Origin of the sequence: Psychrobacter sp. ANT_H59, assembly GCF_008369225.1 — a bacterium.
Classification (GTDB): Bacteria; Pseudomonadota; Gammaproteobacteria; order Pseudomonadales; family Moraxellaceae; genus Psychrobacter; species Psychrobacter cryohalolentis.
The window spans coordinates 288356-346026 of the sequence record NZ_VOBE01000003.1; the positions used below are offsets into that span (position 1 = coordinate 288356).

General features: G+C 42.1%; 55 protein-coding genes and 1 tRNA gene (2 of these 56 running past the window's edge). 27 read left to right on the top strand and 29 right to left on the bottom strand.

Annotated features, from left to right (window positions below; genetic code table 11):
• The 3 genes from FQ083_RS06850 to FQ083_RS06860 form a co-directional block, all read right to left on the bottom strand.
• Positions 1 to 170, bottom strand: the 5' end (the start) of a protein-coding gene (locus FQ083_RS06850; protein WP_149409321.1) for a hypothetical protein. It extends 826 nt beyond the left edge of the window; only the first 170 of its 996 coding nucleotides appear in the window; its start codon is at positions 168 to 170; its stop codon lies off the left edge, out of view.
• A gap of 85 nt (positions 171 to 255) precedes the next feature.
• Positions 256 to 1095: an SDR family oxidoreductase gene (locus FQ083_RS06855; RefSeq protein ID WP_149409322.1), complete on the bottom strand. Its 840-nt coding sequence runs from the start codon at positions 1093 to 1095 to the stop codon at positions 256 to 258.
• A gap of 49 nt (positions 1096 to 1144) precedes the next feature.
• Positions 1145 to 3250 carry a DUF4105 domain-containing protein gene (locus FQ083_RS06860; RefSeq protein WP_262880920.1) on the bottom strand — a complete coding sequence of 702 codons (2106 nt, stop codon included), beginning with the start codon at positions 3248 to 3250 and terminating at the stop codon, positions 1145 to 1147.
• 217 nt (positions 3251 to 3467) lie between these two features.
• Between FQ083_RS06860 and ampD the strand changes: the two genes are divergently transcribed.
• The 3 genes from ampD (at position 3468) to FQ083_RS06875 (ending at position 6507) form a co-directional block, all read left to right on the top strand.
• Entirely contained in the window at positions 3468 to 4058 is a 591-nt protein-coding gene (gene ampD, locus FQ083_RS06865) for a 1,6-anhydro-N-acetylmuramyl-L-alanine amidase AmpD (protein WP_149409324.1), read from the top strand.
• A gap of 161 nt (positions 4059 to 4219) precedes the next feature.
• Positions 4220 to 5770 carry a murein biosynthesis integral membrane protein MurJ gene (gene murJ / locus FQ083_RS06870; RefSeq protein ID WP_011514356.1) on the top strand — a complete coding sequence of 517 codons (1551 nt, stop codon included), beginning with the start codon at positions 4220 to 4222 and terminating at the stop codon, positions 5768 to 5770.
• 122 nt (positions 5771 to 5892) lie between these two features.
• Positions 5893 to 6507, top strand: coding sequence for a hypothetical protein (locus FQ083_RS06875; protein ID WP_149409325.1), 615 nt, complete (start codon positions 5893 to 5895; stop codon positions 6505 to 6507).
• A gap of 39 nt (positions 6508 to 6546) precedes the next feature.
• Here the strand turns inward: FQ083_RS06875 and FQ083_RS06880 are convergent, their stop codons facing one another.
• On the bottom strand, positions 6547 to 7182 hold the full coding sequence (locus FQ083_RS06880) for a GNAT family N-acetyltransferase (RefSeq protein WP_149409326.1): 636 nt from the start codon (positions 7180 to 7182) through the stop codon (positions 6547 to 6549).
• 255 nt (positions 7183 to 7437) lie between these two features.
• Between FQ083_RS06880 and ribF the strand changes: the two genes are divergently transcribed.
• On the top strand, positions 7438 to 8481 hold the full coding sequence (gene ribF / locus FQ083_RS06885; protein WP_149409327.1) for a bifunctional riboflavin kinase/FAD synthetase: 1044 nt from the start codon (positions 7438 to 7440) through the stop codon (positions 8479 to 8481).
• Between the two features lie 114 nt (positions 8482 to 8595).
• On the opposite strand, the gene FQ083_RS06890 is transcribed toward ribF, so the two are convergent.
• The 4 genes from FQ083_RS06890 to FQ083_RS06905 all read right to left on the bottom strand — a co-directional run bounded on the left by FQ083_RS06890 (position 8596) and on the right by FQ083_RS06905 (position 13750).
• The gene (locus FQ083_RS06890; RefSeq protein ID WP_149409328.1) at positions 8596 to 8835 is read right to left on the bottom strand and encodes a DUF2789 domain-containing protein; all 240 of its coding nucleotides are present in this window, start codon (positions 8833 to 8835) and stop codon (positions 8596 to 8598) included.
• Positions 8836 to 9128: 293 nt separating this feature from the next.
• Complete coding sequence (locus FQ083_RS06895; RefSeq protein WP_149409420.1) at positions 9129 to 10112, bottom strand: malate dehydrogenase; 984 nt, start codon at positions 10110 to 10112, stop codon at positions 9129 to 9131.
• Positions 10113 to 10409: 297 nt separating this feature from the next.
• Positions 10410 to 11069, bottom strand: a complete 660-nt coding sequence (locus FQ083_RS06900; protein ID WP_020444206.1) for a ribonuclease T2 — start codon at positions 11067 to 11069, stop codon at positions 10410 to 10412.
• Between the two features lie 458 nt (positions 11070 to 11527).
• Positions 11528 to 13750, bottom strand: coding sequence for a lytic transglycosylase domain-containing protein (locus FQ083_RS06905; protein WP_149409329.1), 2223 nt, complete (start codon positions 13748 to 13750; stop codon positions 11528 to 11530).
• A gap of 463 nt (positions 13751 to 14213) precedes the next feature.
• Between FQ083_RS06905 and miaB the strand changes: the two genes are divergently transcribed.
• Positions 14214 to 15704, top strand: a complete 1491-nt coding sequence (miaB, locus tag FQ083_RS06910; RefSeq protein ID WP_149409330.1) for a tRNA (N6-isopentenyl adenosine(37)-C2)-methylthiotransferase MiaB — start codon at positions 14214 to 14216, stop codon at positions 15702 to 15704.
• Positions 15705 to 15996: 292 nt separating this feature from the next.
• Here the strand turns inward: miaB and FQ083_RS06915 are convergent, their stop codons facing one another.
• The 4 genes from FQ083_RS06915 to FQ083_RS06930 all read right to left on the bottom strand — a co-directional run bounded on the left by FQ083_RS06915 (position 15997) and on the right by FQ083_RS06930 (position 19393).
• Positions 15997 to 16746: a LysE family translocator gene (locus FQ083_RS06915; protein ID WP_149409331.1), complete on the bottom strand. Its 750-nt coding sequence runs from the start codon at positions 16744 to 16746 to the stop codon at positions 15997 to 15999.
• Between the two features lie 102 nt (positions 16747 to 16848).
• Positions 16849 to 18099: an acetylornithine deacetylase gene (argE, locus tag FQ083_RS06920; RefSeq protein WP_149409332.1), complete on the bottom strand. Its 1251-nt coding sequence runs from the start codon at positions 18097 to 18099 to the stop codon at positions 16849 to 16851.
• 34 nt (positions 18100 to 18133) lie between these two features.
• Positions 18134 to 18631 carry a nucleoside deaminase gene (locus FQ083_RS06925; protein WP_149409333.1) on the bottom strand — a complete coding sequence of 166 codons (498 nt, stop codon included), beginning with the start codon at positions 18629 to 18631 and terminating at the stop codon, positions 18134 to 18136.
• 96 nt (positions 18632 to 18727) lie between these two features.
• On the bottom strand, positions 18728 to 19393 hold the full coding sequence (locus FQ083_RS06930; protein WP_133104731.1) for a UPF0149 family protein: 666 nt from the start codon (positions 19391 to 19393) through the stop codon (positions 18728 to 18730).
• 214 nt (positions 19394 to 19607) lie between these two features.
• Here FQ083_RS06930 and FQ083_RS06935 point away from each other — a divergent pair, with 214 nt between their 5' ends.
• On the top strand, positions 19608 to 20051 hold the full coding sequence (locus FQ083_RS06935) for a hypothetical protein (RefSeq protein ID WP_149409334.1): 444 nt from the start codon (positions 19608 to 19610) through the stop codon (positions 20049 to 20051).
• 107 nt (positions 20052 to 20158) lie between these two features.
• Complete coding sequence (locus FQ083_RS06940; RefSeq protein ID WP_149409335.1) at positions 20159 to 20617, top strand: cell division protein ZapA; 459 nt, start codon at positions 20159 to 20161, stop codon at positions 20615 to 20617.
• Positions 20618 to 20711: 94 nt separating this feature from the next.
• Here FQ083_RS06940 and FQ083_RS06945 read toward each other — a convergent pair whose 3' ends face one another.
• The 4 genes from FQ083_RS06945 to FQ083_RS06960 form a co-directional block, all read right to left on the bottom strand.
• On the bottom strand, positions 20712 to 21038 hold the full coding sequence (locus FQ083_RS06945; RefSeq protein WP_410477357.1) for a hypothetical protein: 327 nt from the start codon (positions 21036 to 21038) through the stop codon (positions 20712 to 20714).
• 146 nt (positions 21039 to 21184) lie between these two features.
• The gene (glyS, locus tag FQ083_RS06950) at positions 21185 to 23278 is read right to left on the bottom strand and encodes a glycine--tRNA ligase subunit beta (RefSeq protein ID WP_149409336.1); all 2094 of its coding nucleotides are present in this window, start codon (positions 23276 to 23278) and stop codon (positions 21185 to 21187) included.
• A gap of 9 nt (positions 23279 to 23287) precedes the next feature.
• Positions 23288 to 24268 carry a glycine--tRNA ligase subunit alpha gene (glyQ, locus tag FQ083_RS06955; protein ID WP_181209860.1) on the bottom strand — a complete coding sequence of 327 codons (981 nt, stop codon included), beginning with the start codon at positions 24266 to 24268 and terminating at the stop codon, positions 23288 to 23290.
• Positions 24269 to 24721: 453 nt separating this feature from the next.
• A complete protein-coding gene (locus FQ083_RS06960; protein WP_020444217.1) occupies positions 24722 to 24934 on the bottom strand; it encodes a PspC domain-containing protein in 213 nt (70 codons plus the stop codon).
• 556 nt (positions 24935 to 25490) lie between these two features.
• Here FQ083_RS06960 and nadR point away from each other — a divergent pair.
• The 3 genes from nadR (at position 25491) to FQ083_RS06975 (ending at position 28015) form a co-directional block, all read left to right on the top strand.
• Positions 25491 to 26537, top strand: a complete 1047-nt coding sequence (gene nadR, locus FQ083_RS06965) for a multifunctional transcriptional regulator/nicotinamide-nucleotide adenylyltransferase/ribosylnicotinamide kinase NadR (protein WP_149409337.1) — start codon at positions 25491 to 25493, stop codon at positions 26535 to 26537.
• A 61-nt stretch (positions 26538 to 26598) separates the two neighbouring features.
• Positions 26599 to 27360 (top strand): nicotinamide riboside transporter PnuC, encoded by a 762-nt coding sequence (pnuC, locus tag FQ083_RS06970; RefSeq protein ID WP_133104737.1) that lies wholly within the window; start codon positions 26599 to 26601, stop codon positions 27358 to 27360.
• Positions 27361 to 27559: 199 nt separating this feature from the next.
• Complete coding sequence (locus FQ083_RS06975) at positions 27560 to 28015, top strand: DUF962 domain-containing protein (protein WP_011514377.1); 456 nt, start codon at positions 27560 to 27562, stop codon at positions 28013 to 28015.
• 113 nt (positions 28016 to 28128) lie between these two features.
• Here FQ083_RS06975 and FQ083_RS06980 read toward each other — a convergent pair whose 3' ends face one another.
• A complete protein-coding gene (locus FQ083_RS06980; RefSeq protein ID WP_133104738.1) occupies positions 28129 to 28920 on the bottom strand; it encodes an SDR family oxidoreductase in 792 nt (263 codons plus the stop codon).
• A gap of 358 nt (positions 28921 to 29278) precedes the next feature.
• Positions 29279 to 29353, bottom strand: a tRNA-Gly gene (locus FQ083_RS06985).
• A gap of 498 nt (positions 29354 to 29851) precedes the next feature.
• Here FQ083_RS06985 and FQ083_RS06990 point away from each other — a divergent pair.
• The 4 genes from FQ083_RS06990 to FQ083_RS07005 all read left to right on the top strand — a co-directional run bounded on the left by FQ083_RS06990 (position 29852) and on the right by FQ083_RS07005 (position 32186).
• Positions 29852 to 30664 (top strand): M48 family metallopeptidase, encoded by an 813-nt coding sequence (locus FQ083_RS06990; RefSeq protein WP_011514379.1) that lies wholly within the window; start codon positions 29852 to 29854, stop codon positions 30662 to 30664.
• Positions 30665 to 30872: 208 nt separating this feature from the next.
• Positions 30873 to 31217, top strand: coding sequence for a BolA family protein (locus FQ083_RS06995; protein ID WP_149409338.1), 345 nt, complete (start codon positions 30873 to 30875; stop codon positions 31215 to 31217).
• Between the two features lie 74 nt (positions 31218 to 31291).
• Positions 31292 to 31651 carry a SirB2 family protein gene (locus FQ083_RS07000; protein WP_149409339.1) on the top strand — a complete coding sequence of 120 codons (360 nt, stop codon included), beginning with the start codon at positions 31292 to 31294 and terminating at the stop codon, positions 31649 to 31651.
• Positions 31652 to 31784: 133 nt separating this feature from the next.
• Complete coding sequence (locus FQ083_RS07005) at positions 31785 to 32186, top strand: hypothetical protein (protein WP_149409340.1); 402 nt, start codon at positions 31785 to 31787, stop codon at positions 32184 to 32186.
• Positions 32187 to 32304: 118 nt separating this feature from the next.
• On the opposite strand, the gene FQ083_RS07010 is transcribed toward FQ083_RS07005, so the two are convergent.
• Entirely contained in the window at positions 32305 to 32739 is a 435-nt protein-coding gene (locus FQ083_RS07010; RefSeq protein WP_149409341.1) for a thioredoxin domain-containing protein, read from the bottom strand.
• 90 nt (positions 32740 to 32829) lie between these two features.
• Positions 32830 to 33702, bottom strand: a complete 873-nt coding sequence (locus FQ083_RS07015) for an MBL fold metallo-hydrolase (protein ID WP_149409342.1) — start codon at positions 33700 to 33702, stop codon at positions 32830 to 32832.
• Between the two features lie 191 nt (positions 33703 to 33893).
• Between FQ083_RS07015 and FQ083_RS07020 the strand changes: the two genes are divergently transcribed.
• The 6 genes from FQ083_RS07020 (at position 33894) to FQ083_RS07045 (ending at position 38993) form a co-directional block, all read left to right on the top strand.
• Positions 33894 to 34337 (top strand): ArsR/SmtB family transcription factor, encoded by a 444-nt coding sequence (locus FQ083_RS07020; protein WP_410477358.1) that lies wholly within the window; start codon positions 33894 to 33896, stop codon positions 34335 to 34337.
• 70 nt (positions 34338 to 34407) lie between these two features.
• Positions 34408 to 36120 (top strand): SulP family inorganic anion transporter, encoded by a 1713-nt coding sequence (locus tag FQ083_RS07025; RefSeq protein ID WP_149409343.1) that lies wholly within the window; start codon positions 34408 to 34410, stop codon positions 36118 to 36120.
• A 178-nt stretch (positions 36121 to 36298) separates the two neighbouring features.
• Positions 36299 to 36625 carry a beta-lactamase hydrolase domain-containing protein gene (locus FQ083_RS07030; protein ID WP_149409344.1) on the top strand — a complete coding sequence of 109 codons (327 nt, stop codon included), beginning with the start codon at positions 36299 to 36301 and terminating at the stop codon, positions 36623 to 36625.
• Between the two features lie 123 nt (positions 36626 to 36748).
• On the top strand, positions 36749 to 37081 hold the full coding sequence (locus FQ083_RS07035; protein ID WP_011514388.1) for a TIGR01244 family sulfur transferase: 333 nt from the start codon (positions 36749 to 36751) through the stop codon (positions 37079 to 37081).
• A gap of 169 nt (positions 37082 to 37250) precedes the next feature.
• Positions 37251 to 38108 (top strand): bile acid:sodium symporter family protein, encoded by an 858-nt coding sequence (locus FQ083_RS07040; RefSeq protein WP_149409345.1) that lies wholly within the window; start codon positions 37251 to 37253, stop codon positions 38106 to 38108.
• A 144-nt stretch (positions 38109 to 38252) separates the two neighbouring features.
• Positions 38253 to 38993, top strand: a complete 741-nt coding sequence (locus tag FQ083_RS07045) for a glutathione S-transferase family protein (protein ID WP_262880929.1) — start codon at positions 38253 to 38255, stop codon at positions 38991 to 38993.
• Between the two features lie 86 nt (positions 38994 to 39079).
• Here the strand turns inward: FQ083_RS07045 and ahpF are convergent, their stop codons facing one another.
• Positions 39080 to 40657 (bottom strand): alkyl hydroperoxide reductase subunit F, encoded by a 1578-nt coding sequence (gene ahpF / locus FQ083_RS07050; protein ID WP_149409347.1) that lies wholly within the window; start codon positions 40655 to 40657, stop codon positions 39080 to 39082.
• A 524-nt stretch (positions 40658 to 41181) separates the two neighbouring features.
• On the opposite strand from ahpF, the gene FQ083_RS07055 reads away from it, so the two are divergent.
• Positions 41182 to 41430 (top strand): YdcH family protein, encoded by a 249-nt coding sequence (locus FQ083_RS07055; RefSeq protein WP_011514392.1) that lies wholly within the window; start codon positions 41182 to 41184, stop codon positions 41428 to 41430.
• A gap of 151 nt (positions 41431 to 41581) precedes the next feature.
• Here the strand turns inward: FQ083_RS07055 and ahpC are convergent, their stop codons facing one another.
• The gene (gene ahpC, locus FQ083_RS07060) at positions 41582 to 42148 is read right to left on the bottom strand and encodes an alkyl hydroperoxide reductase subunit C (RefSeq protein ID WP_011514393.1); all 567 of its coding nucleotides are present in this window, start codon (positions 42146 to 42148) and stop codon (positions 41582 to 41584) included.
• A gap of 277 nt (positions 42149 to 42425) precedes the next feature.
• Between ahpC and FQ083_RS07065 the strand changes: the two genes are divergently transcribed.
• On the top strand, positions 42426 to 43334 hold the full coding sequence (locus tag FQ083_RS07065) for a hydrogen peroxide-inducible genes activator (protein ID WP_149409348.1): 909 nt from the start codon (positions 42426 to 42428) through the stop codon (positions 43332 to 43334).
• Between the two features lie 45 nt (positions 43335 to 43379).
• Entirely contained in the window at positions 43380 to 44051 is a 672-nt protein-coding gene (locus FQ083_RS07070) for a hypothetical protein (RefSeq protein ID WP_149409349.1), read from the top strand.
• On the opposite strand, the gene FQ083_RS07075 is transcribed toward FQ083_RS07070, so the two are convergent.
• The 7 genes from FQ083_RS07075 to FQ083_RS12895 form a co-directional block, all read right to left on the bottom strand.
• Positions 44029 to 44634: a methyltransferase domain-containing protein gene (locus tag FQ083_RS07075; RefSeq protein WP_149409350.1), complete on the bottom strand. Its 606-nt coding sequence runs from the start codon at positions 44632 to 44634 to the stop codon at positions 44029 to 44031. The genes FQ083_RS07070 and FQ083_RS07075 overlap by 23 nt on opposite strands.
• Before the next feature lie 134 nt (positions 44635 to 44768).
• Positions 44769 to 45437: a M48 family metallopeptidase gene (locus FQ083_RS07080; protein ID WP_149409351.1), complete on the bottom strand. Its 669-nt coding sequence runs from the start codon at positions 45435 to 45437 to the stop codon at positions 44769 to 44771.
• A gap of 1 nt (position 45438) precedes the next feature.
• The gene (locus FQ083_RS07085) at positions 45439 to 47016 is read right to left on the bottom strand and encodes a DUF1513 domain-containing protein (RefSeq protein WP_149409352.1); all 1578 of its coding nucleotides are present in this window, start codon (positions 47014 to 47016) and stop codon (positions 45439 to 45441) included.
• 3 nt (positions 47017 to 47019) lie between these two features.
• Complete coding sequence (locus FQ083_RS07090) at positions 47020 to 48183, bottom strand: imelysin family protein (RefSeq protein WP_149409353.1); 1164 nt, start codon at positions 48181 to 48183, stop codon at positions 47020 to 47022.
• Between the two features lie 120 nt (positions 48184 to 48303).
• Positions 48304 to 49977 carry a di-heme oxidoredictase family protein gene (locus FQ083_RS07095; protein ID WP_149409354.1) on the bottom strand — a complete coding sequence of 558 codons (1674 nt, stop codon included), beginning with the start codon at positions 49975 to 49977 and terminating at the stop codon, positions 48304 to 48306.
• Between the two features lie 279 nt (positions 49978 to 50256).
• Positions 50257 to 51705 (bottom strand): imelysin family protein, encoded by a 1449-nt coding sequence (locus FQ083_RS07100; protein ID WP_149409355.1) that lies wholly within the window; start codon positions 51703 to 51705, stop codon positions 50257 to 50259.
• Positions 51706 to 52018: 313 nt separating this feature from the next.
• The gene (locus FQ083_RS12895) at positions 52019 to 52672 is read right to left on the bottom strand and encodes an OmpA family protein (protein WP_011514402.1); all 654 of its coding nucleotides are present in this window, start codon (positions 52670 to 52672) and stop codon (positions 52019 to 52021) included.
• A gap of 605 nt (positions 52673 to 53277) precedes the next feature.
• Between FQ083_RS12895 and FQ083_RS07110 the strand changes: the two genes are divergently transcribed.
• The 4 genes from FQ083_RS07110 to minD form a co-directional block, all read left to right on the top strand.
• Positions 53278 to 54246: an acyltransferase gene (locus FQ083_RS07110; RefSeq protein ID WP_149409356.1), complete on the top strand. Its 969-nt coding sequence runs from the start codon at positions 53278 to 53280 to the stop codon at positions 54244 to 54246.
• Between the two features lie 180 nt (positions 54247 to 54426).
• Entirely contained in the window at positions 54427 to 55542 is a 1116-nt protein-coding gene (locus tag FQ083_RS07115; RefSeq protein ID WP_149409357.1) for a hypothetical protein, read from the top strand.
• An 86-nt stretch (positions 55543 to 55628) separates the two neighbouring features.
• Entirely contained in the window at positions 55629 to 56501 is an 873-nt protein-coding gene (gene minC / locus FQ083_RS07120) for a septum site-determining protein MinC (RefSeq protein ID WP_149409358.1), read from the top strand.
• A gap of 359 nt (positions 56502 to 56860) precedes the next feature.
• Positions 56861 to 57671 carry the 5' portion of a septum site-determining protein MinD gene (gene minD / locus FQ083_RS07125; protein ID WP_011514406.1) on the top strand. 2 nt of this gene lie beyond the right edge of the window, so 811 of the gene's 813 nt are visible here — the first part of the coding sequence; it begins with the start codon at positions 56861 to 56863; the stop codon is cut by the window's right edge — 1 of its three bases falls inside, at position 57671.

Consider the following 57671-nt stretch of genomic DNA (forward strand, 5'->3'; position numbering starts at 1 on the left):
CTTGCAGGATCTAATGGCACTTGCGTCGGATCAAAATTAGGATGGACAATCGCAGGCTGGTCACTACTGAATAAAACGGCTGATTGCGCCGCATTATTATTTGCAAACTGACCCTCTGCCACAAGATCAACACTGAATAAACCCTCATCAGAAGTAAAAGGCTGGGTCATGAAATCTCCCTAAGTGAGTGCTATTATAAAACAGCACTCATGAACAACATATTTAAAAACGTATCTAAGCACTATAGCTGATTTATTAATTCTGATGACGCAAAATATCTTCATATCCCATTTGCCAATCAGGATACGTCAGCCACGCTAACGGAATATTGCTATGCAAGCGCTTTCCGGTCATGGCGCTATTCTTATCATCAAGTACTGGCAGCGCTTCACCCAGTTGCTCACATAGCCAAGTGGTCAGCGTAAAGGACGTCACTGGCAAATAATCGGTTGCAATATAAACAGGCTTTGGTACCTCTATCGTCAGTACTTTGGCGATAATATTGACCAAATCAGAGTCCATAATGCGATTGGTCCACACGCCAGCTGCTATCGGCTTTTTCTCTGACTCTTGAGCTTTACGCACACGCATTAAGCGCTCGCTCCCATAAATACCACTTGGGCGAATGATAATTGTTTTATCATCAAAACCTTGTTTCAGCATTTGCTCTGCTTGCAATATCACCTGTGATGCTTCGCGTTTAGGCAGCATCGGCACGGTATCTTTATCGATCCATTCACCGTTATCTTGCCCATAGATGCCAGTTGAAGAAATAAAAACAATGCGCTGAAGATTGGATAGTTTATCCGCAAGCAACGCTAGATGCTGGTTAATCGCCAAGTAGCTATTGTGATAACCATTGGTTGAGTACTCATCAGGGGTGACGATGATAGCAATATGAGTAAAGTCTTGCAGTTGCTCAGCGCTAAGCGTCAACGCATCTGCTTGCATAAATTTAGCTTTATCATCCAGTGCGTAATGCTGTCGCTCATTACGTGCCAGCCCTGTGACATTTAAGCTATCTTGCGCAAGCTTATTGGTCACTGGTAATCCAATGTCACCTTGACCGATAATTAATATATTATGCGTATTCATCATAATTCCTGCCTGCCTTTGAAGATGCTGCTAAAAATACTGGTGGCTGCTAAAAATAACGTCGATATGACAGCTGTACATCGTCATTGGCATCAATGCGATCTTGCCATTCATAATTGGCATTGATACGTAATGCTTGTTTTTTATCGATATCGTATTGCAACCCTAAGCTTGATATCGGCTGCCAATAATGACCGCGCACATTAGAGTCGTCGCTGCTGCCATGATACCAATATGGCAATTGCAATTCAGCCTGCGCACGTAACTGATTGTTAATCTGATAACGACAGCCAGCGTTTACGCCTGCGCCGACACGAAAGCCTTTATTAATACCACGCCCCGTTTGCGCGGTACCTGCCAAAAAGGTATAACAAAGCTGTGGCGGCATCTCGCCCGTCCCTGCACTAGGCGTACCAAACGCCCATGACCAACCAGACTCATAGCCCAAGCTTCCAACTAAATGATCGGTACCGGCTTGCTGCGAGCCATCGTTTACACGCGTGGCCTCTATACTCGCGCCCCAGGTTTTGCCCTTCTTAGCCGAATTGACAGGGTTAAAAGAACGCCCTTTAATCAAAGTCAAATTCTGTAACACCACACTTTTTGGCTGATTGGCTTTATCATTATCTGTGTCATACAAACGCACAGTCGCAGAAGCACCTTCTAAATCAAAGAACTGCGGAAAACCAGAAGGATGATCAAGGGTATCGTGATAGCCTGCGCGCGCGCCAAGATCGATGTAATTATTATCGCCGCGCTGACCGATACCAATACTGCCCATTTGCAGCGAATGTCGATTGAGAGGATTGGTATCTGAGACCGCAATCTGGTGAGGGAGTAACGTCTGACCATCAGCTGACATGCTCGAAACTTTATTGAGCTGGGCCGACTTAATCTCATTAATCGTCTGTTTTGGGTTGTTATGGTAGCCGAGCTGCTCACGCTCCTGTTTGACTTTGTTCAATTGCGCTTGGCGTAAGGTACTATCAGCCGGCGTATAATTGGTGCTAGCGAGAAAACCTTCTTTGTTCAGCAGCTGTACCACATCTGATGGAATAACGGCATAAGGCAGCTGACTTAATAAATGCTGCTCTGGACGTACCACATCTATCAGGCGCAAAATCTCAGAGGCACAGTTGTCAGAGGTAAAGTAATAGGGCAATTTTAAATCTTTGGTTTCCCAAACATGCAATATGATTTGCTGTACTTCCTCTGGGGTCAAATCCAATTGATATGTCCACGCATCACGCTCATCGTCTTGCAGATATTTAGCCAGCTTTTCTGGATAAGGGTCAATCTCGATCAGATTGTTATAGCCGCCCGTCATAGATTTGATGGCATACAATACAAAGTTATCTTTGGTATCGCCATCGACCGTATCATTTAGCGCATAAGCATGATGAATTTGGCTTGGATCAGCCACACTTGCTTTTGAATCGATACGCAACAAGGTATGCGCAAAAGCAGACAGAGGATTGTCTAAGTACTCTTGGGCAAACATAATAGACAGCTGCTCAGGGGCAAGCTTTTGCATCCAAGCCGTCAGCTCTGGACAAGTTACCTGCATCGCTGACTTCTCAATAGCTAAGGTATCGCTTAACCATTTTGCTCTTGCTGGAAAACGGCATAGCGCAGAGCTGCTATCACTAGCTTGGACAGTATGATTAGTTTTAGAATTTTTGGTTTTATTAGCCATCTCATCAGCAAAGGCAACAAGCATCGCATCAAGCTCAGCACCTGAATCCTCACGCCCATTTGGGCTCAAAAAGAAGCGAGCATCATCGACCGCACTGATATTTTTATTTTTGCCAAACAAACCTTTTTTCTCATCAGAGAAATATAATAAGCGGCGCCACGTCGTATCTTGGGCAAGATTCTTTGTCTTAGCCTGCTCACGCCATAGATTTAGCAGCTGATTTGCATCTGTTTCGGCTTTAGCATTGTTATTATTGGTATTGGTATTGGTATTGGTATTGGCATCGGTATTAAGTGCAAGCTCATCAGTCGTGACCAGTGATGCAGGCGTTGGTAAAAATGCCTGTGCTTGCGCAGTTAGCAGCAGTCCAGCTATCGCCAATGACAAACGTGCACGGCGGCTAAGCTGTATTGGCGTACCATCTAGCGCAATACGATTTGAAACTGAGTATATGGACATAAGTAAAATCTCGCACTGTAAAGGTGATACGCTTATCGCGTGATGGACGCTCATTAAAAATTTGAACATTTATGAGTAACAATAGACTTTTAGCAAAATATTATTGACGTCTCTCTTGTTTATACTGAAATGAAGATATATTTGCTATTTATTTATACAAAATTTACGATAAAACGCATTCTTCTGCTGATTAATAACCACGATAAAAGAGAGCATTATGTCTATAGCATCATCAATGACTATCAACGAGGGTCAATTATCTGCCGCCACGTGGCTTGCATCGCCAAACACTAATAAAAGACCTGAACATATCAGCATTGATACAATTGTTATTCACAATATTAGCCTACCGCCTAACGAGTTTGGCGCGTGCGGTTCTGATGGCAACCACTACGTCAAAGCCTTGTTCACCAATCAATTAGACTGGGACGCCCATCCTTATTTTCAGACAATAAAAGGCGCTGAAGTTTCCGCACATTTATTTATCGAGCGTGACGGTACTATCACCCAATTTGTGAATTTTAATGAGCGTGCATGGCATGCCGGCAGGTCGAGCTATCTTGGTCGAGCCGAATGTAATGATTATAGCATTGGCATTGAGCTTGAAGGGTCAGATTTTGTGCCCTTTAGCGCGGCGCAGTATGAGGCATTGGCAAACGCAATCGTCGCAATCTATGACGCGTATCCCAAAACCTGTCGGCATCTGACTGGTCATAGTGACATTGCACCCGGTCGCAAGACTGACCCCGGTGATTGTTTTGAATGGACGAAATTGCGTGAAATGGTAGCCCGCCTTCTTGAGGGCTAAACCTTACTTCAATGAGGATAAAATCTCAAGAAATAGAAGAATACATATTCCATATTCAATGCATTTACCTAGGTTATGAAAGTGCTATAATCTGACAGTTTTTTTGACTCTCGTAAATCAGCAAGCAACCATCACTAAACAAATTGGCATAATAGGTTCTCATGGCAAAAAGTCGGTTATTTCGTTCAACCATGGTGGTCAGTAGCATGACCATGCTTTCGCGTATTTTAGGTCTGGTACGCGATATTGTGTTATTAGGCGTCTTTGGCGCTGGCGGTCTGATGGACGCTTTCTTGGTCGCCTTTAAGATACCGAACTTTCTGCGACGCCTGTTTGCTGAAGGCGCATTTAGTCAGGCCTTTGTACCTGTTTTATCTGAATATAAAGAAAAATATAGTCTACGAGAAGTACAGATATTAGTCAGTCGCACGTCAGGCGCACTGATGTTAATTTTATCGATGCTTACCGTAGTGGTTATTTTAATGGCACCGTGGGTCGTGACTTTATTTGCGCCCGGTTTTGCTGATCAACCTGATAAGTTTGCGATTACCGCTGAGCTGTTGCGCCTCACCTTCCCTTACTTATTATTTATCTCAATGACCGCTTTTGCCAGTGGCATTTTACAAAGTTACGGACGTTTTGCGGCACCAGCCTTTGCACCCGTATTACTCAATCTGTGTATGATTGGTGGCGCGCTGGTTTTTGCACCTATGTTTGAGACGCCCATTATGGCGCTCGGTTATGCGGTCGCTATCGCTGGTTTATTACAGCTCCTACTGCAATTGCCACAGTTATCCCAGCAAAAACTACTGGTGATGCCCAAAATCGACTTCCAGCATGAAGGCGTCAGACGCATATTAAAGCTGATGCTACCTGCTATCTTTGGGGTATCGGTTACTCAAATTAATCTGCTATTAAATACTATCTTTGCCTCTTTGATGATTGGCGGCTCAGTCTCGTGGCTATATGCCGCTGAGCGTATGAGCGAGTTACCCCTTGGTTTAATTGGTGTGGCAATTGGTACAGTCATTTTGCCAAGCCTATCAAAAAGTGAAGCCCAAAAAGACGATGTCAGTTTTAAAAAGACAATCGATTGGGCAGCTCGCTTAATTATCTTAGTCGGTGTACCTGCATCGGCAGCACTGTTTATTCTGTCTGACGTGCTCATGCAAGCGCTATTTTTACGTGGCGAATTTACTTTACGTGATGCGCAAATGAGTTCGCTTGCGCTAAAAAGCATGGCGGGTGGCATCTTAGGCTTTATGTTGATTAAAGTCTTTGCCCCTGCTTTCTTCGCTCGTCAAGATATCCGCACGCCCGTCAGAATCGGTATTATTTCCGTTTTTGCTAATATGATTTTTAGTGTTATCTTCATTGGGATATTTTACTTCCTTGAGATTCCATTGCATGGCGGCCTGGCACTTGCAACGACTGGCGCATCATTTGTGAATGCAGGCTTACTGTATTACTTCTTGCATAAGCGTGATATTTTCCGTTTTGGCAGTCACTGGAAAAAACTGTTTGCGCAGTTTGCAATCTCTACCAGTGCTATGATCGCTGTGCTTTATGTCATGCTACCGTACTTTCCAACTGATAAGGCACAGTGGCAACGTTTGGTTGCGCTGCTGATTATGTGTGTGGTCGGTGCGCTGGTTTACGGCGGAGTATTATTAGCAACAGGCTTCCGTCCTCGCCAGCTCAAACATGGTTAAAAGTGCTAGATAAATTATTGGTTTACCAAACCAAAACAAGCTCAATATGAGAATTGACAGTGCATACTGCTGATAGTTGCCATAATAGCTTATTGTTAAATTACTCAATATTAAGGTTTTATATGACTACTCAGCAGCTTGCAGCTCAACGCTTACCTATGATTTTTTTGACCGGTCTACTCAGTGCTGGATTATTAATAAGCGGTTGTAGCGATAATAACAAGGTAGAGACCCAGCCAGCAGACGAGACAACGGACAGCTCATCTGCCATAAATACTGTTAACAGCACGGATGATGTTGATAGTACTGCTGATGTTAATAAGACTGATAGCATAGCTAACAGTGATGCGGCTAAGTCAGATAACGACATCGTCAGTCAAGATATCAGCCCTATCGCAGCAGCTGTAAAAGAGCCAAGTATACTAACCAATCGAACCGAAGCAGGTACACCAGAAAATACGGTGAAACTGGCGCTTGATACATTATATTATGGCGACGTTAAGAAAGCGGCGTCATACTATAAAGTCGATATGGAGAATTTCGCTGAAGAGTTAAAAAATACCCAGTTTGCCTTTAAGCAGACGGTTGAAGCGGTCACTATTATTGATACCAAGTACAATAGCGATAAAACAAAAGCCACGGTCACAGGTGAGCTAAGATTAAAAGGTCAAAGTGAGCCTGCGCCTTTGGCTTATGAGCTGCAAAAAATCAATGGTGAATGGAAAATATTGGGGTAAAAAATGCTTGTTTAAAGCAGGAATGTCACCATAGTTATTTTAGATATCATTGTCATTATCTAGCACTCGTTTACCCAGCATCACGACATCAGCGATAAATCCATCCATATCACAGACTTGTGGCATCAATCCCCATTGCTCAAAGCCAAGCTTATGAAATAACCCTAAGCTTGGCTGGTTATGGGCAAAAATAAGCGCAGCGACATTATGAATCCCAAGGCTTGGCGCTTGCTGTAACATCCAGCGAAGCAATAAACTGCCTAGCCCTCGACTATGATAGTTGTTGTGAATATAAATGCTGATCTCGCTACTAATATGATAAGCCGGACGCGCATACAAATCACTAAAGCTGCCCCATGCGACAATTGACGGGTGTTTTTTATGCATATCGTCTTTCACAGCTATATCTACCATTCTAACGACATAGATAGGTCGTGTTGCACTCTCGATATGTTCTACAAACCAAGCTACCCGCTCTTCATAAGTTACTGGTTCTAGATTGGCCGTTGCCTGCTTACCAGCAATACTTTGATTATAAATGGCTAAAACTTCAGATAAATCATTTGCAGTCGCATACTGCACCATAAATGTATCGCCAAACTTATTCGTCAATATAGGCAAATTAGTCCGATCAAAAATAGGTTTAGAATGTGGGTTAGCTGTTATTGCAGACATAGCACCTCCGTAATGGGTTATTCATCGTTAATAGTTTGATCACCCTATAAAGCGATATCTAGGGAGTCAAACAAGCTTCAGTCAGTAAAATAACTATGATATAAAACGGACAATACCGTTCTGCCATTATCAGCAGACTATAGGATGTTAGTCTGGCTATTTTACTTTATAATGGCTGATTTTAAACACATCGATTTTATATCCAAATGTGTTTTTCATTTTTTATCTGGTTTCATCTATCATAGCTGAACATTTATGAATACCTATTTTCTTGAGCAACTGCTGGCGTCATCAGACGCTTCGCCTACCAATACCAACCCAGTAGCTTTAGCGCCCTGTGTGCTCACTATTGGCAATTTTGATGGCGTGCATTTGGGACATCAAGCGATGCTTACTCAAGTGCGCGAACTTGCAAAGGCGCGTAATCTTGGCTCTGCCGTGATGATATTTGAGCCACAGCCAAGAGAGTTCTTTGCTCCTGCTGCTGCCCCAGCCCGTTTAACCAATCTTGCCGAAAAGCAAGCGTTGCTAGCAGAATATGGCGTTGAAACCTTGATTGTGGCAGGCTTCGACAACGAATTTCGCTCATTATCAGCGCAGGCATTTGCAGATATTTTAGCACAGCGTTTAAATGTACAAGCCTTAGTATTGGGTGATGATTTTAAATTTGGGCATGATCGTACTGGTGACAGTCAGTTTTTACGCGATTATGGTTTGCATGTGACCAATCTAGATACGATTACTGACGATAATCATAAAGCAGCACGCATCAGCTCCACTCGTATTCGGGATCTCTTACTGGCAGGTGATATCGATGCGGCTAATGCATTACTTGGTCGAGATTACGCTATTACTGGCACGGTCGTTGGCGGTGATAAAATTGGTCGCACCATGGATTTCCCGACTGCTAATATTGACCTAAAACGTATTAAGCCTGCCTTACATGGTATTTTTGCGGTCGATGTGGTTAGCCTAGATAATGATGGCAATGTTATACCAAGCGATTTAGTCAAACGTGCAGATGATGGTCATAAAGGCATAGCAGGTTTGCAGGCACACAGTTTGTTCGGTACTGCTAATATCGGCACTAGACCTTCCGTCGACAAAACCCATGATTGGCGTTTGGAAGTACACTTTCCACAACTGCAAGCCGACTTATATGGTTTGACCTTGCAGGTGCGTTTTTTGCATTATTTGCATGGAGAACGTCATTACGAAAGTTTGGATGCGCTAAAACAAGGTATTCATCATGATGTACAAGAATTGATTGAATGGCGAGACAAGCAAACGGACGGTTAAGTAGTGACCCTTTTAAGCAAATCATTGATAAATAAAAACCCACAACTTTAAAGGTTGTGGGTTTTTTAATGGCTGGTCTATTATCAGGATATTTTTTATTGCCTAACTGATAACTTACGCCTGTGGGTGCAAACGGACATTCAATTCATCAATCACTTCTACCCACGCTGCATCTTTTTCCCATTCTTCTTGTAGGAACATACGTTGGTTGTCATTCCAGATACTGGCTTCTGTCAATTTTTCTTCTTTTGCTAATTGATTGTTTTCAATAAAATGATCAATCGCCTCATCAGAGCTATCAAGACCCAACTGAGCGAATAACTCACTCATATTATATTCAGGTTCGCCTAACATACATTTTCTCCTTAAATGGCAAAATTTACTTATGCTTATTATTTAAATGAACTTGATTATTGTAGCAAGCTTTATAGTAATAGCTGTTAATCAACGTTTATCTAACGTTATCAATTGTATTAACCTTTAAGCATTATGCGGAAATAGGCATCACAAGTAGGCTATTTATCGATGAAATATAAATAATGCTGACAGCACGCTAAAATTCAAACAAAAAAAGCCCTCATGATAAATGAGGGCCTTTTACTTAGTGCTGAATATAAACAGCTCTAATATGATAATAGCCTAAAAGCTTACGGTAATAAGTGCGCTACTGCATCACGCTCTTCGCTCAGCTCTTGCTCAGTGGCTGCCATTTTCTCTTTTGAGAAATCTGATGACACATCAACGCCATCTACGATAGACCAATCGCCGTTAGCACAAGTTACTGGGAATGAGTAAATCAAACCTTTAGCAATACCGTACTCACCGTTTGAATAGACACCCATAGATACCCAATCATTCTCATCAGTACCCATTACCCACGTACGTACGTGTGCGATAGCAGCATTGGCAGCAGAAGCGGCAGATGATGCACCACGTGCTTTGATGATTGCAGCGCCACGTTGTTGTACTTCTGGGATATAAGTACCTTCATACCATGCGCGATCAACCAAGTCTAACGCTGATTTGCCATTTACTGTGCTCGCCGTCAAATCAGGATACTGAGTTGATGAATGGTTGCCCCAGATGATCATTTTCTTTACGTCATTAACCGTGCTGTCAGTCTTGCCAGCTAACTGTGCCATTGCACGATTATGATCTAGGCGAGTCATGGCAGTGAAGTTACGTGGATCTAAATCTGGTGCGTTACGCTGAGCGATAACAGCGTTGGTGTTAGCAGGATTACCTACTACTAATACTTTAACATCACGGCTTGCAACATCATTCAATGCTTTACCTTGCGCTGAGAAAATCGCAGCATTGGCTTCTAGCAAATCCTTACGTTCCATACCAGGACCACGAGGGCGTGAGCCTACGAGTAACGCATAATCGACATCTTTAAAAGCCACGGTTGCATCATCAGTTTGGACGACACCAGCCAATAATGGGAATGCACAGTCTTCTAATTCCATGACCACACCCTTTAGGGCGTCGAGTGCTGGAGCGATTTCAAGTAATTGCAGAATCACTGGCTGATCTTTACCTAGCATCTCGCCAGAAGCAATACGAAATAACATAGCATAGCTGATATTACCAGCGGCACCAGTCACGGCAACGCGTACAGGCTGTTTCATTGACATTGAATACTCCCTAATTATTGATTAGATATTCACGATTCTAATTGGTGATTATCGATTTAGATAGCGATTTACTCGCTGAATGCTTACTCGATTAATATAGTAGTCATAAACCGAGAGCTAGTGTAGCACTTCAGTCTATTAAGCGTCTAGATAAAGCAAGAAACCTATCCCTAACTATATTGTTACATTTTATACGATGATATATTGACAATTTATATAGCAGGATAGAAATAGGTTAAGCGTAAGATGTGCGATGTAAAAGGAGAGATAATCAAACCAGATAAAGACGGATTATTTACCGCCTGAAATAACGAATTTGCTGCCACAATTGTCCACGACATTATGACAGTTGCCAAATTCACTGCCTTCATAACAGACATGTACATCCGTCAATATCATTTGACGTTGCGTACCTGCCTGACAAATCAGATCGACACTAGCAGGAGTCATACCACTATTTAAGCTGGTCATTTGACCGATAAAACGAGATTTTAATACCGTATAACTATTGCCCGTGTTTAGCTCATTTGGCAGCTTGAGAGCGCCCGCATAGTTAGTGATTTGGCGGAAGTAATTACTGGAGCTTAATGGACTACAAGCGCCATAACGTTGCCACGCTTGGGTACGCACTGTGGTATCAGGCATAATACGGTTGACGACTTTTAACTGTAGCGGTGTAATACGCGGCTCACTACCACGTCCGCAGCGTTCTCCATAACCCATGTCTAAACCTGACACAGTCAAGGAATAGCCTTCTAGACACTGACGCATACGCGAACGCGTTGGTTGCAAGTTACATAATGCTGGTGTCATCTCAATCATCAGCACGCGATGACCACTTTTACTCGCGTTAGCCGCTTGGGCAGACATAGCCATTGTCCCTTGCAACAGTAGCAAAGTGGCAATACTAAAAGCTGTCCAACCGCTATAGTTATACTGTTTACTTGTCATATTGTCACTTACGTACTCTGATATCACTGTTTTTTGGCATCAAGCCCAGTTTGGTTTAAAGAGTTCACCGATGCCTAATGTGCAACGATATAGGCAGATTGAGGTGTTTTTTATTATATAAAGGTAAAGTATTGAGTAATGATAAGGATCAGCTTTTGCAAAATAGCTTCTAGATTCGGGTAATATTACTCAAATTGGCTAATTAAGCTCAAAGCAAAGATTGATTATTTCAACAAAACCTTATGAAAAAATCACTCATAATGACAGCAATGGTAGCAAAAAACCTCTTTTAATCTATAGCAAAAACGTAAACATGCATGATAGATGAATCATCTATATTAACCATTGTCATTATTGAAAAAATTTGGTCGTCAAAATACGATTGCTAAGCTAACAAATTGCAGCTGTAAAAAAACCATTAACCTTTTATCGTTAATGGTTTTTTACTATTACTCAAATTAAAATGCGGCAGGTACGGTACCCATACGCTGAGTGATTGGCTGACCATTACCCAATAAGCTGCTATAGATGGTGGCATTTTCCATCACGTGTTTGACATAATTCCGTGTTTCAGGAAAAGCAATAGACTCAACGTACTGATCCGCTGCCAGTGAGCCATAGGTTGGCTGCCAACGCTTGGCATTGTTTGGACCAGCATTGTAGCCTGCTGTTGCTAATACAGGCTGACTGTTTAGCTTCCCAAAGATATCACCCATATACCATGTACCATAACGGATATTGGTATCACCGCTATTGGCACGACTTGCGCTATATGTCTCGCCCAAATTACGAGCAATATATTTTGCGGTATCCGGCATGACTTGCATCAGTCCACTTGCCCCGACATTTGAGCGCGCAGAGGCTACAAATCGGCTCTCTTGACGCATGATGCCATATGCCCAAGCGGGATCGATACCAGCTGACTGACTATAGCGTACTACAGCATCTTGGTGCGGCATCGGATGCGATATCGCAACGCTATTGACGTTGTCAGTATTGTCAATGGCATATATCGCACGGTCTAGCCAGCCCATATCATAGGCTTGACGCGCTGCTGCAATGATTAATTTTTCATCACGGTTATCACGTGCTTTTTTGACTGCCCAGTTCCACTCACGATTGGCATAAGCTCGGCTGGCATCAGCGTTATATAACGCAAATGCACGGGCAAAATGTGGATTTTGCATGACGCGCGCACGATCCGCGCTACTGATATTAGGTAAATTACTACCCCCCAAACGGCTGGCATCAAAACGTTGACCAACTTTTTCCTTTGCCATCAAACCATAATATTCGTTACTTTTAGCGAGATTTTGATACATTTTCTTAGCAGTATTGCGCTTGCTGCCATCATTTGACTGCTCATAAGCGCGTGCCAACCAATACTGCCATTGATTGGCTTTTTGGGTTTCGGCATCCATTCTTGAGATGGCTTCAACCACATCATCCCAGCGACTAAAACGAATCGCTGCCATGGCATAATATTCTGCTTCTTCAAAACTAAAGTCATTGTCTAAGCTGTTACGGAACCAGTCGACGGCTTCAACGTTAAAGCCATCATCGGTATTGTGATTCATGCGTTGCACACCAAGAGTACGATAAGCTGCGCGGCGAGTATCATCGGTTAACAATTTGGCTGAACGCTGATTGTCTTGTTTGATATCAAACTCTAACTGCAACGCCGCCTCATGATAAGACTTTTCGGCGACACGTCCCATCGCATAAAGATACAAATATTGATTGGTTTGGCTGGCAGGCTCACGGGCGAAACGACTAAAGAACGATGATGGATTAAGCTGGATGTCACTCAGTGATGCATAAGGAATGGGCATACCTAAGCGCGAAGATAACGCCATGATATCACCGGTTTTGCCTTTACGCAGCATACGTTTGAGGCGAGAAACTCTCTCTGGGTTGCTAATCAGGGCATTGTTATTCATCTCAAGCGCTAGCTGATCACATAGAGCTGGCTGTTTTTTGGTGGTCAACCAGACATCAGACTTCGCTGCCATAGCACGCATGGTATCGCCGCCATTATTAAACCCAAGCGCAACGGCACACTTCTCACTGTCATCAGCATTGGTGATCAGATTTGCCACTTGGCGCACGGCAGCATAATCATTTGAACCCGCTTTGGTTTCAGCAAAATCAGCAGCCAGTTTTTCTGCCATGACCGTATCTGGATATTGGCGCACAAACTGCGACACTGCTGCAGGACTTTGCGAATTCAAATCTACATTCATCCGCCAGTAAGTAGGATACATGGCAAATAAGCCACCGCTCATAACTTGCTCATAATCATAAAGCGCATTGACATCGCCGCGCTCTGCCGCAATGGCTGCTGCGGTGAATGAACCCACGCCATTATCTGGTTGATAAGCACTGTTTTGTTGAGAAGTGTTTTGTTGAGAAGTGTTTTGTTGAAAAGTACTTTGTTGACTGTTTGGTTGATAGCCATCAGGCTGATAGCGCTCTACTTGATATTTGCCTTGTTGCTCAGAACTGCCGCTCTCACCCCATGTCAATTCTGCACAGGCTACTTGCGAAAAGCCCAAAGCACCGACTGCCGCTGCCAAGCTCAGCGCACTTTTTTTAAGCGTCATTTTTTTAGAACTCTTATGCGTATCATTTTGATATATATTTTTATCAATCATATCAGGAGCAACCTGCGGCTTTTTCATACTGACTCTCTTTTATAGTGGGTCTTATATAATGGGTCTTAAATAATATTTTAAAAAAGTGACTCTAATCAAATGATTCTAAAATACAGGTTTAAAAAATACATTCCTAAATCGATATTTTAGACAGATAGAAATCAGGATTTATTCAATGACGCTAATAGGATGGCATTCATCATACTATACTCGTTGCACTTTCAACCATAAGCTTTACTTTTCATTAATAAATTGGATAGCACCGCGTAACACGAAGGTGTTATTGCGTACAAATCGGCATCAATCATTATGCATCTTAGTTATAACCAAATAATGATCGATAAGCAATTGATACTATTATAAATAATCTAATCTACTTACAATAATGAGCAGACGCTAACTTTTCACATTAGCGCGGGGTTGTGATAAAATACGTCACCTGTTAATCGGCTAGCCCGCTATATTTTTGGTCAATCATGGACTTATCCTTATGAGTGTTACTGTATTTAATCCCCGCATCGATGACGCTGCTGCTTCTGACATTACCGCTGTCACGCCTGCGATCACTGCACTCAATGAACTAAGTTCAGCACAAGCTCCTGTAAAATCAGCTACCAAAAAGGTTTTTGTCACCACCCAAGGCTGTCAGATGAATGTCTATGACTCGGGCAAAATGCTTGATGTGCTTGGTGACTCACATGGTATGGAAGTGACGCATAATATCGACGAAGCCGATGTACTGCTGATGAATACTTGCTCCATTCGCGAAAAAGCCCAAGAAAAAGTCTTTTCAGAATTGGGTCGCTGGCGCAAATTGAAAGAAAAACGCCCTGATCTTGTTATTGGTGTTGGTGGTTGTGTGGCTTCGCAAGAAGGCGATAACATTCAAAAGCGCGCGCCTTATGTCGATATGGTATTCGGTCCGCAAACGTTGCACCGTTTGCCAGAGCTGTATGACCAATCGCATCAACAGCGTGAGATTGCGCCTAAGAACCGTATTGGTACGGTGGATGTATCCTTCCCAAGTATCGAAAAGTTTGATTTTTTACCAGAGCCAAGAGTAGAAGGGTTTAAAGCCTTTGTATCAATCATGGAAGGCTGCTCTAAGTATTGCTCATTCTGCGTCGTGCCCTATACACGTGGTGAAGAATTGTCACGTCCACTGGACGATGTATTGGCTGAAATTGACAGCTTAGCGGCACAAGGTGTGCGTGAAATCAATCTACTCGGTCAAAACGTCAACGGCTATCGCGGTGAAAAAGACGATGGCAGTATTTGCCGTTTTGCAGAGCTCCTGCACTATGTGTCACACGTCGATGGTGTTGAGCGTATTCGCTATACAACCAGCCATCCGCTAGAGTTCACTGATGATATCATTGACGCCTATGCGCAACTGCCAGAGCTAGTATCACACTTGCATCTGCCTGTACAAAGCGGTTCAAATGCTATCTTGGCGGCAATGAAGCGTAACCATACTATTGATGTTTATACCAATCAGATTAATAAGCTGAAAGCCATACGTCCTGATATTCACTTATCTAGCGACTTTATCATTGGCTTCCCAGGTGAAACAGAGCAAGACTTCCAAGATACTTTAAATCTAGCAAAAGAGTTAAACTTTGATCACTCTTATAGCTTTATCTATTCTAAGCGTCCAGGTACGCCAGCAGCAGAACTACCGGACGATGTGAGCTTCAAAACTAAGAAAGAGCGCTTGGCAGAATTCCAAAAAGTTATTATCGACTCAACGCTTGCTAAAACCCATGAGATGGTCGGCACCACGACTCGCGTCTTAGTTGAGCAAGTCGCCAATCGTCATCCTGATTGTTTAATTGGTACAGCAGACAATACCCGTACGGTCATGTTCCCTTACGATGTTGATAAAATGGATGAGATGTTGGGTAAAATTGTGAGCGTACGTATTACCGATTTTGTGAGTCCGCACATGGTAAAAGGCGAGATTGAAGCAGTTTTAGCTTAATCATTGGTGCAAATAAAACAGCCAAAAAAGCCGTTCACTATTCACTAGTAAACGGCTTTTTTATGACTAAATATTAGCCTTTATATGACTATAGTCAAGCCACTATAAATCAAACACAGTGCTACTGGGATAAGTTTTGCGCTGCCTCTGTCTGCGCAGGCACAGCAAGCAAGCAAGCAAGCAAGCAAGCAAGCAAGCAAGCAAGCAAGCAAGCAAGAAAAACTTATACCAGTAGCGCGTTATAATATTTGTACTTATTTTATTTAGGACTGACTATAACTAATAGCGACTTTTAAATCATAAAACTATTGAACACATCAACCAATAAAGCGGCAGCAATTAATATAAATATAATGCCGCAACCACGATTGAGCCAAGCTAAACGCTTACCAACATCTAACCACCCTGCAAGCTTTTTACCGCCTAATGTATATATTATCTGCCAAATCGTCTCGCTGAGAAACAGTCCTAAGGTAAGCACAATATATTGCGGCCATAGTGGCGCACCAAAATTAATGAATTTAGGAAAGAAGGCTGCAAAAAATAAAATTGCCTTTGGGTTAGAAAGTGATACCCACATCCCTGTGCGAAATAGCATAGCATTACTAGGTGCCATCTTGACCGCAGCACTAGAGAGCGAGCGCGGCTTGAGTGTCTCAGATTTATGAATGCTATCAGGGCGATTTGAGCTTGTTGCTAACTCTGCGCTAATTTCTTCGCTCATAGAATTGGCGTCATTCATTAAGCTACTATTGCTGCCACTATCACGCCACGATGCAACACCCAAATAAACAAGGTAAAGGGCACCGACTGTTTTAATGACCGTCAATAACCATGGTGACTGACGGCTAATGACATCCAAGCCTAGTAGCGTTGAGAGCAACAGGATAAAGAGCCCAAGACTGAGACCTGCTAGCGTCCATAATGTCCGCTTGACTCCGTAATTAATCCCATATTGAAATGCCAGTAGCATATTCGGACCCGGTGTCGCTGAGATAAAAAACGTACTTGCAAAAAATACCGCAAACAGATGCCAAGACATCAATCAACCCCTACTTTTTTATTTTAAACTGACTAAACGAAAAAATAAACACCGCCATAAAGACGGTGTTTATTATACCAACCACGACCTAAACCTTGCGGTTTATCTATCCATAGTACAACTTTCTAATAGACGCTGTAAGAAGCTATCACAGCGCTCAATCTCATTTAACTTAACATATTCATCGGCTTTATGCGCCTGCTCAATACTGCCAGGACCACAGATAATCGTTGGGATACCGCTATTAGTAAACTGTCCGCCTTCGGTAGCGTAAGCAACTTTATGGCGTTGAGTGTCACCTGTTAGTGCTGTTATCAATGCTTGTAGCTCGGCACTATCATTATCTGTCATTGCCGGTACGCTTTCTTCTTGCATCAGCTCAATGCCGGTATCGGCAGCGCGCGCTTGCATCTGTGCACTTAGTTCTGCGACTTTTGCTTGAATCGGTAGCAGAATGTCGTCCTGTGTCATATGTGGCAGGTTGCGATAATCAAAGGTGAACTCACACAGATTGGGCACAATATTGGTCGCTGTACCACCTTGTATGGTGCCCACAGACAATGTCGAATAAGGGACATCGAACAGTGCATCATTATCGTCACGATGACTTATTTCTTCTGCCAAAGTATCAACATAGCCAATCAAACGACTGGCATAACTGATGGCGTTTACACCTGTTGCTGTCAATGACGAGTGTGAAGACTTGCCGTGGACGCGGCAGCGATAAACAGCAATACCTTTATGCGCCACAACCATCGCCATATTGGTGGGCTCACCGACGATACAATAATCAGGAGTGATACCGCGAGCTTTTAAGTCTGCCAAAATTAATGGCGCACCCAAGCAGCCGACTTCTTCATCAAACGACAACGCCAAATGAAGAGGACGGCGCAGTTGACCACTATTTGATAACTCCACCGCTTTTGGCAATAAAGTTAGCGCACACGCAATAAAGCCTTTCATATCGCAAGCACCACGTCCATATAGCTTGTCACCACGAATCGTCGCAGTAAATGGCTCTGATGTCCATGCTTGACCATCAACTGGTACGACATCAGTATGTCCTGATAGCATCAAACCATGATTGATGATATCAGCACTTTTATTAGCATTGCCACCTGCTGCTACGGTGACAAATAAATTGGCTTTATTTTTGGCATCATTAAAGGTCAAATCTACGCTTAAGCCTAACTGCTCACAATAGCTTTGTACATATTCAATCAATGCCAAGTTTGAATGGCGACTGACCGTATCAAAAGCAATCAGCCTTGTAAGCCAGTCAATGCTATTCGATGGATAGTCAGTATCCATTACAGCGTGAGATAAGCCATCAGTACGAGTTGATACAGTCATAAAAAATCCTTAATACGATAAAGATAAAAAGAGCTTAGCGTCTTTGAAATGCACGTTGTTGCAGCATTTTTACTTCTGCATCTAATCCAGCAATCGGACCTTCAACTGGCACATTTGGTGCTACCTCTTGAATACTTAATGAATTGATTGGTGATGAAGATTTTACACCCATCTCCTGCATCCATTCATCCAACTGTTTTGATGAGCTAACATAAACAATGCGACCAAGCCCTGACCACGCATGAGCGGCGGAGCACATAGCACAATGCTCACCGGAAGTATAAACCACTGCTTGCGCACGCGCTTCAGCCGTCATATGCTTTGCTGCCCATTGGGCAACAGCAATCTCAGGGTGATAAGTAGCATCGACGCTATTGGCGCGATTACGGTCTTCGTGCAACACTTGACCATCACCAGCGACCAACACACTCCCAAATGGCTCATCACCTGCCTCTAAGGCTTCGGTAGCAAGCTCAATAGAGCGGCGCAAATGCATCATATTATCGGCTTTATCATCATTCCCAGTTATCATCTCAGTCTCCCTTTTATTACCTTATAGCAAATTACAGTCCTTTATTAGGTTTTATAGTACCCCATATATTACCAAACCCTTTATGACGGATCTGACTTACGATGGATGATTCTGATTCATCACATCAATGACAGGTGGCATAGGTTTTGGCTTAGTATTAGAAGCCTTACCTTCTGATTGTAACTCTTTAGTGGTTTTGGCATCGATAGCAAGACCAGCAATTAGCGCAATGTCTTTCACAGGCTTACGCTGACGAGTGGCAAAGCTCACTGGTACCATACGGGCAAATTCATAAATGTACAAATAAGACTCTTCGCCGCCTTCAAAATCTTCATCGTCTTCTAAACGAATACCACCAATTTTTGCCAAATCAGTAAGCATCTCATTTTCTTCACTGCTCAGACGACAATCAGTGATACCAAAGCCGGTCATAAAACCATTTGCCCACTGTTTCAATGCCATTACGCGCTCGTATAGGTCATGTTCATCATCTGGCACAAGCGGCGTATAGGAATAAGCATCATCCTTGTCTTTTAGCTGAAATACGGTGTCCTCGGCTTCTTCAGTCAGCAAGGTCAACGCTTCGTCAGGTAATGGCGCAAAACTCAGTTCTTCAAATACCTTGGCCCATACCTGTTCATCAGGCGCGTCGCAAGCAGTCATCAGCCCCGTCATTAGACCATGTACCTCACTGATAGACACATCAGTCCAGTCGTCAAAAGCCTTTAGCCACGTATTCCAGCCAGAGATATTGTCATTCATAATAGATGTCCTAATAATTGATGGTTAATGATTGCTTATAAAATAAAATCAGTACAATGTTATCGATGAGGCAGTGATTCATAAAAAATAAAGAGATCAAGCCTAATGCTGGTAATTACTTTGTTGGTATAGATATTATGCGGTCACCTATGGCATTATTAAACGCAGACAACAACATTCATTTACGCTTATTTGTTAAGGATAAAAACTGACTATGTATGACCAACTTAGAATATTAGAAAAAATGATACTCGACATCAAAAAACAGTATCAGCTTGTCAGTGCTGAACTTAGCAGTCTCAAGCAACAACCATTATCCGACCCGAAAGAGCTTAGCGCCCTAAAAACTAAGTTAGATAGCAGCTATACAGAACGCGATACTGCCAAAAAACAATTTAATGACCTTGATAAACGCTACCAAAGCTTAGCTGAAGCGCACCATATGATTGGTGAAGAGCAAGATAAACTTCATAAGCAGATTGAGCTGCTAGCACAACAAAACCATGACCTAAAACAGCATAATAATGAATTAAAGCAGCAGTATAGCGATATCAAGCAGCAAAACAGTGACTTAAAAAAGAAGAATGAATTGGCAGCGGAGCGTACACAAGTGGTATTACAACGCTTAACCCGTATTGATCAAACAGAAAGCCAGTAGTGTCTTATAGTCAAAAGTTAGCACTATTTTCGTTAATGAAGCGCACAAACGCTCACGATGACAGCATCCCTCTTCCACTTTATTGACCAGACATTGTAGGATTTATCATGACCGACAACCATAACAAAATCACTGAAAAACAGAAAAACAGCCCAGTAAAGAATGCTCAAGTAGAAACCAACCAAGTAAAAAATAATCAGACACAGAAAACTGTATCAACTAATGCAAATACGCAAAGCAGCCCCACTGCTAAAGTAAATAGCGCACCTGAGCCGCAAATCAAGAAAGTCGATATTGCGATTGCTGGCATTACTTATCCTATCTACTGCCCAGTACATGAACAAGAAGAATTGCGTTCAGCGGTATCTTATATAAACGATTTTGCTTTAAATTTAAAAAGAGACGCACCAAGTCTTAGTCAAGAAAGCTTACTGGTATTATGCTGCCTAAATTTATATGAAAAAATCCAAACTCATGAAAGAGGTGAAGAAGATCGCGGGCAACAGGATAAGCAGTCTATGGCTTTGCTAAACAAAGTTATTCAAGATGCTCATTCTATTTTATAAGCCAATGCAATTCTTGATACTTATAAATATATCAAACGCTTAGTTTATGAAACTAAGCGTTTTTTATGATCATTAGATAATGCTGCTTTTAGACTTATGGCTGATAAACCTTACCTGCATGAAAATCTGCTTGGTGCTCATAATTGCAAAAGAAAAGCTCACCAGATGTTGGTTCATCCATAATATTTGACGCCATATTGGCATCAGCATCAGCTCTGACATCAATCGTTTTAGCGTTAATATTGCTTTCAAGCACGCCACGATATTCAGCCAAGCTATTGCCACAAAAGTCACACTGACGCGGTGTAATAACATCGCCTTTTTTGGGCATCATGCTTTTGGGTGCACGCGGGTACATGAACTTATAAAATCCCCACATCGAGACCCAGATAATGATGATGATAATAATAACAGCTAACACGGCAGCGCTCCTTCAAATATGGCTGAATACATTATAAACGCAACGCTTCAGAATAATCATATAAAAAACTGGCTACAGTGAGCCAGTTTTTATTTTATAGAATACATTATTTGGCCGTCATAGTGACTAAGCTATCAGGGACCAAACTATAACTGTAGCTCACTGATATCAGCCACAGTTAAAAACAATGCGCGTACTTGCTTAAGCAACGCTAAGCGGTTGGCTTTAAGTGCTATATCTTCACTGTTGACCATCACATTATCGAAGAATTGCGTCAATGGCTCATCTAAGCTAGCAAGCGTTTGCAATACTTGCGTATAGTCAGCCTGCTCAAGTAATGGTTGTACCACTGTTTGTGCTTGCTGCACACTCGCATATAGACTTTGCTCAGCAGGTTCAGACAACAACGCTTCATCAACATTATCAGCGACGCTCACCTCTGATTTGGCTAAAATATTGGCGACACGTTTGTTTGAATCAGCAAGCATCGACGCTTGAGGTAAGTCGCTAAATGCTTGAACGGCACGAATACGTTGATCAAAATCAAGCGGCATATGCGGGTTAATCGCCTGTACTGCTTGGATGGTATCGACGCTAACGCCTTGCTCGGTATACATTGCACGATAGCGCGAGTTTAAGAACGCCATTACTTGAGTAAAGGTGTCACCCATTTTGGCAATCTTGCTACCATCGCTCGTGCTATAGCCTTTGATGGCTTGCTCAACCAGCGCTACCAAGTTAATCGGTAGCTGCTTCTCAATCAAAATACGCAAAATACCAATGGCTGAGCGACGTAAGCTAAACGGATCTTTTGAACCTGTCGGTGCTTGGTCAATGGCAAAAATACCGACGAGCGTGTCCAAACGATCTGCTAATGCTAAGCAAATACCAACTGGCGTCTGTGGTAATACATCACCACTGAACTTGGGCAAATACTGCTCTTCTAAACTGGCTGCTACGGCTTCTGGCTCATCATTCAAACGTGCATAGTAAGTACCAGCGATACCTTGTAATTCAGGATATTCACCGACCAGTGAACTTGCCAAGTCTGCTTTGGACAAAATACCTGCACGCACTGTTTGATCGATATCAATCTGCTGACCTTGCTGTTGCATTAAGGCGGCAATAAAGGCGGCAAGCTTAGCAATGCGCTCAGATTTTTCCCAAATCGTACCCAGCTTGTCTTGGAAGACGCGAGTTTTTAGGCTTTCTGTCAGCGCAAATAATGGCTGCTTTTGATCTTGTAAGAAGAAAAACTCTGCATCAGCCAAGCGTGGACGCACGACTTTCTCATTACCTTCAATAATTTGATTAGGATCTTTTGACTCAATATTGGTAATAAAAATAAAATATGGCTGCAATTTACCTGCTTTGTCCGTTAAGCAAAAATACTTCTGATCGGCTTGCATGGTAGAGATGAGCGCTTCTTGCGGGACTTGTAAAAAACGCGCCTCAAAACTTGCACGCAGGGCAATCGGGAAATCAACCAAAGCGGTGACTTCATCTAACAAACTCTGCGGTACGATAGCATCAGAGTTGACCTCATCTGCCAGCGCCTTAACTTGGTTTTTAATCAGCATTTGACGCTTATCAAAATCTACCACCACCTTTAAACCATCAAGCAGTTGCTCATAATCATTGGCATGACCAATGTTATGGTAGTCAGGGCTGTGGAAGCGATGACCACGAGTTTGCTTCCCTGTCTGATGACCTTGAATGGTCGCATTAATAACAGCATCATCTTGCATCAAGACTGCCCACTGTACGGGACGCACGAACTCATTGCGGCTCGCGCCTGAACGCATACGTTTAGCAATCGGCAAATTATCAAGTGCGGTTTGAAAAATAGCAGGTAGCAGCTCAGTGGTTGCTTGACCCTGAATGGTTTGCTCATAACCGACATAATCACCTTTATCGGTGTTAATCGTTATCAGCTCACTGGCCTCAATACCCAAACCTTTTGCAAAGCCCATCGCCGCACGGGTAGGATTACCATCGGCATCAAAGGCAGCTTTAATCGCAGGTCCACGTTTTTCCTCAGTACGATCTGGCTGTTTATTGCTAATGCCTTGAATCTGTATTGCTAAACGACGCGGTGCCGCAAAGGCTTTGATATTATCGAAGCTGATATTAGCTTCAGTCAGCTGCTCAGTGACACTCGCTTGTAGCGCATCACGTAAAGGTTTTAGACTTTTTGGAGGCAGCTCTTCACACCCCAGTTCAAATAGAATAGTACTCATGGGATGCTCCTATTTATTATTGTTAGTTGATTGGTTTGTGTTTAATTCTTCAATTGCCATATCAGTGTCTTCTTTTGGCAAATACTTATCGAGCGCCGCTTGACGATGTGCCTCGTCTGCTAATGGAAAGCCTAACTTGGCGCGTGCTTCAACATAACCAATAGCAACCTTACGAGCAAGCGTACGCACACGTAGGATAAAACGCTGACGTTCGGTCACTGAAATCGCCCCACGAGCATCGAGCAAGTTAAAAGCATGTGAGGCTTTTAGTACCATTTCATAGGCTGGTAGTGGCAAACCTTCAGCAACCAATTTATCCGCTTGCTGCTCATAAAAGTCGAACATCTGACCCATCATTGGCACATCGGCATGTTCAAAGTTATAGGTAGACTGCTCAACTTCATTTTGATGAAAGACATCACCATAAGTGACACGACCAAACTCACCATCTGCCCAAACCAAATCATATACGCTATCGACGCCTTGTACGTACATTGCTAGACGCTCAAGACCGTACGTAATCTCGCCGGTCACAGGGAAACACTCAATACCACCCACCTGCTGGAAATAAGTAAACTGTGTGACTTCCATACCGTTTAGCCAAATCTCCCAGCCAAGTCCCCATGCACCTAGCGTTGGCGATTCCCAGTTGTCTTCCACAAAACGCACATCATGCACCAATGGATCAATACCAATTGCCTCAAGTGAGCCTAAATACAGCTCTTGTATATTAGGTGGATTGGGCTTAAGCACCACTTGAAACTGATAATAATGTTGTAAACGATTTGGGTTATCACCGTAGCGACCATCGGTTGGACGACGTGATGGCTGCACATAGGCCGCGTTCCAGCGCTCAGGACCTAATGAGCGCAAAAATGTTGCGGTATGAAACGTACCTGCGCCGACTTCCATATCATAAGGCTGTAAGATCACGCAGCCCTTATCCGCCCAATAATTCTGCAAGGTCATGATTAAATCTTGAAATGTCATCGGTTGAGAGTCTTTTTCTTGTGTCATCGAGGTTGTCGCTTGTGATGTCATAGTTTGGATTGTCATAGTTTGGGGCATCGTAATAAAGCCACTGTGGAATTAGTATTATGAAATAAAATATTGATAGCGCTCGTATCGCCTATATAGCAACGAGTCTATTTGACTGCTCACCTTACTAAAAATTGACTATTTTATCTATATTTACCTGAACTAAATTTACACCCTATGCCGAAATATTCAGTGTATGGATCATCAATAAGTAGATTTATGAGTGAATTCTAATTTTAAAAGCAATCAATGGTATGGATAAAAAAATACCCAAATGCGTGAGCATTTGGGCAGGAGGAAAGGTATGTCTTGGGCATCCTGATTGTTCAGGCTTTTTGTTTTTTAGGGTATTGCAATTTCTTATTGAACTATTTTACTTTATCACTGCTCTTATAAATCAACACTTTACTGATAAGACTGACCATTTGCCTTCGGCATGATGATCCATAATATGATATAAATCAAAATACCAGGTACTGCGGCACTCAAAGTTGAGACGATAAAAAACAGTACTCTCACCCAAGTTGGTGACCAACCAACATATTCTGCAATGCCACCCATCACGCCCGCTATCATGCGATTATTCTGTGAACGATGTAATTTTGCTAGCTTAGCCAAATCAAATACCTCTTTTTATTATTTATTTTAGTATTACTCTTAGGAACTGCTTTATGATCTTATTTTAAAGACAGTAAAGACGTTTTACGTTTGTCTTTAAACTTATGAATAAGTATAGCAATTATTTCTCTTATATCTGTTGGCTGTGTAGACGTGCTTTGTGAATTTATGCTACTTAAGCTTACTCTAACCTCTCATTAACACCCGTAAACCTCTGATTTTAAATAGTTATTTCAAATTGTTTCAAAGGTGGCTTTGTTTCTCGCATATTACACCTTTTGTTACATGTGCTATATTCTTTAATGAAACCAAATGCTTAGACCTTATTATTCTATCCTAAAAATAATCGCTTATTTATTAGAATCACAATCTAGTAAAACGAAAACATAATAAGCAGATAAATCATTATTTTATTGATAAATACACCATAAAATAGGGACTATTTACAATAATCTACGGGTAAGTATTCACGAACCTTTATACCATGCTTATAAATACTAAAAACTTTAGACAACTAAAAATAAATTGCACTCAGTAAGGGTGAATAAGGACAGCTATGTACGAGTCAGGATTGATGATTGGACATTTTGAGCCGCTACATTTGGGGCACATGCGCAGTATATTGGATGCAGCAGGACAAGCAAAAAACTTACATCTTGTCATTATGACGCATCCATCGCCGCATCCAGATTTTAAAATCACGTTGCAAGATAAAGCGCGTTGGTTACAAATGGCTTGTGCTGATTTACCTTTTATCCATATTCATACCACTGATGAGATTGAGCTACCAGTACATGAAAGCTTTGCAGATGTGACGATTGATATCACTGCCAGTAACGCTAAGCTACAACATTTGAGAGATGCGTTAAACTTGCCTACTGAAACTGTATTATTTGTCGCAGAGAACCACCCTTTAGCACAGTCTGATATTTGTAAGCAGCTAATCATGCAGGTGGTCACAACACCGTTACAGCCTGACTTTGACTCTTATGCCATTGCACGAAATCCGGTCGCATATTGGTCAGCGCTACATCCGCAAGCACGCAGTGACTATACTAAGACGGTTGCTATTGTCGGCGGCGAAAGCTCAGGTAAGACGACATTGGTGCATAAACTTGCCAATTATTATGGTGCTAGCTTTGCGCTTGAGATGGGACGGGTTTATGTCGGTACAGATTTGGGCGGCACCGAAATTGGATTACAATATAGCGATTATGGACCGATTGCCTTGCACCATGCGCAAGCGATTCGTGATGCAGTAAGCATAGCCACGGCGCCAGTGACGATAATTGATACCGATTTTGTCACGACCCAAGCGTTTTGTGAAGAGTATGAGGGTCGCACCCATCCTTTTGTGGCGGCTTGCATTGATGAGTTTCGCTTAGACCATACAATTATGCTCGATAACAATGTGCCTTGGATTGATGATGGTATGCGCTCTTTGGGTACACCTGAGGCACGTGGTCGTTTTGAGGCGCGTCTATTGGATATTTTCGCCCGTCATGATATTAAGCCGCACATGATTGATCAACCAGATTATGAGGCGCGCTATCAGCAAGCATTGTTATTTATCGACCAGTATATTTATGGTCAAAAGCCGTAAAAGATAACCCAAATTAAAAAAGCATCACTGACACTATTATTTATTTTAGGAATATAACGCCATGCGTATTAAGCTACTAGACAATATCACTGGGAAATGGGCCATACAATGGATTGTCATTTGGTTCATTTGCGGTGTGCTTGCCTTATCTACAGGGTTTTGGCTGACCACCGAACACACCACGCTCGATTGGTTTTACTTAGGCGTGTCTTTTATCGGACTGGTATGCGTGGTTTCATTATCCTTTCGTAAAAACATCTTAGGCAATGGCTTTGGTATGGGCGCAACAGCCGGTGAAGTGGTCGTACAAGCGACCTCTGGCGCTGTTGGTCTGATGCTTGCGCCTTTGTTCAATTTCTTTACCCACGTCTATGGTATTTTTTATTGGTCAAAGCATACTGATGCTGACGGTGATATGGTGCCCAAATCTGCGAGCAAATGGATTTGGCTACTGACCATTAGCTTTATGGTGATTGGACTTGCCTTATTCCCAACGGTAAATAATTTACTAGCAAGCTATGGTTATGCGGTCGTTGAAGATGATAATAGTAAATTTTTAGGCCTTATCTCTTTCTTTTGGATTAACGTCATTGCCTTTATATTGTCTATTACCGCTCAGGCAGCGATGATTCTGCGCTATTCGTTTAACTGGTGGTTATGGATTTTATCCAACTTCGTTTGGTTGACCGTAAACTTGATGTCAGGCAATTACATCTTTGCCATTCAGACCATGGTCTATCAAGTAAACTCGTTTGTCGGGCTCTATGAATGGTACCGCAGCGAGCAAGAATTGGTCGAGACACCAACACATATCAGAGAATAAAGACCAAAAGGCCGATTCTATATGAAAATTAATGTGGCACTTCAGCTTGAGTAGATGAAAGGATCTTAGATTAAAGTATTTGACTCTACGGTCTAACAGATAAAATGGCGAATTACTCAGATTAGTGCTACAACTGGTAGTCGTAAGTAACTTTATTTATCTATTAATCAGTCATTCATTTACTAACAAGGAGGTTGGTATGTCTGTCACTCAGAAAAAACGAATGTCCAAGCGCACCCTTGAGCAATGGCTCAGTGAGTATTCAGTCAGTCATCAAAATCTTATCAATAAAAAAATCCATTGGCTCTGTGTTCCGGCTATTTTTGTCAGTCTACTTGGGATGGGGATGTCGCTATCCGTTTGGTTTACCTTAATAATGAGTGCCTTGGTATTGTTATTTTATATGCGCTTATCAACGCCATTATTTATGGCAATGGGTATTTTTATTCTTATTTGTCTTTCAGTAATGACTCTATTCCCTTGGGGTTTTAAAGTTTGGGCGGCTGTCTTTGTGGTGGCATGGATTGGGCAGTTTATCGGTCATAAGCTTGAAGGTAAAAAGCCTTCTTTTTTTGAAGATTTACAATTCTTGTTGATTGGTCCGGCATGGGTTGCAAATAGCTTAATGGGACGTAAGCGAGCTAGTGAATCATAGCTAAATCAGATAATGAAAGTCGATATTATTTTTAAATGGAAACGACTATACAATAAAGAAACGGCACCCAATCTCTTATTAAGTGCCGTTCCTATCATAAAAACTACTGTCTATTAATCTAATGTTTGTACACCGCCACCATTCACAAATATGGTTTGACCACTGACCCAAATCGATATTGGCGCAGCAAAATACAACATAGCACCAGCGATATCATCAGCCTCACCCAAACGCTTAATAGGCGTATTTGCTAGCATTTTCTTCTCAATCTCTGGCGTTAGTACCGTCTTCAAAGCATCGGTACGCGTCGCCCCTGGACCTACCGCATTGACGCGTACTTCAGGACCAAAGTCATGCGCTAAGTTTGCTACCATATGATTGACAGCCGCTTTTGAGCCTGCATAGCCGCTCATATTCGGGCTTTTATTAACACTTGACATCGAGGTGGTAAATACAATCGAGCCATATCCTGATTTTTTCATATGCGGCGCGCACAGTTGACTTAAGCGCCAGCCACTAAAGACGTTTAACTCAAAATCACGGCGAATGTCATCGATCGATGCTGTGGTTGGGTTTTCACGACCGCCACCACCGCCGCCTGCATTGTTGATTAAGATGTTAACAGTCCCAAACTCAGCGACTACTGTATCGACCATAGCGACCAAATCATCGTCTTTTAGAATATTACATTCTACGGCAAGTGCTTTTACCCCAAGCGCCTCAATATCTTTTACTGCTGCTTGCGCATCTTCAAGTTTTAAATCAGCAATCGCAATGTTAGCACCCGCTTCTGCCAAACGTAGCGCCGTGGCTTTACCAATACCATTTGCACCGCCCGTCACAACGGCAACTTTACCTGACAAATCGAATAATTCGTTAAATGCTTTATGTTGAAATTCTTGCATAATGATTCCTCAATATAGATGTACTCAGCTCGTTTACAGCACTATTAAATGCATAGCTATTGAAAGCGTACGGCTAATATATGTATTAATCTTAAGAGTAAGCAGTTGCCAATACGACTATTTCAACGCGATTGTAATCGAAGTGCTGACTAGAAATAATTATGCGTGGGATAGTTTGTTCTAATGTGCTAAGTTCATGCAGTTTTTGTAATGATTTATATTTGACTGAGTATCATGCCACTATAGGCATTGTCATTAGCTACAGATGCTGCTAACTGATTGCTAACTCAAATTTCAGACATAAAAAAGCCTCACTTCTTATAAGAAGTGAGGCTTTAGTGCTTTTACAAGCCATATTTGGAGCGGGAAAAGAGATTCGAACTCTCGACCCCAACCTTGGCAAGGTTATGCTCTACCACTGAGCTATTCCCGCTTAATATCAATCTATAGCGTTATTGCTAACAGCTACGTCTCGATAGGCTGGCTATTTTAGCAAATATTCTGAGCTTGTCAACAGGTTTTTTTAACTTTCTTATAGATATCACAACTTTTAGGTAGTTATTAGGACAATAATTCTCATATACAATTGATTTTATGGTTTATTTTTCTAACCATCGATATCCAATTATTTTTATAAATAATTGCTCAAATGTTCTCTTTAACGTATTTGCTAATTATTCAAGCAGATTTATCAGCAAGTTATACATGAATGCCACTTACAATCCTACCTTGTATTGTTACTTTTGCTCTATTGGTTTTTAACAGTTAACATAATTATACTTATGCACAAGGACGGTTCAGGTAGAATTTTACTGTTTTAGTAGATTGAGAGAAGGTAGTAGAACGTCAATAATAAGCTTCCCTTGCCTCTACTGTATCAACACTGCTGTTATTTACTTTAATTTTCTTATTTATAGCGAGGACGTTTACTATGAAAAAACTACTTACCACGACAGTTATGGCGGCTTCATTGTCAGCACTGGCATTAACAGGTTGTACTAGCACGACCAGTACGGGTGCTGTTGGCGTTGATCGTCAGCAGTTGCTACTCGTATCAAGTGAGCAAGTGTTGCAACTATCCGCTCAGAGTTATAATAAAACGATACAAGAAGCACGATCGAAACGTTTGCTTGATACCAACACCGCTCAGCTGAATCGCTTAAAAAATATTTCTAATCGTTTGGTCAATCAAGTTGGCGTCTATCGCCCTGATGCGGCAAAATGGCCATGGGAAGTACATACGATTAAATCTAACGACTTGAATGCTTTTGTGCTGCCGGGTGGTAAAATCATGTTCTACACAGGCATTATCGATCGTCTGAACTTAAGTGATGATGAAATCGCTGCTATTATGGGTCATGAGATGTCTCATGCCTTACGTGAGCATTCACGTGAGCGCCTATCGCGTCAATATGCAACTCAGACCGGTATCGGTGTCGCAGCCAGTATTTTTGGTCTATCACAAGGTCAAGCTCAGCTTGCAAACGTCGCTGGTGACCTAGGTTTGAGCCGTCCGCATAGTCGCACTCAAGAAGCTGAGGCGGATCAAATCGGTCTTGAGCTAATGGCACGCGCAGGCTACAACCCACAAGCCGCTATTACCTTATGGCAAAAAATGCAGCGCGCCAGCCAAGGCGAGCCTCCACAATTCTTAAGCACTCACCCAACCAGTAGTAATCGTATCGCTGAGTTGCAGTCACTGATGCCAAAAGTAATGCCGCTCTATCAAAGAGCACGTCGTTAATAGTGTTTTGTAGGCAGAATTTTTGAAGTAGACACTCATAAATCATGACAAGCAGAGCCCATATCATCATGTGGCGCTCTGCTTTTTTATACCTGTTACTCATAGAATGCATTCCATCAATACCATGCAGACTCGATATCGGCGTCTGCTATAATGGTGACGATATATTGTCTAACGACAATGAAGCTTAATAGAATAAAGGATTGTTATGACTACCATTACCTCTACCACCAGTAGCACCCCTACTGCCGACGCACTTAGTCAGCAGTTGCAAGAATTACAACCGCTGCATATGCAACTCGTTAACGAATCAGTGAATCATGCCGGTTACTTTGACGGTAAAGAAAGTCATTTTAAACTTATTATGGTCAGCGAAGCGTTTACAGGCAAGCGCTTGGTTGCCCGTCACCAAATGGTTTATCATTTGGCAGATGCATTATTAACCTCAAAAGGTGGTCAAATCCACGCCTTAGCGATTCATGCCTATACACCGACAGAGTGGCAAGGTCAAAACCCTGATAGCCCGTTATGTGCTGGACAAAATAAAGGCTAAATGATATTTATTTTTTGCAGTAAATAATCAAATGCTATCGATGAAAAATATAATTTTAAAGGGAACCATATTTAATGAAACATTTACATATGCTCATGGCCGTGCTGTTGATTGTGCTGTTTTTATATCAAAGCTATCTGGTATTAAGCGCAAATAAGCAAGCACCACGTGTGGTCAAGATATCGTCGCATGTCCTCTACGCTGTTATGATTCTTTCGGGCGTTGGTATGCTGATGCAATTGATGAGCGCCAATGCACCTGTACAATGGGTATTTGCCAAAATCATCTTGCTTGTGGCTGCTATCAGCGCCAGTATAAAAGCCTTTAATAATACTGCAACACCGAGCCAAAGAAAAACCGGTATTCTCATTGCTGGGGCAGCATATGTGGGTATTGTGATACTTGCCTTTACCAAACCGGGTAACTTATTCTGATAAGCACTTAGATAAGCACAAATACTCCTGCAATGAAAATGACGAAATATTCTATGTATTTTCAATATCTTAATGAGAATATTTTTGCTATCTTAAATAAATAAAAACGCAATATTAGCTTACTGGAGCCGCTATGAAAACTCTTACTGTAACAGCATTACTAGCAACCGCTGGCATTTTTGGTCTCTCAAGCTGTGCTTCTACGGGTAATATTACGCCGCAATACATCCCGCCAAGCACCTATCAGAGTTATGATTGCCAAGCATTAAATCAAGAATATATCCGTGTTAATAGTTATGTGAATGCTGCCCGTAACGAGCAATCAACCTTAGCATCGACAGGTGTGGGTGTTGGGATATCTGCAGGGCGCTGGGGCATCTCCCCTAATATCAGCTTTGGGGTTGGTCAAAGCAACAACAATAAAGCGCGTGATGCCAAGTTATCGCGTCTATACGGCGAACGTGATGCGATTATCCAGTCAGCACGTATTCAACGCTGTAGCTTTGCTAATGGCATCAAGATTTATGGTGAGTAGGCTAAAACTGCTCTAATTCATCCAGCATAATAAAAAAGCCAATACGCGATACACGTATTGGCTTTTTGTTGAATTCAATAAAGTCAGACTTATGAGACAGCATTTATTACAATAACAACTACTTTAAGCTTTGTACCCATTGCACGATTTGATGGCTTGGTAACGCTCCCGACTGCCGTGCTATCTCTTTACTATTTTTAAACGCTACCATCGTTGGTAAACTGCGAATATTATAAGGCGCCGCTGCTTGCTCATATTTATCGGTTTGTATTTTAGCAAAAACGACTTGTGGTAACTGGCTGGCAGCTATCTTGAACTCCGGTGCCATCATAAGACAAGGTTGACACCAACTAGCCCAGAAGTCCACGATGGTCAGCACTTCATTTTTTTGAATGACTTTACTGACGGTTTGGGCATTTAACTCATGCGGCATTGCAGTCAGTAAAGGCTTCGCACATTTACCGCAGTTTGGTGCAGCACTGAGTTTGGAATCTGGTACACGATTCGTTGCTTGGCAATGTGGGCATACTACATGAGCATTTTTTTCACTCATAATAAGACTCCGTTAAATTATCATAAATATGGAATTATCATAAAAAGACATGGATGAGTTGGATGAAACAGCACTGTACTAATACGATGTTTATTCTCCAAGGACATTGATAGGTACTTTTAGATAACGTGTACCATTGTCTTCAGGTTTCGGGAAATGACCGGCATCGATATTGACTTGTACTGCGGGAATAATAAGCCTTGGCATCTCAAGATTGGCATCACGGCGCTCACGCATCTCTACAAACTCTGCTTCGTTGATACCCTCTTTTACATGAATATTGCCTAATTTTTGCGCAGCGACCGTCGTAGTTGGACAATGTTTACGACCCTCACTGGGATAGTCATGGCAAAGATACATCATCGTATCTTCGGGCAATTCGAGCAATTTTGTAATCGATTGGTATAGAGTTTTCGCATCCCCACCTGGGAAGTCACAGCGCGCCGTACCCACATCAGGGGCAAATAAAGTATCACCGACAAACACCACGGTTTTTTCGTCGTCAGTGGCAAGATAAGCCATGTCAGCACGCGTATGACCGGGGACATACATAGCAGTAATAGTAATGCCGCCTAGCGCTAAAGTGTCGCCATCATCGGTCAAAACATCAAACTGACCGGCATCGGTGCGAAAACTACTATCAAAGTTAAAAATCTGCTTAAATATTTTTTGTACTTCAGTAATGTGCTGACCGATCACTAACTGCCCACCAAGTGTCTCTTTGACATGAATAGCTGCCGATACATGATCAGCATGGGCGTGAGTTTCGATAATATAGATCAGCTCCCAACCATGCTCTTTGACAAATTCAACCACTTTATCAACGCTCGTTGTAAGCGTACGTCCTGACTTGGCATCAAAATCCAATACGGGATCAATAATCGCACACACTTGCTGCTCAATGTCGGCGAGCACATGGGTATAGGTTTCTGTATCGCTATGTAAGAATGAATGAACTTGCATGGCTACTCTCCATTTTTATATGAATGTTTTAATTTTCGATGAATTGTTACGTATAATAGGACGATATCTATCGTATTTAAAATAAGTCTATTAATTGGCTATGAGCATCAATATAGCATTTATTCTATAATATATCAATTTATATAATGTAAATAATGATAGCTTGCTATAAATGGCGATATGATTGATAATTGACCCTATACAGTTATATACAATTTTTCCATTTATATTTTTATCTCTTATCTAAGGAGCTCGCTCTGATCACTTCTACTTCAGTACTGAGCACATTTGATACCAATGGTGACAGCAATGACGGCTTTGCGCCAAAAGACCTTGCTGAAAAAATGCAGCAAGCATCAATGCAAGCCAGCCAACTGCTTAAGTCACTCTCGCATCCTGATCGCTTGCTCCTCCTCTGTCAGCTAACTCAAGGAGAGTACTGCGTCAGCGAGCTTGAAAGCTTAGTCGGTGTTGGGCAGCCAAGCTTATCGCAGCAGCTTGGTATTTTGCGTAAAGATGAGCTAGTGACGACACGCCGTGAAGGCAAGCAGATTTACTATAGTATCGCTAGTGATGATGCATTAGCCATACTAGAGCTGTTATATCAGCGTTTTTGTGCCCCTGCTGAGGCATAGATGATTGGCTAAATCTCATTGATTAAATTCTGATGTTCATGAACATTTTTTATTGTGAGGACGTACTGCCATGCCCTCTATTGCCACTCGACTGATACCTGTTTGGCTACGTCAATATCAGCTGTCTGCCTTGCCAACCGATATCATTGCAGGGATCGTCGTTGGCGTGCTCGTTATTCCGCAAAGCTTGGGCTATGCGGTCTTGGCAGGCTTGCCTCCAGTCTATGGCTTATACGCGGCTATCGTGCCTGTGGCGGTATATGCGTGGCTCGGCTCTAGTAATGTACAAGCCGTCGGACCTGCTGCTGTGACCGCCATTATGACTGCAAGCGCGCTGCATCCTTATGCGGATAAGGGCGCTGAGCAGTATATATTGATGGCAGCCCTACTAGCACTCATGATGGGTGCGATTTTGTGGCTGGCAGGACAGCTGAAATTGGGCTGGATTATGCAGTTTATCAGCCGCGGCGTCTCTGCTGGATTTATCAGTGGTGCCGCTGTGCTTATCTTTATAAGCCAGCTTAAATATCTAACTGGCATACCTATTTCAGGCGATGGCTTACTCGGTTATTTATCGAGCATGCAGATGTATGCAAATCAGCTGCATCCGTTGACGCTAGTGATTGGTATCAGTGCCTTTGCACTCATGCTTCTTAATCGCTATGGTAAAAAATGGGTTTGGCAGTCTTGGTTATCCGCCTCTTATGCGAAATGGGCAGAGCGCCTGTTTCCTCTTATACTGCTGACCGCTGCAATCGCTCTCAGTATCGTTTTACATTGGACGACAAGCGGTGTGGCAACGATTGGTAATGTACCGCAAGGACTGCCAAGCTTTACAGCACCATATCTGCCAGACTTTCATGAAGCGCTCAATTTATTACCGACCGCAGGACTGATGGCGCTTATTGCGTTTGTATCGAGCAGCTCTGTTGCTAGTACTTATGCACGTTTGCGCGGTGAGCTATTTGATGCCAATCGCGAGCTGACAGGGCTTGGACTGGCTAATGTTGCCGGTAGCTTTTTTCAAAGCTTTCCTATCGCTGGCGGATTTTCGCGTACGGCTATCAATGTCGATTCAGGTGCCAAAACGCCTTTAGCGAGCTTAGTCACAGTGTTAGTTATGATAGCTGCCTTGATAGCATTCGGGTATCTGCTTGCCCCGCTGCCCTATGCAATTTTGGGCGCAACCATCATGGCAGCTATCATAGGTCTTATTGACATAGCGACGTTAAAGTCGGCATGGCACCGCGACCGCTTAGATGCAGCAAGTTTTATCGCCGCGTTTGTCGGCGTATTGATATTTGGGTTAAATACAGGGCTCGTGATTGGACTTATGGTGTCATTTGCTAGCTTAATTTGGCAGTCAAGCAAACCGCATGTCGCTATCGTTGGGCAGCTAGCAGGGACAGGTCATTTTCGTAATATTAATCGTCATGATGTAGTGACCTTTCATAATCTGTTGATGCTGCGTATTGATGAGAGCTTGTTTTTTGGTAATAGCGAATCAGTGCATCGTCACGTGGTACAAGCCACGCGTCAATATCCAGAGGCAAGCGAGATTATTCTTATTATGTCGGCAGTTAATCATATCGATTTGACCGGACAAGAGATGCTTATCAGCTTAAATCAAGAGCTATTAAATCAAAATAAGCATTTGAGCTTTAGCTTTATTAAAGGACCTGTCATGGATATCATTGAGCACACACCGGTGATTACTGATTTATCAGGACACGTTTATTTAAGCACTATGGATGCAGTTAATGGTTTAAAAGACACTCATTAATGTCATTTGTACTGTTTATTAGGCTAAGAATAATTAATGGCTATCTATAACATATAGATATGATAAAAGCTGTGTTATGCTAAATTATTAGGATTACTAAAAAAACTACTAGTCTGTAGCGCTTTTTTTGAACTCATTATATCCTCTACTTTTTTTATAACCTTTATTGATATTACTTATGACCGATGACTTAACTATTTATAAGCAAATTTACCCAAGCCAATGTATCAAAATTGCAGAGCTTGGCTACCGCTCTGTGCTCAATATTCGTCCTGACGCTGAAGTTGATTCGCAGCCTAATAGCTGTGATTTTAGCAGTGCAACGGCGAAAGCCAATTTGAATTATCAGCATTTACCCTTTGATTATGAGCGCTTGAGTATGGCGACTGTGGAGCAGTTTGCTGCTTTTTATCGTACGATGCCAAAACCCATATTGATGTTTTGTGGTACGGGCGCACGTGCCAAACTGTTGTACCAAAGCGCATTGATGCAAGGGCTGCTATAAGCGTTGATATAAAAAGGCAATAAAGCTTACATACTTTATCTTTAGAAAATTATCCATTGCGCTTAGGCTTTGTATTCTCGTACTATCCATTTAATTTTAATATAAAAAATAAAAGGAGCTCTTATGAGCCATCAAGTGAGTATTACCGGACAAATCACCCCTGACCAAGTACCGATGATTGCAGAAAATGGTTTTAAAACCATTATTAACAATCGTCCAGATGGTGAAGAGCCGAACCAGCCAACCAGTGCTGAGATTGCTGCTGCCGCCGAAAAAGCAGGACTTGCTTATAAAGAAGTGTCTTTTGCTGGTAGTGAGCTGAATCAGAACCATGTTGAAGAGTTTGCTGACTTTTTTAATCAAGCTGAGCAACCAATGTTGATATTCTGCCGTACGGGCAATCGCTCAACTGGCATCTATGAAGCGGCTAAGCGTATGGACTTGCTAGACGACTGATATCATAATCAATAATTTAAAGCAATAAACCAAGAAGCCCATATAAACATATGGGCTTTTATAATATTTAAGACTATATTTTAGATGCTGTAAAGCAATATATCGCCACAAGGAATGGGCGTTATAAATATAATGCAAGTATAACCGTTAACTTTACAAGGAATGTTCCATGAGTAATACCGCATTAGCTCTGCTGCCATTAGCCCTTGCTTATATTATGTTTACCTTAGGAACAGGGCTTAAGCCCAGTGACTTTAAGGTTATCGCAAGTCACCCCAAAGCATTCTTTATAGGGTTGATTAACCAAGTTGTCTTTGTACCACTCGTGGCTTTAGCGGTCGTCTTACTGATGTCGCCACCACCTGCCATCGCCTTTGGTATTATGCTGATTAGCTTTTGCCCCGGCGGCGTGACCAGTAATATGCTCACCTACTATGCCAAGGGTAACGTAGCACTGTCGGTCGCGCTCACGGGCGTAGTCAGTCTATTATCGGTGGTGACCCTGCCTATCTTAATCACCTTGGCTTTCAATCACTTTATGAAAGACCAAGCAGGCTCTATCAGTGCAGTAAAAATCGGCGTTGTCATGTTTTTATTGACCACCTTGCCAGTGACGATAGGTATGCTCGCCCGTTATAAATTCACTGATTTTATGGTGCGTAGAAGCGGCATCTTAAATGGCTTAGCCAGTGTCTTTTTTGTCTTAATCGTCCTTGCTGCTATTGCTACTAATTGGCAATTACTACAGGAGCAATTGGCTTCTATTGGACTTGAGCTTGTGCTGATTATTGTCACCTTATTTATCATCAGTATTTTGACAGCAAAGGCGTTACAGCTAAGCTGGTTTAATACCAAAACCATCGCTATAGAAACCAGTATTCAAAACAGTACGACCGCGATTACCTTAGCCCCTATTATTATGGGCGTGAGTACATTGCCAGTTATTGCCCTACCTGCTGCCTTATATGGCGTACTAATGTATGTGATTGCACTGCCGATTATTTTTCTGATTAGGAATAAAAACTGATTGAATAAGTAAGCCTTAATGAGACTATAAGCTATGCACATCTATATCGGATAGGCATTTGCACAATGAAATACCTAAATAACAAAATCGTTTAATTCAAGTAGCATATAAGTGCTACTTTTTAAAAAACTATAGAGTATGATTATGAAAAAACCGCTACTCATTATCGGTAATAAAAACTATTCATCATGGTCACTGCGAGCTTGGCTACTACTCAAGGCTTTCAATATTGACTTCCATGAGCAACTGATTGAGCTGTTTCATCCATCAGCGACACCCATTCTCAATGAACATGCGCCAACAGGAAAAGTGCCGGTTTTGATCTATGGTCAAGGTGATGAAAAAGTTACGATATGGGATACTTTAGCGATTGCCATTCATGCCAATGATTATCTGACAGACTTAGATATTTGGACAGGATTGAGTAAATCTAATACTGAGAGCAATACTAGCAACAGAATAAATAGCGCTTATTGTCAAAGTATCATTGCTGAGATGCACTCAGGGCTAATAGGTATCCGTAGTGAGATGCCGATGAACATTCGAGCGACTGCTAAAATACGTCCGAGTGCAGCATGCTTAGCTGATATTGCCCGTATTGAGCATATCTTTGTAGAATGTTTGACCAACAAATCGTCAGATAGCTATTTGTTTGGTGATTTTACTGCCGCTGATGCGTTTTTTGCTCCTGTTGTTTTACGGCTGCAGACCTATGCCAAGGCTTCAGGAATCATATTAACACCGCTTACTGAACAATATTGTCAAACTATCCTAAACAATCCCCATGTCCAAGCATGGCAAAAGTCAGCACTTAAAGAAACTCGCATCATTGAAGAAGATGAGGCAGGTGAGATACTATCTGTAGCAGGGATATTGGCTAAATAGCATTTACTTAACGTCTATAAGTAACAAAGCTCCGATACCTATTAGGATATCGGAGCTTTTTATTTTAGAAGATATTAAAGACTGACTTACTGCATAACCAAATATTCAAACGCTGATAATGCCGCCTTTGAGCCTTCACCCATTGCAATATTAATCTGCTTAAACGGTACGGTCGTGACATCACCGCAAGCAAAGATACCATTGCGATCCGTACGGCAGCGCTCATCAATTTCAATCTCGCCAAAGCGGTTTAAATCGACGAAGCCTTTAACGAACCCAGTATTTGGTATCAAGCCAATCTGTACAAACACCCCTGCAACATCAAGCTCTTTATTCTCGCTGCTATTGCGATCTTGATAGACGATAGACGATACTTTACCCTCAGTCGCTTTAATTTCTTGGGTCGCTGCACTGGTAATGATATCGATATTTGCCTTTTCTTTGGCTTTATTAATCAATACCTGATCCGCTTTCAAATCATCAGCAAACTCAAGCACGGTCACATGCTTCACGATACCAGCAAGATCTAATGCCGCTTCGATACCAGAGTTACCACCACCGACGACGGCAATATCTTTACCTTTGAAGAATGGACCATCACAGTGCGCACAGAAAGCCACGCCTTTACCGATGTTTTCTTCTTCGCCAGCGACCCCAAGCTTACGCCATTGAGCACCAGTTGCCAAGATAATACTACGCGTCTCAAAGGTCTCACCAGTATTTAGATGAATGCGATAATTTTCATCAGCTGTCTCACTAATCTCTTTGACGCTGACGTGCTCTTTAAGCGTAATATTATATTCGCGCAAATGCTTTTCGAAGTTCACCGATAGCTCGCCACCTGTGGTTAAAGGTACTGAGATTAAGTTTTCAATATCTTGCGTATCTTTTACTTGTCCACCAATACGGTCAGCCACCATGGTAACTTTTAAGCCTTTACGCGCTGTATAAATTGCTGCAGCGACCCCTGCAGGACCCGCACCAATAATCGTCACATCTTGTTGCTCTAACTGTTCAGCATCATCTTCAGCTTCTGCTAACAAATCAGGGAATTGCTCTTGTAACTTCTCAATCAATTTAGCCGTGTCAATCAGACCATTAGCAAATGGCTTGCCGTTTAAGAATACTGCTGGTACGCCTTGGATATTATTCGCTTCTACTTGCTCTTGAAATAGTGCACCATCGATCATCTCATTACTGATGTCATCGTTTAGCAGCGCGAATTGGTTTAGCGCTTGCACAACTTCTGGGCAGCTGTGGCAAGAAAGCGACACGTAAGTTTGAAACTGTAGTGGCTTATTAAAGCGTTTAATCAGCTTTTGAATGCCTTCGTCAAGTTTTAAGGTATGACCACCAGCCTGTAAAATTGCCAATATCAGCGAAGTAAATTCATGACCGCCTGGAATACCACTAAAGACAATACCTGTATCCGTCAAAGCACCATCGATGTGACTACGCACGGCAAAACTAATTGCGCTTGGCAAACTGTCATCGTTAGCTTGTGCGTCAAAATTAATCTTATCTGTCGTACCAGCGATTTTGCTCAAAAAATCAATCAATTCAGCACGCTTGCTATGCTCGCCACTACCTAAGACAAAGCTGATTGGGCGGGTCATATTTACACTATAGCTCTTTACGGCATCTAATAAGCTTTGGTCTATCATAATTGTTCCTTGTTATTATCGAATATGTAACGTCAGCATCAGTGCTGCGCGTTTAAATGAGTAAGAGTCATATGCCAATACTGCTATTTATATGCGGCATATAACCTTTGATACGTCTATTATCAAAGGTTTGAGAGTTTTGAGCAAGCCGATAAACTCAAACCTTATGTTTTATAAAACCTATCATAAATCAATATTTTTATTTAATTTTAAAATTACCTCTAAATGATAATCAATACTAACTATAGTATCTAAGTATTTTTTTCGCTACAATCGAGTGAAGCGGATAGAAGAATTCTATGCGTGTTATGGCAGATTTACTTTTATAAGTATTCGATAAATCTGTTTATTAAACATACTTTTTAAAAGTAGATTCGCTGGCATTAAGCCTGATCGTTATTCAGTTAAATAACGGTTCGGTTCCATAAAATCTAAGTCTCATAATTATAGTAATTCATCAAAACAATCTTAAGACCATGCGCGGATGCTTATACAAGCTTGCGCTTCATAACAAGGATGACAAGATGAGAAAGACAGATACATGGCAAGATAACAAAGATATTATTGCTGAGCTTAAACAAAAAGACAGTCACTTTGCGACTATCTTTGATGAGCATACCCAGCTAGACCAGCAAATCAATCAGCTTGATAAAGATATGGTCACGCACGCTAGCCGTGAAGAAGAAATCGAGCAGATGAAGCGGCGCAAGCTGCATCTAAAAGATGAGATTTATAAAATAATCGATAAAAATAAATTGGGATCTCATGCCTAACTAGTAGCTAGTTAGACCATTAGCTATCATGAAAAATGATAAATTTAGATAAGAAAAAACCCCATTAGCATAAGTTAATGGGGTTTTTTATACTTCATTTAGTATGATGAATAAGCAGATACTGCCTTCACACTATCCAAGCAATATTTGCTTAGATTTTACCAACTAAATCAAGGCTTGGTTTTAGCGTTTCTTGACCGGCTTCCCAAGCGGCTGGGCAAACTTCGCCGTCGTTTTCACGAACATATTGTGCCGCTTTTACTTTACGTAGCATATCTTTTGCACTACGGCCAATGCCACCTGCATGGATCTCAGCAACTTGAATTAAGCCGTCTGGATCTACTAAGAATGTACCGCGCTCAGCTAGACCAGCTTCTTCGATCATGACGTTAAAGCCACGAGTGATACGGCCAGTAGGATCACCGATCATTGGGTAAGTTACTTTGCCGATTGCTTCTGAAGAATCATGCCATGCTTTATGGGTGAAATGTGTATCCGTTGATACTGAGTACACTTCTACGCCTAAACCTTTTAACTCGTCGTAATGACCTGCCATGTCTTCAAGTTCAGTTGGGCAAACAAAGGTAAAATCGGCTGGGTAAAATAGGAAAATTGCCCAGCTGCCTTTTACGTCTTCTGAAGTAATGGTTTTAAATTCACCATTTACAAACGCATCTGCTGAAAATTCTGGAATTTCTTGATTGATAATAGACGCCATGATTGGCTCCTTTTTTGATTGATTAAAGTTTCATTAATTTAAATTTATTTATAGATTTGCATCTATTAACCCTTACACTATCGGGGCTACCTGACAAACTATACGCGAATTCTATGGTTAATCCAGTTAAAAGTTTTTAATGTGATGTTTTGTTTTATTAAACTTGTTAAACTATTCTCTCTACTTTTTATACCTATACATCAGTGAACATTGATAGTGTACACAAGATAAATAAGTAAAACAAATTGCATGAAAAACTCATTATTAGAGAGGTTTTATGATTACTTTACGTCAACTTGAGTTCGCCTTAGCCGTCGCCAAACACCGTCATTTTAAACGTGCAGCAGAAGATTGCAATATCTCGCAATCAGCGCTGAGCTTGGGTATCGCTGAGTTGGAAAAACAGCTTGATACACAGATTTTTGAGCGAAATAATAAACAAGTCTTGATCACCCCTATCGGTGAAGATATCTTGGTGCGGGCGCAGCGGGTGTTTTCTGAAGTCAACGACTTGACCACCCGCGCGCATAGCCATCAATCGCCGCTTGCCTACCCTATGACCGTTGGTATTATTCCAACGATTGCACCTTATCTGCTACCAAAAGTGTTGCCTGCGCTGCGTGAGCACTATCCAGAATTTCGTATGACTATCGTCGAGCAACAAACCGAGCGCCTACTTGAGCAAGTGCGTTACGGACATATTGATACCGCTATTATTGCCCTACCTTATGCGGTAGATGGCTTACATAGTTTTGAGTTTTGGAGCGAAGACTTCTTTGCAGTATTCCCAAAAAATGATTTACATGCCAAGCTCAAAACGATCAACGCTGATGAGCTGGCAACGGCAAATCTCATGTTACTTGGCGAAGGGCATTGCTTGACTGACCAAACGCTATCTGTCTGCCATTTTGACCGTGCGCAGATGAAATCCAGCTTTTCAGATGCCAGCTTAAACACACTTATTCAAATGGCACTTGCTAATATGGGTACGACGTTAGTGCCAGAAATGGCGTTAGACCAGCTGCATCTACAGAACCAAAATGCGGTCGCTGTGCCACTGGCAGAAAAAGGCCCTCATCGTCATATTGCCTTTGTCACACGTCTAAATTATGCCCGTGTCGATGATGTCAATTTGCTTGGCAAAGTGTTTAAGCAGGCATTTGAAGACGCTGCCAATAAGAAGTAAGTAACAATTTCTAAATGATAGACAATCATCAAACGAAGGTTGAATATGGACGGATTGTCACAAATAGAGACTGAGCTTGGTAAGGTTTTTGAGTGGCATTTAATAGCTATCAATAATGCTATCAAGCCCGCGAAAGTTAATGCGCTTTGGCAATATATCGCCGTGCGCTATAATGAAACCCAGCGTGCTTATCATAGCTTGCAGCATATTCAGCAATTATTTGTGCAGTTCGAACAGATTAAGCATCATTTGAATGAGCCGCATATCATCGCTTTGGCGCTCTATTATCACGATGTCATTTATGATCCAAGGCGCTCAGATAATGAACTAAAAAGTGCAGAGTATATGGTAGAAGCATTAAGATGCTATCTGAGTGATGAGCAATGTACCACTATCTATACGCTAATTATGATGACTGCATCTCATGAGCTGCATGAGTGTCTAGATACCGATACCGTCAATGACGCCGCTTATTTCTTAGATATGGATTTAAGTATTTTGGGTACGCCTTGGTCTGAATATCAGGTCTACGCACAAGCGGTGCGTCAAGAGTACCGCCATATAGCAAACGAGGATTATCGTACTGGGCGTATTGCGGTCTTGCAGAAATTACTCGCACACCCAGTACTTTATTTGACAGCGTATTATCATAACCAGTTCGAAGTGCAAGCTCGAGACAATATCAAGCGTGAAATCAGTCTTTTACATGCATCTTGATAAAAAGCTCACTGCCTTGCCGTGCTGGGTGTGAATTGTAACTCGGCTCCATAATATCAATGTCAAAATGAGTCGCAAAACGCTGCTGATATTCATCTTTTGTACCGCCAAACGGTGGCTCATCTCGCCCAAAATCTTTGTCAAATAGCAACCCAATCAGTTTACCATTCGGTTTCAGTAATGCTGCCATCTGCTGCACGTACTCGTCACGGCGTGATGGATTTATCGCACAAAAAAACGTCTGCTCAAGCACCCAATCAAACTGATATTGCTCAGGCGATAACTCAAAAAAGTCGGCACAGATTAGATGCTTAGCTGGAAAATCAGGATAACGCTCAGCAAACGCTGCAATCGGCGCAGGGGCAAAATCAACCAAAGTCACATTGGTAAATCCTTGCTCATGCAGATAACCGACCTCGTAAGCATTACCTGCCCCTGGAACCAGAATCGCTTGGTCTTTGGCAGATTCGGGCAGTTGGTCAATATAAGCTTTGAGCGGTGGTGACACCTGTCCCATATCCCAGCCGATACTATCCTCTTCATAACGCTGCTGCCAAAACTGCGCTTGATTGACATTTTCCATAAAACATCCTTGTCTCTCTAATTTTCTTATTCAACACGGTTTATATAATATACTCATTAAACAACACATTTTGTATCGTTATTATCTATCATATCAGGCTTATCGACATTACTGAAACCACCTAAGTATTATTTCTAATCGAGCTGACCACCTTTAGCTGCCAGCATATCGCGCCAATGCTGATAGTCAGGCATCGCAGTCGCTACGGTTTGCCAGAACGCGCGGCTATGATTGGCATGATGTAAATGACACAGCTCATGGACGATGACGTATTCGGTGCACTCAATAGGATAAGCAGGCAGATACACAGATAACCAAATTCGGCGCGCACGCGTGTTACAGCTGCCCCAGCGCGTATGCATTTTTTTTAGGCGTATCTCATTGGCTGTCGCACCGACAATCGGTTGCCACTTTGCAAATAATGCAGGCATTGCTTCAGAAAGATGTTGCCGATAATAGGCAATTTTTTTATCGTGGTTTAAGGTGAATGGTTGCTTTATCCCCCACAATAGCAAGGTGCTGTCAGCCGTTGAAGATTCCTTTGAAGGAAATTGTTGGCGCTTATATTGTTCTAAGACTTGCGGGTGGTTTTCTATCGCCCATGGTACACGCTTCGCTATAGCCTGTGCGACTTGTGCTGAGCTAATAAACGATGGTACAGACACCATTAGCTTATGTGGCTTTAAACGAAAATTAATATTTTTAACCCGCTTTTTGCTTATTTGTAATTCAATGCTTGCCTCTGACAAACATTGAATAGTGTTTTGCAACAAAGGACTATGGTACTCAGGTGTCACATTCATATCATAGTGCTTGCAAATGATTATCAAAAGACATTGTATGGCGTCTGCTATCTGTGCCTATATTGTCATTTTTGACAATATCGTCTGATTTTAGTTCTGAGTCTAATATTGTTAAATCATTGATAGTTAATCTGGTTAATTGACCTTGCCCATCACTAACGATAAAACCGGATTGTTGCTCTATATTAGTCTTAACAACATCGTTACCACTGCATATATTACGGCTATAAACGGAAGCACCTGCACAATCTGGCAAACTGACAGAGTTGATTAGAGCTCGAGTCGTTAAATCAAATATTGCTGCACAGCCACCCATTGGCGTGGTTACACATAGTAAATTGCGTTTACTATCAACCGCAACGCTAGCGATATATTGGTGGAAGCGTTGCCATTGGTTATTTGGCATAATAAGGGGTTTAAAATCAGCATCACCGCGCTTGTGCGTCAATACTAATGGCACATTGATATGCTTTTCACCTTGGAACTGAATGCCTATCATCACTGTGCCATCATCGTGCATGGCTAGGTGACGCACACTCATTTGATTATGCTCAGGCATAATTTGTTCAAGTAAATCGCCATTATGGCGGTTTAAGTACACCAATGATGGGTGCATAGTATCGAGATTAAGCTCTTCACGCGATGCTCTCTCGGTCTTGATACCGCCATTAGCAATTACCAACGTTTTACCGTCTGGATGCATAATGAGCTCATGTGGACCTATACCGTACGATTCAAATTCTGCTATTTTTTGATAACCATTTTTAACATCATAAACACCGATTTTACCGTCTAAAATTAGCGTGTCATTTTCAGTCACGTATAACTTTGAGCCATCTGAGCTATAGCAAGCATGACCATAAAAATGACGGTTGTTTGCAGCGTTGATCACAAATTTTACTTGTCCTGTCGCAGTATCAAGCACCCAGAATTTTTCACTAGGACGACGACCCATGACCACTACATCACGATTTTGGTTGTGATTAACAAAGGTGTTTTGAGAATCAAAGGCTGGTTGGACGACGATATCATGGACACGTTCAGGCATGGTCGTTTGCCAAACGATTTGTCTATCGGCATCAATACCGACTACACCAAAATCGTTTTCATCCCTCTCACTTAGCAGTGAGATGTCTTTTGGCATAGAAGCCACACCACTGACCCAGTATATAGGGCGAGTCAGCATAGTAGTGGTATGCATTGACCTAAAATCATTCGCAGACAAATCACAGCTACTAGGCTGGTTATCATCCATTGGCAGGCGATACGCTTGTTGCCACGTTGACGCTGCCTGCTTGCAGGCGTAGCGCAAACGTCTAAGCGTTGACTTGGAACCAGTAGCAGCTGATTGCACAGCATTCAATTGAGCATAAATACCGCTCACATAATCTTGCAGGCGAGCATCAACTAGGCGTTGCTTACGATAACGATGATGAATACCGACGAATGTTGCCGTACCAAGCGCTGTCAATAATGAGGTTGTCAGCAGCTCATGGCTAAACGGTTTTGCTTTTAGCGCATACCACTGCCTATGATTTTTATTCACTGAGACCTTTTGACTCGCTTTGATAATAGCCATTATTTAATCACCGTCGTTACTGTTAAAGCCGACACGGAGACCAAGTGCCGGAATCAATTGACGCTTAATTAAGCGCGTAACGCTAGTAAGATGATCATACAGCTCTTGCTGCGTGGCTTTATCAGCAGTGGCTAAATCTTCTGGCATTTGTGCCAATAACGTAGTGGTATCAGCGAGCGCAGTCGATAGATTGTCAGCCACGTTATTTTCACTATTGCTGCCCAAGATAGCAGTCAGTACCGGATCGGTCATGGCTTTATTTAAAGTCGCTAATTTTGCATTGATAATCGCGCGGCTTTGCTCTGCGGTCGCAGCAGGTAGATGACCTTTGGCTTTACCGCTCAAGCCTAATGGCTGATCAATGGCGTTAGATTTCATCGTCTCAACCAACGACAGTAGGGAATTAATCCATTGGTTCAATCCTTGGTCGCTTTCAGCAGTTTTATCAATTGCTAATAGCTTAGTCGCATTTTGTTGCCAGTTTTTCTCAATAGCTTTTAAGCGTGTGCTCAGCGCACTACTCGCGCTTATAACATACGCACACTGACCAGCGTCCAAGCTGTCATTGGCATAAAGCACCTCTTCTAAACCGGGCACACCTTGGACAACGGCACTTTCGTTAGCAAGTTGTTCAGCGGTCAGTTTTGGATTGGCAGCGATAAGGTCCGCCACTCCGCTATGTACCAAACCGCGCTCGTCAGGGTAATAATTGATATAAAGATTACTCATACTGGCGGTCGCAGGACCGAAGTTGACCATTTCAGCACTTGCCCATGCTTGTGCCAATACTAGCCACTGGTCACGTAGCGTTTGCAATTCATCACCACTGACTGGCGCTTGTTGACAATGTTTTTGTGCCAAATCATGCAACAAATCACTTTGTTTCGCCGCGTCAGCATAAGCAGGTATGACAATCTCATTAGCTACATGGGTTAAATAGGTTTTTTCAGTCTCAGCATTGATATCGACAGCGACTATTTTTTCAACATTCTTATCTGTATTGCCATCAACTGCAGCATTTTCGCCAGCTTTCGGCTCAGCACTGTCTTGTGAAACTTGGCTATCTACTTCAGCCGCTTTATTGTCATCAGCAGGTTTGACGCAGCTAATAAGTATGCCAGCACTTAATGCCGAGAGCGCCATTGCTAGCGCATGGTTTATCTTCATAGAGTTCTCAGTAATATTATCAATCGTTATCGTCGAGTATCAGTATCGCAGTGATAGAGCCTTCAGGCGGATAACCTTATCTATCTGTCATTTAAAGATTAAAAAAACACAGTCAGACGCTTATAATGACTGTAAAAACGCACTCAATTCAGTACGTCCTTGTTTATCAAGCATCAGCACTTTTTGCTGCTGTTTTTTGGCTTCGCCGCCATGCCATAATACTGCTTCCATCAGTGTGCGGGCACGTCCATCATGTAAAAACGTCGCTTGTGGATCAACGGTTTGAGCAAGTCCAACTCCCCATAAAGCGGGCGTACGCCACTCATAAGAATTGGCTAAAAACTCAACTTGCCAATTTTTTGGCGGCAGTTTGCCAGCGATGGTGCGATCCGCAAGCTCATCACCCATGTCATGTAACAGCAGATCTGTATAAGGATAAATCACTTGTCCATGCTGCTCAAGATGATCATCAGCGGTTTTTGGTAGCTGATATCTTGGCGTATGACAGCTTTGGCAGCCCATATCGTAAAAGCGTTTTTTGCCTGCTAATACCACCTTATCCTCTGCATTACGGCGGTGCGGTACTGCCAAATTGCGCGTATAAAATTCTACAAATTTTGCCACCTCATCATTGACTTCAACCGCAGGCTTACCATTGCCTTGCTCATCTGCGCCCGTTATCGCATTCTTACAAGCGGTTTGTGTTGGCATGCAGGATTCATGTGGGCGGATATTTGAAGTTAAACCCATGTCTTCATTAAAGGCGCTTTGATTTTGAGTAATCAGCTTGGTTTGCCCTGCTTTCCAGCCAAACCGACCTAAGGCAACTTTACCCGTTTGTGGATCCATGACCCAGTTAAATTTACCCTTAATATCATTGCTGTTTTTATGATTGCTAGCCGCTTGTTTTTTAATATCCGCATCAGGTATTTGTTCAAGTAGGCCAAGCCCAATCATAGGTAAAGCAACACGTGGCGATACCATCATATCATCATCAAACGCACCATAACCCGGATTGGTCAAGTTAAAAGTTGGTGCGCGCAAGGTTTCGATATGTCCATCGGCAAAGGTAACCGGTTTATCTTTCCACTGCACGGCAATTCTTGCTTCTGCTGGGACGCCTTGAATACCGCGATCTTGCAATTGACCACCATACATAGGATGAGCAACTTTCTCAATAAGTGAATCTTTTAACTGCTGACGCTGTTCATCCGTGGTCGCTGGCATCGCCAAACGAATCAGAAAACTATCGGCATCGTCCTCAGCAGTCATAGGAGCATGACCACGACCGTCTTTGACATGGCATGACTGGCAGGCAGCGACGTTAAATAACGCACCAAGACCATCACGGCTATCCGTACTGGCAGGCGCAATTACCCACGGCTGACGGAAAAACGCATTACCAATAAAGAACGAGCCTTTGCGAGATGCGGTAATGTTCGATGAAGGTTTAGAGTAGCTCTCACTACTAGTAATACTAATCCCAGTATCACCGCCTTGCTTGATTTCTTGCGGCTCAAAGCTTGCAAGCTGCTGCATAGGTACGCCAGCGAGTGTTTCGATGGTTCTGAGGCGTTCAGGAGTCAACACTTCTGATTGCAAGCTGTCTTTATTGACTGCATTATCATCAGTGTCTTTGACTGGCTGACAAGCACTGAGTGATAAGACACCCAATAATACCAGTGATAAGGTAAATGGCGCAGACATGCCGACAGAGGCAGTTTTAAACTGGGATATAAGAGAAGAATGGGGTATGGGGCGTGGTTTGCTGATAAAACCTTTCTTGACGTGCATAGAGTACCTTAGTTCTGGTATAGAACCATTAAAATCGCATGCTATAAAATTTTTTATTGCTAGTCGATAAGTGGCAGCGACACGCTGATTTATCTGGCTATTTTAATACGCTATGAAAAAACACGTTGCCAAGCAAAATTGACAACGTGTTTATTATACCTATATTGTTTTCTTATGAAAATAAGTCTCATTCACTGTTAGCGACTCATTAGGCATTATCGATCAATGCTATGTCAATCATTGCTATGCTTGCTGTTAAAACAGTAGATTAGTGAGCAATTAAAACTGCGAACCTGCATCTGCATCTAAATTGTCAATACCGACGGCTTTTGCAGCATTTTCAATTCCAGCTGTCAGCTCTTGCAGACTTGTGATACTGGTTTCAATCCAACCGCGACGCTTGTTTTGCTCTTCAGCAGAAACACCATGTTTACTCGCCTGTCCTACAGTGGCAATCATCTGATCAATCTTGATATTTTCTTTTTCACCTTTTTCAACAATGACATTAAAGGCAGCTTCTACTTTTGCAAAATCAGCCGCTAGCTTATCCGCAGCTTCGATATTGCCAGTATCGACAAGATAGTTTTTCAGTCCATAACCACCTACGGTTTTGCCCGTGACCGTTTTGTAGCTACCATTAAAGACATTTTGGATACCGCGAGCGTTATTAGCATAGCTTAAGTGTGTCAAATCACTAAAACACTCATGCTCATCTTCAGTAGAGCCAGTGACGAACGCTACTTGGATGCGTTGAGAGGCAAGCTCCCCAAGTGCTAAGCTGCCCATTTGATACATAATTTGGCGCAGACTATTGCTATCCCTACGTGCCATCATGTCGCTACGCAAGGTGTTTTCACTGTCAGGTTGCCACTGCGCTTCCATCGCGGTCAAATCATCAACCAGTAGTTGAGTTGCTGCTTTTAGATACTGTCCGCGGCGCTCACAGATACTAGCGTCAGGATTGACATTCTCGCCGCTAGTGCATTGACCGTCAGTCGTTAGATAATCACTGAACGGGCGGTTGCCAGCACCTTCAGCGACGCCATTGGTATCTTGACCCCATAGCATAAACTCAATAGCATGGTAGCCTGTGGTCACATTGGATTCACTACCGCCAATCTCATTCATCTCTGCGAGCAGCTCAGGCGTGATGGTACTAGTATCTTGCTTGAGGCTACCAACGCTAATGCTATCGCTATTAATGATGTTGTCTTTACTACTGTACTCGCCTTCATAGTCAGCGCTTACGTAGTCAATCAATGCTTCATCTAAAGGCCAAGCATTCACCTGCCCCTCCCAGCTGTCCGTACTACCAATATTACGATTGTCGTTGGCAGTCACAAAACCTTCATCGAATCTAAATACTTCAGTCTGTGAGTATGGCTGGCGCGCGGCTTTATAAGCGGCTTTTGCAGCATCCAAGTTTGCTTGCGTTGGTGTTTCTATATAAGTATTGACGGCGCTCTGTAAAAGCTTTGCCATCTCTAACGAATCTTTGTATGCAGCATGTGCCATATCCGCATAACTGATAAGCAAGCGATCCATATGAGCTTTATCAGCAGCTGATGAAGTTTTGCTAGCTGTTTTCTCTGCGGTTTCAACTGGTGTATCTGTGGTCGCTTTTTCATCAGACTGTTTGCTACAACCTGATACCATCAATATCCCTGTCAGTGCAGCAGCTAAAGTAGTCGGTAAGATTTTACGGCTTGTCACTGTCGTGATATTCATAGATGTCCTTGATGGGCTGCAAAATAAATAAGAGATAAGATAAATCTTTCACATCGATACTAGTAATGAAAATAGGCGAAACCAGCACTGTATCGGGCATTGAAACAGCTTGATTATAGATAATAGCAATGATCAGTTTGCTATTGAAAACTGAAAAAATAGCTATCCGCAAAATAAATGCATGGGAATTATAATGTTATTGATAACTATTATCAAATATAATTTCTTAATGAAAGACAAAATTCAAGACAAAAAAAAGGCCAGCTTTATGCTGACCTTTTTTCGATATTAACTATTAGCTAATCATTTAAAATTAACGAACGCTTTGTGGTGCGTTAACTGTCAGCTCAACACGGCGGTTCTGTTGACGACCAAATTCGCTATTGTTATCAGCAACAGGACGTGACTCACCATAAGCAACAACATTGATACGGTTAGATGCTACGCCACGCGCACTTAAGTAGTTCGCTACTGCATAAGCACGGTCACGTGATAACTTCATGTTATAAGCATCAGTACCTTTGCTGTCTGTATGACCAGCAATAGTGATGGTGTTTTGGTTATACTCATTCATTGTCGCAGCAAGTTTATCAAGCGTTGGCTTAAATGAGTTGTTCAAAGTCGCATCATCAAACGAGAAAGTGATGCTACCTGGCATAACCAGATCAATGTTACCGTTAGCGTTTGGCTTAACCGTTACGCCAGTACCAGCCATTTGTTGCTCAAGCTGACGAGCTTGACGCTCCATATAGTAACCAACGCCAGCACCTAATGCAGCACCAATAGCAGCATCACGACCAGTTTTATCACCACCAGTCGCTTTTGAGATAGTCGCACCACCTGCAGCACCAGCTAGTGCGCCGATAGCAGACTTGTTAAGACGTTGTTGTCCAGTGTTAGGATCAGTGACACAGCCAGTAAGAGCCAAACCTGAAGCGATTGCTGCAACCATTAATGTATTACGCATAATATGTCCTCTTAAGTTGAAAAAATAATCGTACTTTTATAAAAGACGCTAACGACAAATTAGCCATTAACTATATTGTTTGGGTGTTTATCGACACTAAAAGTATTATGGCAATCTCATTCTAATTCTGTGTAATATTTTGTCACATCTATGTATGAGAAGTGCATAAGTGTTGATAAATACGACTTTGTTAAATGCATAATTTGCTATCGCAAGTCACGTTTACAGCCGTACACTCTATTTTTTTCTGCTAAAATCACTCAGCAACATTACAAGAATAAAAGTAAGGGTCTTATCACTTAAGCGCTCTTTTATTAACAGCCAGTGCGAAAATCTAAATATGAAATCACGCTACATAGAAGACTCTTTAATTATTAAAGCCTTATCTATAAAAGGCTGCCGTTAACTATTAATATTAGCAGTATCTGTAGGCTAAGTGAATATGACTATATTATCAAGATTCTAGCAAAGTCAAAATGCGTAAAAATAAAACTTATATGTGTTGTCCTATTGCCTGCAAGCTAAGCCTTTGAGTCTATGTAGTGTTAGAAATACTTAAAACATACTATTGATATATTTGTAAAATTAACAGAGAGGAATGGGTCATGCGCTTAAACGCCACCATGCAAAAACTCCATCAGCGTGCCCCTAAATTGGGCAAAGCGGTTTCGCTAGCAACGGCAACGGGTGTTATTGCTGCCAATAGCTTTGGTGGTAGTATTCCCTTGTGGTTGATGGGTATGGGCAAGATTATCACTGGCGCACCTATTGCAGATCAAACAGTGATTAAAATTACCAATCACTGGATTAGTAGTAACAATGCCTTAATAAAAAACCTCTTACCAAGAAAAGATTGGCGTATCACGCTACCTGATGATGTACATGTGCATGGCAAATATCTGCTCGTCAGCAACCATCAATCTTGGGTTGATACCAGTATTGTGCAATACATTAGCGAAAAACGCTTACCCCTCACGCGATTTTTTACGAAATTTGAGCTGATTTATATCCCGATTGTTGGTCAGGCTTTTTACTTCTTAGATTTTCCGATGATGCGTCGTCACTCTAAAGAAGCGGTTGCCAAAAACCCTGCTTTAAAAGGTAAAGATATCGAAGAGGCAAAGCGTGCTTGCGCGTTATTAAAAGACAAACCTTTTACCTTGCTGAACTATTTAGAAGGTACACGCTTTACCAAAGAAAAGCATGATAAGCAAAACTCGCCTTATACCCATCTGCTAAAACCAAGAGCTGGCGGTTTATCGCTGGCGATTAGTGCTTTAGGTGAAGACATCGATGGTATCTTAGATATGACCATTGTCTATCCTGATGGGGTACCAACTTACGGGGATTTGTGGAAAGGCGATATCAAGCGCTTAGGCGTTGATGTGCGCTATCTTGAAATACCTGATGATTTATTTTCTGGAATCAAAGAAGGTGGCTATGAAAACGATGAGGATATAAAAGCACAAATGTTTGATTGGGTAGAGCATGTTTGGCAACAAAAAGATCAGCGTATCACCACTATGTTGGCTGAGTTTGAAACCAATCCTAAGGTTGACAATTCGAGCAATTAAATGACAGCATTCTTTGAAAGAAGATAAATGGCAAAATACCAAATTATAATGGTTGATGGGTTGTTTTTTGGCGTTATTCATTGATAATGTGAATGACCGTTAGAACGCTGTGTTGATTTTGTTGTGATTGGTGTAATACTTCTCATGACTGCTGCCATTTATTACTTATAAGGACTGACTGTGCCCGCCTCTTCCACTACTCGCCCGCCCATAGAGTCAACGTCCACGCTCAATCAGTCCTTAGCAGGGTCAGAGCCACCAACAGGGTCACCAGAGACTCCGCCTTCAAGACCAAATCGTCCTAAACCAAATCGTTTAAAGCTTACTTATGATATCGTGATGATTATCGCCATCAGTATTGATTTATTGGTTATCAGTACTGATGCTATTTTGATGAGTAGTTTTAGTAGTGACGCGGCAAACTGGCTTGGAATTTCCAATCAGTTGATCTGGTATCAAAGTAATATCCATGACTCATTACGTACCGTGGGCGGCTTTTTTACCTTGTTTTTGATTGCAGAGCTGCTATTACGCTGGGCCATTGCCATCAAAGAAAAAATCTATTACCGCTGGTTCTTTTTTCCTTTTGTGCATTGGTACGAGGTATTAGGCTGTTTTCCGCAATTGCGTGCGCTGCGATTATTTCGCGTTGTTATTATCGGACGACGACTATATCAACTAGGCTATCAAGTATTGCCCCAGCCATGGATCAATAGAATCAACTTCTATATCGATGTAGTATTAGAGGAGTTGTCTGACCGAGTTATTTTAACGACCATTCAGACCTTTCGGCAGGAGCTTACTGATCCGAAGAGGCAAAAATCGTTTATCGACTCTACCATCTCGCGCAATCGTGATGAGATTGAAGCCGCTATACTGTCACTACTGCGTAAAGAGATGACACCAAAACTACAAGCTCTAACTGAGTCAGCAGGTGGCGGCGCTATCATCGCTAGTGAAGTGGGCAATGCGATCCAAGATGGTCTTGCCAATACGCCAGAATTGCGCCGCTATCTGCGTATGATACCTATTGCGGGTAGCTTGATTGAATCACAGCTACAACATGTGGGGCAAAATATTGGTGAAAATGTGGTTTATGCGCTCAACGAGCGTCTACTTGACGCCGAACGCCTTGACGCATTGATGGTCGCTATCGCTAGTGGGATCGCTCAAATCGATACAGACAATCCGGCATTAGACCATCTCATTGCTAGCATTATCGATAATGGTCTGACAGAATTTGAAGCGCAAATAAAAGTTCAACAGTGGAAGCATCAAGACTTGCTTAAATTATAGAATCTTTAAAGCTTTAAAATAATGATTTGATAAGAAAAATATCACCACGAATATAGCATTACGATTACCTTTTGAGGATGTAGATTATGACCATTGCCGACAACTATACCGACACTTCGTCAGCCACGCCTGCTTTAGCCTTTTATGGCAAAATGCTGACCTTTTCACGGGTACAGTTTAGTACCGATGACTTTGTGGCGATTGCTGCTCAATTACAAAGTACGTTGAGCAATAAGAGCAGTCATATTCCTGTGTTGATTGATAGCGAGGTTGAGCAAGATCTATCAGCACTGGTCGAGTTGCTATGGTCTTGGGGTTTACAGCCTATCGGCGTCGTGACGGGGCTACTTGACGCGCAAGCACGTGAGCTACGCTTGGCAATATTTCCAGCAGATGGCAAGCGTATTGAGCGCATATTACCCAGTAAAAAAGCAGTCACGCAGTTAAGCCAAGTTGCTGCTTCTACAACGGCTGCTACTGATAATAGTGAGTCTAAGACGGATAACGTGAGTGCTCATCAAGCGCTACAAACAAGCGCAGAAATGCAAGCTGATTCATCTGTAGAAACAGCAGAAACCCTTATCAGTACTGAGCATATTACCAGTCTTATCTATGATCAAATGCTGCGCTCAGGACAAAGTCTCAATCATGTCGGTGGCGATTTGATTTTGACCAACAGTGTCAATAGTGGTGCTGAAGCTATTACTGATAATAATTTGCACGTTTATGGTCGTGCTCAAGGTCGCTTGGTCGCAGGGGCTACGGGCGATAAAGACGCACGCATTTTTTGCCAAGTTTTTAACCCCTCTCTGGTGTCAGTCGCCGGTACTTATTGCTTACGTGACAATCTGCCTGAGCATGTGATTGATAAATCGGTCGAAGTGCGGTTTTTAGAAGGTCAAGGTTTGGTATTTACGATCATTGATGAATCTCAGATTAATAAAGGCGTCAAACCCTAGTCATTTATATAGATATTGTTAAGGTTAAAAAGTAAATATGTCAAAAACCCTTTTAATTCATATTGTAGTAAGTTTATTTAACAAAACTGCGCTATGATGAATTTTTAGCTCTGCCACTATTTACCACACCTACGTCCTTATATATCAGTTAGGTAATCGCTTAATTTTATATCTTAGCCGTTTGTATACTTTAATAGAGACTTGCTATAAGTTCTGCTATATTTATGCTAGGCTTACGCTCGCAGAGAGTATATATACAGCGTATGGACGACCAGAAAGCATAATGCTTTATATATAATATATGCTGTTTTATATAATAAATATCTCATCAATTCATCAATTTATAGGAGTGTGCCATTGTGGCGAAGATTGTTGTAATCACTTCGGGTAAAGGCGGTGTGGGTAAAACCACGACCAGTGCTTCTTTTGCCGCCGGTTTAGCATTACGTGGCTATAAGACAGTTGTTATCGATTTTGATGTAGGCTTGCGTAATCTAGACTTGATTATGGGCTGCGAAAATCGAATTGTTTATGACTTTGTCGATGTAATCAATGGCAATGCACGCCTATCACAAGCGCTTGTCAAAGATAAGCAATTGGAAAATCTTTACATTCTACCTGCCAGTCAAACGCGCGATAAAGATGCGTTAACAGATGACGGTGTGGCAGAGATTATGGAAGAGCTTTCTAAGCAATTCGATTACATTATTTGCGACTCACCTGCAGGTATCGAACGCGGCGCGCAGCTCGCCATGTATCATGCGGATGAAGCTATCATCGTTACCAACCCTGAGATTTCATCAGTACGTGACTCAGATCGCATCATTGGTATCTTGCAAAGCCAGACGAAAAAAGTGGCTGAAAACCAAGGTTCTGTACGTGAGCATCTGATTATCACGCGCTATAATGCAGAGCGCGCAGCAGCCAATGAGATGATGGATATTGAAACCATCTCAAATGACATCTTAAAAGTTCCATTACTGGGCGTGGTTCCTGAGAGTCATTCCGTGCTGGAAGCTTCTAACCACGGTGAGCCCGTGATTCATTATACCGACTCTATTGCTGGTCAATGTTATGATGATATTGTCGCTCGCTTCCTAGGGGAAGAACGTCCATTACGTCATATTGATGTGAAGAAAAAGAGTCTATTACAGCGCTGGTTTGGGGGTT

Excerpts from the sequence above, each read along its gene's own strand:
- FQ083_RS06855 (WP_149409322.1), bottom strand. The coding sequence starts at position 1,095 with ATGAATACGCATAATATATTAATTATCGGTCAAGGTGACATTGGATTA.
- FQ083_RS06860 (WP_262880920.1), bottom strand. The coding sequence starts at position 3,250 with ATGTCCATATACTCAGTTTCAAATCGTATTGCGCTAGATGGTACGCCA.
- ampD (WP_149409324.1), top strand. The coding sequence starts at position 3,468 with ATGTCTATAGCATCATCAATGACTATCAACGAGGGTCAATTATCTGCC.
- murJ (WP_011514356.1), top strand. The coding sequence starts at position 4,220 with ATGGCAAAAAGTCGGTTATTTCGTTCAACCATGGTGGTCAGTAGCATG.
- FQ083_RS06875 (WP_149409325.1), top strand. The coding sequence starts at position 5,893 with ATGACTACTCAGCAGCTTGCAGCTCAACGCTTACCTATGATTTTTTTG.
- FQ083_RS06880 (WP_149409326.1), bottom strand. The coding sequence starts at position 7,182 with ATGTCTGCAATAACAGCTAACCCACATTCTAAACCTATTTTTGATCGG.
- ribF (WP_149409327.1), top strand. The coding sequence starts at position 7,438 with ATGAATACCTATTTTCTTGAGCAACTGCTGGCGTCATCAGACGCTTCG.
- FQ083_RS06890 (WP_149409328.1), bottom strand. The coding sequence starts at position 8,835 with ATGTTAGGCGAACCTGAATATAATATGAGTGAGTTATTCGCTCAGTTG.
- FQ083_RS06895 (WP_149409420.1), bottom strand. The coding sequence starts at position 10,112 with ATGAAACAGCCTGTACGCGTTGCCGTGACTGGTGCCGCTGGTAATATC.
- FQ083_RS06900 (WP_020444206.1), bottom strand. The coding sequence starts at position 11,069 with ATGACAAGTAAACAGTATAACTATAGCGGTTGGACAGCTTTTAGTATT.
- FQ083_RS06905 (WP_149409329.1), bottom strand. The coding sequence starts at position 13,750 with ATGAAAAAGCCGCAGGTTGCTCCTGATATGATTGATAAAAATATATAT.
- miaB (WP_149409330.1), top strand. The coding sequence starts at position 14,214 with ATGAGTGTTACTGTATTTAATCCCCGCATCGATGACGCTGCTGCTTCT.
- FQ083_RS06915 (WP_149409331.1), bottom strand. The coding sequence starts at position 16,746 with ATGTCTTGGCATCTGTTTGCGGTATTTTTTGCAAGTACGTTTTTTATC.
- argE (WP_149409332.1), bottom strand. The coding sequence starts at position 18,099 with ATGACTGTATCAACTCGTACTGATGGCTTATCTCACGCTGTAATGGAT.
- FQ083_RS06925 (WP_149409333.1), bottom strand. The coding sequence starts at position 18,631 with ATGATAACTGGGAATGATGATAAAGCCGATAATATGATGCATTTGCGC.
- FQ083_RS06930 (WP_133104731.1), bottom strand. The coding sequence starts at position 19,393 with ATGAATGACAATATCTCTGGCTGGAATACGTGGCTAAAGGCTTTTGAC.
- FQ083_RS06935 (WP_149409334.1), top strand. The coding sequence starts at position 19,608 with ATGTATGACCAACTTAGAATATTAGAAAAAATGATACTCGACATCAAA.
- FQ083_RS06940 (WP_149409335.1), top strand. The coding sequence starts at position 20,159 with ATGACCGACAACCATAACAAAATCACTGAAAAACAGAAAAACAGCCCA.
- glyS (WP_149409336.1), bottom strand. The coding sequence starts at position 23,278 with ATGAGTACTATTCTATTTGAACTGGGGTGTGAAGAGCTGCCTCCAAAA.
- glyQ (WP_181209860.1), bottom strand. The coding sequence starts at position 24,268 with ATGACATTTCAAGATTTAATCATGACCTTGCAGAATTATTGGGCGGAT.
- nadR (WP_149409337.1), top strand. The coding sequence starts at position 25,491 with ATGTACGAGTCAGGATTGATGATTGGACATTTTGAGCCGCTACATTTG.
- pnuC (WP_133104737.1), top strand. The coding sequence starts at position 26,599 with ATGCGTATTAAGCTACTAGACAATATCACTGGGAAATGGGCCATACAA.
- FQ083_RS06975 (WP_011514377.1), top strand. The coding sequence starts at position 27,560 with ATGTCTGTCACTCAGAAAAAACGAATGTCCAAGCGCACCCTTGAGCAA.
- FQ083_RS06980 (WP_133104738.1), bottom strand. The coding sequence starts at position 28,920 with ATGCAAGAATTTCAACATAAAGCATTTAACGAATTATTCGATTTGTCA.
- FQ083_RS06990 (WP_011514379.1), top strand. The coding sequence starts at position 29,852 with ATGAAAAAACTACTTACCACGACAGTTATGGCGGCTTCATTGTCAGCA.
- FQ083_RS06995 (WP_149409338.1), top strand. The coding sequence starts at position 30,873 with ATGACTACCATTACCTCTACCACCAGTAGCACCCCTACTGCCGACGCA.
- FQ083_RS07000 (WP_149409339.1), top strand. The coding sequence starts at position 31,292 with ATGAAACATTTACATATGCTCATGGCCGTGCTGTTGATTGTGCTGTTT.
- FQ083_RS07005 (WP_149409340.1), top strand. The coding sequence starts at position 31,785 with ATGAAAACTCTTACTGTAACAGCATTACTAGCAACCGCTGGCATTTTT.
- FQ083_RS07010 (WP_149409341.1), bottom strand. The coding sequence starts at position 32,739 with ATGAGTGAAAAAAATGCTCATGTAGTATGCCCACATTGCCAAGCAACG.
- FQ083_RS07015 (WP_149409342.1), bottom strand. The coding sequence starts at position 33,702 with ATGCAAGTTCATTCATTCTTACATAGCGATACAGAAACCTATACCCAT.
- FQ083_RS07025 (WP_149409343.1), top strand. The coding sequence starts at position 34,408 with ATGCCCTCTATTGCCACTCGACTGATACCTGTTTGGCTACGTCAATAT.
- FQ083_RS07030 (WP_149409344.1), top strand. The coding sequence starts at position 36,299 with ATGACCGATGACTTAACTATTTATAAGCAAATTTACCCAAGCCAATGT.
- FQ083_RS07035 (WP_011514388.1), top strand. The coding sequence starts at position 36,749 with ATGAGCCATCAAGTGAGTATTACCGGACAAATCACCCCTGACCAAGTA.
- FQ083_RS07040 (WP_149409345.1), top strand. The coding sequence starts at position 37,251 with ATGAGTAATACCGCATTAGCTCTGCTGCCATTAGCCCTTGCTTATATT.
- FQ083_RS07045 (WP_262880929.1), top strand. The coding sequence starts at position 38,253 with ATGAAAAAACCGCTACTCATTATCGGTAATAAAAACTATTCATCATGG.
- ahpF (WP_149409347.1), bottom strand. The coding sequence starts at position 40,657 with ATGATAGACCAAAGCTTATTAGATGCCGTAAAGAGCTATAGTGTAAAT.
- FQ083_RS07055 (WP_011514392.1), top strand. The coding sequence starts at position 41,182 with ATGAGAAAGACAGATACATGGCAAGATAACAAAGATATTATTGCTGAG.
- ahpC (WP_011514393.1), bottom strand. The coding sequence starts at position 42,148 with ATGGCGTCTATTATCAATCAAGAAATTCCAGAATTTTCAGCAGATGCG.
- FQ083_RS07065 (WP_149409348.1), top strand. The coding sequence starts at position 42,426 with ATGATTACTTTACGTCAACTTGAGTTCGCCTTAGCCGTCGCCAAACAC.
- FQ083_RS07070 (WP_149409349.1), top strand. The coding sequence starts at position 43,380 with ATGGACGGATTGTCACAAATAGAGACTGAGCTTGGTAAGGTTTTTGAG.
- FQ083_RS07075 (WP_149409350.1), bottom strand. The coding sequence starts at position 44,634 with ATGGAAAATGTCAATCAAGCGCAGTTTTGGCAGCAGCGTTATGAAGAG.
- FQ083_RS07080 (WP_149409351.1), bottom strand. The coding sequence starts at position 45,437 with ATGAATGTGACACCTGAGTACCATAGTCCTTTGTTGCAAAACACTATT.
- FQ083_RS07085 (WP_149409352.1), bottom strand. The coding sequence starts at position 47,016 with ATGGCTATTATCAAAGCGAGTCAAAAGGTCTCAGTGAATAAAAATCAT.
- FQ083_RS07090 (WP_149409353.1), bottom strand. The coding sequence starts at position 48,183 with ATGAAGATAAACCATGCGCTAGCAATGGCGCTCTCGGCATTAAGTGCT.
- FQ083_RS07095 (WP_149409354.1), bottom strand. The coding sequence starts at position 49,977 with ATGCACGTCAAGAAAGGTTTTATCAGCAAACCACGCCCCATACCCCAT.
- FQ083_RS07100 (WP_149409355.1), bottom strand. The coding sequence starts at position 51,705 with ATGAATATCACGACAGTGACAAGCCGTAAAATCTTACCGACTACTTTA.
- FQ083_RS12895 (WP_011514402.1), bottom strand. The coding sequence starts at position 52,672 with ATGCGTAATACATTAATGGTTGCAGCAATCGCTTCAGGTTTGGCTCTT.
- FQ083_RS07110 (WP_149409356.1), top strand. The coding sequence starts at position 53,278 with ATGCGCTTAAACGCCACCATGCAAAAACTCCATCAGCGTGCCCCTAAA.
- minC (WP_149409358.1), top strand. The coding sequence starts at position 55,629 with ATGACCATTGCCGACAACTATACCGACACTTCGTCAGCCACGCCTGCT.